This is a genomic window from Shewanella sp. SW1 (genome assembly GCF_025653545.1).
In the GTDB taxonomy this organism is placed as follows: Bacteria; Pseudomonadota; Gammaproteobacteria; order Enterobacterales; family Shewanellaceae; genus Shewanella; species Shewanella oncorhynchi.
The window spans coordinates 1-57,671 of the sequence record NZ_JAKKSG010000012.1; the positions used below are offsets into that span (position 1 = coordinate 1).

The 57,671-nt window shown below is 45.5% G+C and carries 44 protein-coding genes and 14 tRNA genes (1 of these 58 running past the window's edge); 28 read left to right on the forward strand and 30 right to left on the reverse strand.

All coding sequences use genetic code 11. From position 1 onward, the window contains the following. Positions 1–157, reverse strand: a 157-nt coding sequence (locus tag L5M71_RS11945; protein ID WP_263220663.1) for a transposase, incomplete at its 3' end; no start/stop codon positions are given. Positions 158–372: 215 nt separating this feature from the next. Then, positions 373–789 (reverse strand): DUF4279 domain-containing protein, encoded by a 417-nt coding sequence (locus L5M71_RS11950; protein ID WP_263207604.1) that lies wholly within the window; start codon positions 787–789, stop codon positions 373–375. A 669-nt stretch (positions 790–1,458) separates the two neighbouring features. On the opposite strand from L5M71_RS11950, the gene L5M71_RS11955 reads away from it, so the two are divergent. Beyond that, positions 1,459–2,838, forward strand: a complete 1,380-nt coding sequence (locus L5M71_RS11955) for a Gfo/Idh/MocA family oxidoreductase (RefSeq protein ID WP_263207606.1) — start codon at positions 1,459–1,461, stop codon at positions 2,836–2,838. A gap of 173 nt (positions 2,839–3,011) precedes the next feature. Here L5M71_RS11955 and L5M71_RS11960 read toward each other — a convergent pair whose 3' ends face one another. The 7 genes from L5M71_RS11960 to L5M71_RS11990 form a co-directional block, all read right to left on the reverse strand. Then, on the reverse strand, positions 3,012–3,536 hold the full coding sequence (locus L5M71_RS11960) for a CIA30 family protein (RefSeq protein ID WP_263166662.1): 525 nt from the start codon (positions 3,534–3,536) through the stop codon (positions 3,012–3,014). A 75-nt stretch (positions 3,537–3,611) separates the two neighbouring features. Beyond that, the gene (sstT, locus tag L5M71_RS11965) at positions 3,612–4,838 is read right to left on the reverse strand and encodes a serine/threonine transporter SstT (RefSeq protein ID WP_263173791.1); all 1,227 of its coding nucleotides are present in this window, start codon (positions 4,836–4,838) and stop codon (positions 3,612–3,614) included. A gap of 171 nt (positions 4,839–5,009) precedes the next feature. Beyond that, a complete protein-coding gene (locus tag L5M71_RS11970; RefSeq protein ID WP_028761082.1) occupies positions 5,010–5,909 on the reverse strand; it encodes a chemotaxis protein CheV in 900 nt (299 codons plus the stop codon). A gap of 139 nt (positions 5,910–6,048) precedes the next feature. Next, positions 6,049–6,519, reverse strand: a complete 471-nt coding sequence (locus L5M71_RS11975) for a dual specificity protein phosphatase family protein (protein ID WP_028761083.1) — start codon at positions 6,517–6,519, stop codon at positions 6,049–6,051. 72 nt (positions 6,520–6,591) lie between these two features. Next, on the reverse strand, positions 6,592–7,875 hold the full coding sequence (locus L5M71_RS11980; RefSeq protein WP_173243985.1) for a DEAD/DEAH box helicase: 1,284 nt from the start codon (positions 7,873–7,875) through the stop codon (positions 6,592–6,594). A 47-nt stretch (positions 7,876–7,922) separates the two neighbouring features. Next, the gene (locus L5M71_RS11985) at positions 7,923–8,480 is read right to left on the reverse strand and encodes a methylated-DNA--[protein]-cysteine S-methyltransferase (RefSeq protein WP_263207608.1); all 558 of its coding nucleotides are present in this window, start codon (positions 8,478–8,480) and stop codon (positions 7,923–7,925) included. A 103-nt stretch (positions 8,481–8,583) separates the two neighbouring features. Next, entirely contained in the window at positions 8,584–10,275 is a 1,692-nt protein-coding gene (locus L5M71_RS11990; RefSeq protein ID WP_263207610.1) for a DNA-3-methyladenine glycosylase 2 family protein, read from the reverse strand. Between the two features lie 498 nt (positions 10,276–10,773). Here L5M71_RS11990 and L5M71_RS11995 point away from each other — a divergent pair, with 498 nt between their 5' ends. Beyond that, positions 10,774–12,603: an ABC transporter ATP-binding protein gene (locus L5M71_RS11995; RefSeq protein WP_113941006.1), complete on the forward strand. Its 1,830-nt coding sequence runs from the start codon at positions 10,774–10,776 to the stop codon at positions 12,601–12,603. 586 nt (positions 12,604–13,189) lie between these two features. On the opposite strand, the gene L5M71_RS12000 is transcribed toward L5M71_RS11995, so the two are convergent. The 9 genes from L5M71_RS12000 to gltX all read right to left on the reverse strand — a co-directional run bounded on the left by L5M71_RS12000 (position 13,190) and on the right by gltX (position 16,130). Then, a tRNA-Glu gene (locus L5M71_RS12000) sits at positions 13,190–13,265 on the reverse strand. A 131-nt stretch (positions 13,266–13,396) separates the two neighbouring features. Then, positions 13,397–13,472, reverse strand: a tRNA-Glu gene (locus L5M71_RS12005). Positions 13,473–13,603: 131 nt separating this feature from the next. After that, positions 13,604–13,679: transfer RNA gene (locus L5M71_RS12010), tRNA-Glu, on the reverse strand. Positions 13,680–13,810: 131 nt separating this feature from the next. Then, a tRNA-Glu gene (locus L5M71_RS12015) sits at positions 13,811–13,886 on the reverse strand. Positions 13,887–14,004: 118 nt separating this feature from the next. Next, positions 14,005–14,080: transfer RNA gene (locus tag L5M71_RS12020), tRNA-Glu, on the reverse strand. A gap of 130 nt (positions 14,081–14,210) precedes the next feature. Next, a tRNA-Ala gene (locus L5M71_RS12025) sits at positions 14,211–14,286 on the reverse strand. Positions 14,287–14,390: 104 nt separating this feature from the next. Next, a tRNA-Glu gene (locus tag L5M71_RS12030) sits at positions 14,391–14,466 on the reverse strand. A 73-nt stretch (positions 14,467–14,539) separates the two neighbouring features. Next, positions 14,540–14,615: transfer RNA gene (locus tag L5M71_RS12035), tRNA-Ala, on the reverse strand. 105 nt (positions 14,616–14,720) lie between these two features. Next, the gene (gene gltX, locus L5M71_RS12040) at positions 14,721–16,130 is read right to left on the reverse strand and encodes a glutamate--tRNA ligase (RefSeq protein WP_105252064.1); all 1,410 of its coding nucleotides are present in this window, start codon (positions 16,128–16,130) and stop codon (positions 14,721–14,723) included. 609 nt (positions 16,131–16,739) lie between these two features. On the opposite strand from gltX, the gene L5M71_RS12045 reads away from it, so the two are divergent. From L5M71_RS12045 to L5M71_RS12100, 12 genes are all read left to right on the forward strand, one after another. Further along, positions 16,740–16,815, forward strand: a tRNA-Val gene (locus L5M71_RS12045). Positions 16,816–16,859: 44 nt separating this feature from the next. Further along, a tRNA-Val gene (locus L5M71_RS12050) sits at positions 16,860–16,935 on the forward strand. 37 nt (positions 16,936–16,972) lie between these two features. Beyond that, positions 16,973–17,048 (forward strand) — tRNA-Val (locus L5M71_RS12055). Between the two features lie 48 nt (positions 17,049–17,096). Further along, positions 17,097–17,172, forward strand: a tRNA-Val gene (locus L5M71_RS12060). 28 nt (positions 17,173–17,200) lie between these two features. Beyond that, positions 17,201–17,276, forward strand: a tRNA-Val gene (locus tag L5M71_RS12065). A 28-nt stretch (positions 17,277–17,304) separates the two neighbouring features. Beyond that, a tRNA-Val gene (locus tag L5M71_RS12070) sits at positions 17,305–17,380 on the forward strand. A 167-nt stretch (positions 17,381–17,547) separates the two neighbouring features. Continuing rightward, positions 17,548–17,778: a hypothetical protein gene (locus L5M71_RS12075; protein WP_105252063.1), complete on the forward strand. Its 231-nt coding sequence runs from the start codon at positions 17,548–17,550 to the stop codon at positions 17,776–17,778. A 467-nt stretch (positions 17,779–18,245) separates the two neighbouring features. Beyond that, positions 18,246–19,265, forward strand: a complete 1,020-nt coding sequence (locus L5M71_RS12080) for a TRAP transporter substrate-binding protein (protein WP_113941003.1) — start codon at positions 18,246–18,248, stop codon at positions 19,263–19,265. 59 nt (positions 19,266–19,324) lie between these two features. Beyond that, on the forward strand, positions 19,325–19,981 hold the full coding sequence (locus L5M71_RS12085) for a TRAP transporter small permease (RefSeq protein WP_173497702.1): 657 nt from the start codon (positions 19,325–19,327) through the stop codon (positions 19,979–19,981). After that, positions 19,981–21,378, forward strand: a complete 1,398-nt coding sequence (locus L5M71_RS12090; protein WP_028761090.1) for a TRAP transporter large permease — start codon at positions 19,981–19,983, stop codon at positions 21,376–21,378. Before L5M71_RS12085 ends, L5M71_RS12090 begins: the two co-directional genes overlap by 1 nt. Before the next feature lie 129 nt (positions 21,379–21,507). Continuing rightward, a complete protein-coding gene (locus L5M71_RS12095) occupies positions 21,508–23,304 on the forward strand; it encodes an ATP-binding protein (RefSeq protein WP_028761091.1) in 1,797 nt (598 codons plus the stop codon). 4 nt (positions 23,305–23,308) lie between these two features. Next, positions 23,309–24,688 carry a sigma-54-dependent transcriptional regulator gene (locus L5M71_RS12100; RefSeq protein WP_028761092.1) on the forward strand — a complete coding sequence of 460 codons (1,380 nt, stop codon included), beginning with the start codon at positions 23,309–23,311 and terminating at the stop codon, positions 24,686–24,688. 16 nt (positions 24,689–24,704) lie between these two features. Here L5M71_RS12100 and L5M71_RS12105 read toward each other — a convergent pair whose 3' ends face one another. Then, positions 24,705–25,952 carry an MFS transporter gene (locus L5M71_RS12105; RefSeq protein ID WP_263148775.1) on the reverse strand — a complete coding sequence of 416 codons (1,248 nt, stop codon included), beginning with the start codon at positions 25,950–25,952 and terminating at the stop codon, positions 24,705–24,707. Between the two features lie 162 nt (positions 25,953–26,114). Between L5M71_RS12105 and L5M71_RS12110 the strand changes: the two genes are divergently transcribed. Continuing rightward, the gene (locus L5M71_RS12110) at positions 26,115–26,996 is read left to right on the forward strand and encodes a LysR family transcriptional regulator (protein ID WP_028761094.1); all 882 of its coding nucleotides are present in this window, start codon (positions 26,115–26,117) and stop codon (positions 26,994–26,996) included. Positions 26,997–27,081: 85 nt separating this feature from the next. On the opposite strand, the gene L5M71_RS12115 is transcribed toward L5M71_RS12110, so the two are convergent. The 4 genes from L5M71_RS12115 to L5M71_RS12130 all read right to left on the reverse strand — a co-directional run bounded on the left by L5M71_RS12115 (position 27,082) and on the right by L5M71_RS12130 (position 34,165). Further along, positions 27,082–30,978 carry a S8 family serine peptidase gene (locus tag L5M71_RS12115; protein WP_263207613.1) on the reverse strand — a complete coding sequence of 1,299 codons (3,897 nt, stop codon included), beginning with the start codon at positions 30,976–30,978 and terminating at the stop codon, positions 27,082–27,084. Between the two features lie 741 nt (positions 30,979–31,719). Next, positions 31,720–32,121, reverse strand: a complete 402-nt coding sequence (locus tag L5M71_RS12120; protein WP_028761096.1) for a YbaY family lipoprotein — start codon at positions 32,119–32,121, stop codon at positions 31,720–31,722. A gap of 1 nt (position 32,122) precedes the next feature. Beyond that, positions 32,123–32,989, reverse strand: coding sequence for an acyl-CoA thioesterase II (tesB, locus tag L5M71_RS12125; protein WP_028761097.1), 867 nt, complete (start codon positions 32,987–32,989; stop codon positions 32,123–32,125). 237 nt (positions 32,990–33,226) lie between these two features. After that, a complete protein-coding gene (locus L5M71_RS12130) occupies positions 33,227–34,165 on the reverse strand; it encodes an SDR family NAD(P)-dependent oxidoreductase (RefSeq protein WP_173243966.1) in 939 nt (312 codons plus the stop codon). A 342-nt stretch (positions 34,166–34,507) separates the two neighbouring features. Here L5M71_RS12130 and L5M71_RS12135 point away from each other — a divergent pair, with 342 nt between their 5' ends. After that, on the forward strand, positions 34,508–35,383 hold the full coding sequence (locus L5M71_RS12135) for a 1,4-dihydroxy-2-naphthoate polyprenyltransferase (protein ID WP_028761099.1): 876 nt from the start codon (positions 34,508–34,510) through the stop codon (positions 35,381–35,383). 146 nt (positions 35,384–35,529) lie between these two features. Here L5M71_RS12135 and L5M71_RS12140 read toward each other — a convergent pair whose 3' ends face one another. Further along, positions 35,530–36,345: a DODA-type extradiol aromatic ring-opening family dioxygenase gene (locus tag L5M71_RS12140; RefSeq protein WP_263207615.1), complete on the reverse strand. Its 816-nt coding sequence runs from the start codon at positions 36,343–36,345 to the stop codon at positions 35,530–35,532. Positions 36,346–36,442: 97 nt separating this feature from the next. Next, positions 36,443–36,925, reverse strand: a complete 483-nt coding sequence (locus L5M71_RS12145) for a DoxX family protein (protein WP_263181591.1) — start codon at positions 36,923–36,925, stop codon at positions 36,443–36,445. A gap of 162 nt (positions 36,926–37,087) precedes the next feature. Between L5M71_RS12145 and L5M71_RS12150 the strand changes: the two genes are divergently transcribed. Beyond that, the gene (locus L5M71_RS12150; RefSeq protein WP_263207618.1) at positions 37,088–37,987 is read left to right on the forward strand and encodes a LysR family transcriptional regulator; all 900 of its coding nucleotides are present in this window, start codon (positions 37,088–37,090) and stop codon (positions 37,985–37,987) included. A 46-nt stretch (positions 37,988–38,033) separates the two neighbouring features. On the opposite strand, the gene L5M71_RS12155 is transcribed toward L5M71_RS12150, so the two are convergent. The 5 genes from L5M71_RS12155 to L5M71_RS12175 all read right to left on the reverse strand — a co-directional run bounded on the left by L5M71_RS12155 (position 38,034) and on the right by L5M71_RS12175 (position 45,795). After that, the gene (locus L5M71_RS12155) at positions 38,034–38,501 is read right to left on the reverse strand and encodes a hypothetical protein (RefSeq protein WP_168824329.1); all 468 of its coding nucleotides are present in this window, start codon (positions 38,499–38,501) and stop codon (positions 38,034–38,036) included. 10 nt (positions 38,502–38,511) lie between these two features. Then, positions 38,512–40,638: a S8 family serine peptidase gene (locus tag L5M71_RS12160; protein ID WP_168824331.1), complete on the reverse strand. Its 2,127-nt coding sequence runs from the start codon at positions 40,636–40,638 to the stop codon at positions 38,512–38,514. A gap of 825 nt (positions 40,639–41,463) precedes the next feature. After that, complete coding sequence (gene gndA, locus L5M71_RS12165; protein WP_263207620.1) at positions 41,464–42,990, reverse strand: NADP-dependent phosphogluconate dehydrogenase; 1,527 nt, start codon at positions 42,988–42,990, stop codon at positions 41,464–41,466. Positions 42,991–43,197: 207 nt separating this feature from the next. Further along, a complete protein-coding gene (sugE, locus tag L5M71_RS12170; RefSeq protein ID WP_012089635.1) occupies positions 43,198–43,512 on the reverse strand; it encodes a quaternary ammonium compound efflux SMR transporter SugE in 315 nt (104 codons plus the stop codon). A gap of 324 nt (positions 43,513–43,836) precedes the next feature. After that, entirely contained in the window at positions 43,837–45,795 is a 1,959-nt protein-coding gene (locus L5M71_RS12175) for a propionyl-CoA synthetase (protein WP_263166638.1), read from the reverse strand. A gap of 291 nt (positions 45,796–46,086) precedes the next feature. On the opposite strand from L5M71_RS12175, the gene L5M71_RS12180 reads away from it, so the two are divergent. The 11 genes from L5M71_RS12180 to L5M71_RS12230 all read left to right on the forward strand — a co-directional run. Then, positions 46,087–46,494 (forward strand): MerR family transcriptional regulator, encoded by a 408-nt coding sequence (locus tag L5M71_RS12180; protein ID WP_006082318.1) that lies wholly within the window; start codon positions 46,087–46,089, stop codon positions 46,492–46,494. Positions 46,495–46,634: 140 nt separating this feature from the next. Then, on the forward strand, positions 46,635–47,804 hold the full coding sequence (locus tag L5M71_RS12185) for an isovaleryl-CoA dehydrogenase (RefSeq protein WP_113940993.1): 1,170 nt from the start codon (positions 46,635–46,637) through the stop codon (positions 47,802–47,804). 116 nt (positions 47,805–47,920) lie between these two features. Then, positions 47,921–49,528 carry a carboxyl transferase domain-containing protein gene (locus L5M71_RS12190; RefSeq protein WP_105252050.1) on the forward strand — a complete coding sequence of 536 codons (1,608 nt, stop codon included), beginning with the start codon at positions 47,921–47,923 and terminating at the stop codon, positions 49,526–49,528. 48 nt (positions 49,529–49,576) lie between these two features. Then, complete coding sequence (locus tag L5M71_RS12195; RefSeq protein ID WP_263207623.1) at positions 49,577–50,455, forward strand: enoyl-CoA hydratase-related protein; 879 nt, start codon at positions 49,577–49,579, stop codon at positions 50,453–50,455. Then, positions 50,455–52,497, forward strand: a complete 2,043-nt coding sequence (locus L5M71_RS12200; RefSeq protein WP_263207626.1) for an acetyl/propionyl/methylcrotonyl-CoA carboxylase subunit alpha — start codon at positions 50,455–50,457, stop codon at positions 52,495–52,497. The genes L5M71_RS12195 and L5M71_RS12200 overlap by 1 nt, the downstream gene beginning before the upstream one ends. Position 52,498: 1 nt before the next feature. Continuing rightward, positions 52,499–53,422 carry a hydroxymethylglutaryl-CoA lyase gene (locus tag L5M71_RS12205; RefSeq protein WP_263207628.1) on the forward strand — a complete coding sequence of 308 codons (924 nt, stop codon included), beginning with the start codon at positions 52,499–52,501 and terminating at the stop codon, positions 53,420–53,422. 87 nt (positions 53,423–53,509) lie between these two features. Continuing rightward, complete coding sequence (locus tag L5M71_RS12210; protein WP_028761111.1) at positions 53,510–54,214, forward strand: CoA transferase subunit A; 705 nt, start codon at positions 53,510–53,512, stop codon at positions 54,212–54,214. A 126-nt stretch (positions 54,215–54,340) separates the two neighbouring features. Continuing rightward, the gene (locus L5M71_RS12215) at positions 54,341–54,997 is read left to right on the forward strand and encodes a 3-oxoacid CoA-transferase subunit B (protein ID WP_006082325.1); all 657 of its coding nucleotides are present in this window, start codon (positions 54,341–54,343) and stop codon (positions 54,995–54,997) included. Between the two features lie 571 nt (positions 54,998–55,568). Continuing rightward, entirely contained in the window at positions 55,569–56,591 is a 1,023-nt protein-coding gene (locus tag L5M71_RS12220) for a hypothetical protein (RefSeq protein ID WP_263207630.1), read from the forward strand. 136 nt (positions 56,592–56,727) lie between these two features. Then, positions 56,728–57,330 (forward strand): DJ-1/PfpI family protein, encoded by a 603-nt coding sequence (locus tag L5M71_RS12225; RefSeq protein WP_263207632.1) that lies wholly within the window; start codon positions 56,728–56,730, stop codon positions 57,328–57,330. Positions 57,331–57,368: 38 nt separating this feature from the next. Continuing rightward, positions 57,369–57,671 carry the 5' portion of a cytoplasmic protein gene (locus tag L5M71_RS12230; RefSeq protein ID WP_263166626.1) on the forward strand. It continues 15 nt past the right edge of the window, so the window shows 303 of its 318 coding nt (coding positions 1–303); the start codon lies at positions 57,369–57,371; the stop codon falls past the right edge of the window.

A 57,671-nucleotide genomic window follows, 5' to 3' on the forward strand; every position in this document is an offset into this window, starting at 1 on the left:
CTTTAGGTAAATTTCGCCAAGGGATACCTGTTCTAAGGCGGTAAAGAATACCTTCGAATGTTTGTCTATGTTCAGGTTTGTCATAAACACGGCCTGTGCTTTTCATTAAATGAAATAGCTTTTCCCAGCGTGCATCGGTTAGCATAAGTCTTGGCATGGCTTGAGGTTATGGTTACTTTTGGCGAAGCAAATTATAACGTCTTGCCATGCTGTCTAAAAATTACTCTCGAAAGATCAACAGACCCTAATGAAAAACAAGTAAGGTTTTAGTGCCTAGCGCCCAAATTTAGCACGCAAAGTCGTGCTGCGGGTTGATGTCGCAGCCAGCAATTTTGCTGGCTTTAACATTTGTTTTTAGAGGCGACAACCATCTTAATCGTCCGACCCACTATAAACATCTAAACTTAAAACAATTCTACGTTGACCAAGTGCCAACATGATTTCAGGTGACAAGCTCAAACCATCATTCCAGTTGCCCATAAACAAGCCGCAAAACATGTCAACTTTGTAGCTTTGATAAAGCTTTTCCCATATCGCTAAGTCACTTGTTAGCTGGGATAAAATTGCTTCAATCTGCGCGTTTAGGTCTTCTGGCTCTCTCTTTTTAGCCTGAAAATGCCAGCTACCCGTTTTGGCAATCCGCACTTTTCCACTGGTTTTGCTGACATCTTCATCACCTTTCTTTTTACTTTTAGTTGCAGTACCACCAAGTAAATTTGATACGTCTTCAGGTATCAAATCATCCCCGAAGATCCGAAGAGTGGCTTGTGAATATTCAAATGCACCCATAAAAGGCCCTAATGCTGAGCTAAAAAGCGCCAATGCAGCGTAGCGTTGGCGTCCATAGAAAAATAAAAACGCACACACTTAACTATTTGTATTAACTAGAAGTTATCAGCTTTCTACCGCTTTTCATATACAAGAATCCATCAGAAAGACACGCATGCGCGTTTTCCACACCAATTATCCTAAAACGGTAACCTGTAAGTGTTTAATTTTAAATATTTTTAGATTTAGATGTTTGAAATAACACGCACGTGTATTGACAGAAAGCACTCACAAACAAGCAATTTAGATACAATTGTATCTCTTCCAGTTTCTACGACTCTTGTTGAAGAGTTAAGCACAAGGGGGTGTAGCGTTATTTCTACAAATCTAGAACTCAATCCTTTGGTATGAATATGCTCCATATATTGCCCACTTTCGTTTTTTAGTTTGGTTTGATCATATTGATGAACTCACAACAAAAATAACTCAAGAAATTGTTTTTTTTAAAATTTTTACATAACCCCATAACGTGCGCATTTCATATATCAAATGGACTTATAGGAGCTTGTTACATCTTTTATTGCCAATTTTAATAGGGTTTCTGATATAACCCATAAGTGAATTACCGCACAAATAAGACCAAGTGATATTTCAATATCCCTACAAAACAAAAATAAAGCAGGAAGCGCTATGCATAACATTCATCGTCGTCACTTTCTTAAAGCAGCGGGTGCAGCTACCGCCGGACTCGTCACAGCCAATATTGCCCTCAACGCCTACGCCAGTAGTGTCGCCCCTAAACCGCAAACGGGTAAATCCGTTATCGGACTCATAGCCCCCAAGATGGACGTGGTTCGAGTTGGCTTTATAGGTGTTGGCGAGCGTGGCTTTAGCCATGTCGAGCAATTCTGTCATTTAGAAGGCGTTGAACTTAAAGCTATTTGTGATACTCACCTAGCGGTGCTGGACAGAGCCGTGGATCATATCGTTAAACAGAATCGGCCAAAACCGGCAGTCTATACTGGTAATGACCTGAGCTATCGCGATCTCTTGAGCCGCGATGATATTGATATTGTGATCATTTCTACTCCATGGGAATGGCACGCACCTATGGCGATAGAGACGATGGAAAGCGGTAAACATGCCTTTGTCGAAGTACCGTTAGCACTCACAGTAGAAGAATGCTGGCAAATTGTGGATACCGCTGAACGCACTCAGAAAAACTGCATGATGATGGAAAACGTCAACTACGGCCGTGAAGAACTTATGGTTCTCAACATGGTACGCCAAGGTGTGTTTGGTGAGTTGCTCCACGGTGAAGCCGCTTATATCCACGAGCTACGCTGGCAGATGAAGGAAATAGACCATAAGACGGGCTCATGGCGAACTTATTGGCATACCAAGCGCAACGGTAACTTGTACCCGACCCACGGTTTAGGACCAGTTTCCCAGTATATGAACATCAACCGCGGTGATAGATTTGATTATCTAACCTCGATGAGTTCGCCCGCTCTTGGCCGTGCGCTCTATGCTAAACGTGAATTCCCCGCCGATCATGAGCGTAATCAGCTCAAGTACATCAATGGGGATATCAATACCAGTCTGATTAAGACCGTTAAGGGCCGGACCATCATGGTGCAGCATGACACTACGAGCCCAAGACCTTACAGTCGCCACAATTTAATCCAAGGGACAAATGGCGTGTTTGCGGGTTTCCCGAATCGTATCGCCGTCGAAAATGGTGGCTTTGGTCAAAGTTACCACGAGTGGGATATGGACATGCAAAAGTGGTATGACAAATATGATCACCCTCTGTGGCAACGAATAGGCAAAGAAGCTGAGATTAACGGCGGCCACGGCGGCATGGATTTTGTGATGTTATGGCGCATGATTTATTGCCTGCGCAATGGCGAGGCCTTAGATCAGGATGTGTACGATGGCGCGTCTTGGTCGGTGGTGAATATCTTAAGTGAACATTCAGTCAATGACCGCAGTAATTCAGTCACCTTCCCAGATTTTACCCGCGGCGCATGGCAAACGGCCAAACCCTTAGGGATTGTCGGCGCTTAAGCAGCGGCTTTCGCCAAACTCATCATTTTGATGGGTTCACCATAAGGATAAGTGCCTCGGCCTTATCCTTTTTCTTTTCTTAAATGAAGCTTAGAGATGCCCACACCATCAATAGCAATAAGGGACAAGCAATTAGGGGCAACAAACTCATGATAAGAAACCAACTATAAACGCTAATAGTAGCCAATTTCTTTGATTTTCAAAGAAAAATCACCACTCTGCTGGGCACCAATCACTAGCCCTAGACTACAGACTTGGCTTAAATCTATTGCCACTCGGGAAATCGGTTTACCCCGACATTGGGGCAAGAAGTCACTGAAGGGAATTTCTATCCGCTGCCAATTCAAGACTCTAGCGCCACTCACGCCAAACGTTTGATGACTTGGCGCGGGCATAGGCGCTTGATAAACCGTGCTTTGGGGTGTGTCGACATCCTTTAGATTCACTTTATAATCTTTAGGTCGGTCGCCATCGAGTTCGACATAGATCCCAGTAAATCCACTGACATCTATAGGGCTAAACTCACAACGCACTGAAGCAAACCCGCCGCCATTTGCCAGCGACACATGGCCACTAAACTCACCATAGCCTAAAGGTGACACCGTCATCTTACTGCGGGACAAACCGCCCATCACAGTGTCATTTATTCCATACCAGGGCTTTGCGGCATCTAGCACTTTAAAATCAAAAAAGATCATAACGACTCCCATAAAAAAAGCAGCCACCTAAGTGACTGCTTCCATAATACTTTTCAATACGAATAACAGCCCTCGTTAACGCAGTTTAGCTTTATTCTCAGCGGCTTCACAAGCAGCAGCGGTAAAGATAACGTCAGTAGAGCTGTTCAATGCGGTTTCGGCTGCATCTTGAACCACACCAATAATAAAGCCGACAGCGACTACTTGCATGGCGACATCATTAGAAATACCAAACAAGCTACAAGCCAGTGGGATCAACAGTAATGAACCACCCGCCACACCCGAGGCGCCGCAAGCCGAAATAGCGGCGACAACGCTCAATAACAATGCGGTGAGTAAATCGACTTGAATGCCCAAGGTATGCGCCGCAGCTAAGGTCAATACCGTAATAGTGATCGCCGCGCCGCCCATATTGATGGTGGCACCTAAGGGAATTGAGACTGAATAAGTGTCTTCATGCAGATTTAATTTTTCACACAGCGCCATATTCACCGGAATATTCGCCGCACTCGAGCGGGTAAAAAATGCCGTCACGCCACTTTCACGCAAACAACGAAATACCAACGGATAGGGATTACGTTTAATCTTCACGTAAACAATTAAAGGATTAACGATTAACGCAATAATGGCCATCGCACCTAATAACACAGCCAATAACTGCGCATAACCCGCAATTGCGGCAAAACCGGTTTCAGCAAACGTCGCAGCAACTAAACCAAAAATACCAATAGGTGCTAAACGAATAATGAAATGCACCATTTGCGAAATGCCGTGGCTCATGTCGGCAAATACTTGCTTAGTCGAATCGCTAGCATGATGTAAGGCTAGACCTAAACCCACACCCCAAGCAAGAATACCAATATAGTTGCCCGTCATTAACGCATTCACTGGATTATCAACCAGTTTAAATAATAAGGTATGGATCACTTCACCAATACCTTGTGGAGGACTTGTACCTTCCACACCAGCAACCAAAACTAAAGTCGTGGGGAAAATAGAGCTTAAAATCACAGCAGTTAACGCCGCGGCAAAGGTACCCAATAAATACAGGATCACAATTGGGCGCATATTGGTTTGCGTATTTTTCTTTTGATTGGCAATCGATGATGCTACTAAGATAAATACCAGTATTGGAGCAATCGCTTTTAATGCTCCAACGAATAAACTGCCTAAGAAGGCGATATCTTTTGCGCTATCGGGTGAAAAACTCGCTAACACCACACCAGCGATAATCCCTAATAAGATTTGTAATACGAGACTGCCATTAGCCAACTTAGCTAATAATGATGATTCTTGTTTCATGGTTTAACCTGTCGTTATTATATTTCGGTTGAGATCCCCAACGCGCACCTTCGGAAATGAGGCCAATAAGGTTTTTATAGGATGTAACTAGACTTGTCTAGTTTTGCGGGGAAATAAGCTAACTAAATTACCCTTGTCCCGCAAAAAGCATACAAAAAACTAACAAGCGCCTTATTGGCGCTGCTTCATGGCTAAATCGGCACCACGCAACATGGCATCAATCAACTCGTGGGCATCGAACTTAGTCAGCGCTTCATTTGCCCCCACTTGGTGGGCCTGACTCACGCTTATTTCGCTGGATAAAGACGTGTGTAAAATGATGTAGGCCTTGGCAGTCAGTGGATTATCACGCACCTCAAATGCCAGTTCGTAACCATCTAGTCCCGGCATCTCGATATCACTCACCAGAATATCTATGGGATGATGCTCTAGTGCCGCTTGTTCCATCATGACTAAGGCTTCTTTACCGTCGGCGGTCACTCGATAAGGGATGTTGATCATATCAAGGGCGTCGGATAACTGCTTACGTGCCACCTTAGAATCATCCACTAACAGGATATTCATGGGTTTGAGTTTCTCACGCTGCACATCGGTCAAGATTGCCCGATTTGCCTGTGGGTTATTCGGGAAAATTTTCGACAGCAATAACTCAACATCGAGCAATTGTACTAACTGGTCCTCAAAACGAGTCACTCCAGTCAAGTAAGCATTCTTGCCCAAATTGGCAGAAGGCGCCTCAATATCGCGCCAATTACATTCAATAATCTTATCGATACCACGCACTAAAAAGCCAATGATCATCCGCTGACAGTCAGTGATGATGATGTAGCATTTTTCCCGCTCTTCAGGGGCTATCGGCCGATAACCAATCGCAGCCGCCATATCTATGATAGGAATCGTATGGCCACGAATCGTTGAAGCGCCAAGAATCGTCGGATGAGATTGGGGAATTTTGCTTAGCTGTGTGTACGGCACCAGCTCACGCACTTTCAACGTGCCTAAGGCAAACACTTGAGTCTGTGATAACCGAAACAGTAGTAATCCCTGTGACTGACTTGCCTTACTTTTCATAATTAGATAAATAACTCACTAAAAACAACCTTCGGATAGCTTAACCTTAACACAGTAAAATTTTGATGACTAAGGTCAAACGAATGAAACTATTATTACCTATTTATTAATAGGTTCGATGCCAATCGCCGACAAGTGCTTAGTCTTGTAATGCGTACAAGACATCAAAGGCGAATTGATCCCAACCTTCGGCAGTAAAAGCGATATCGCGAATATTACGAACTTGGCTCACCGCATGTAATGGCGCTGCACCATTGACCATCAAGTAATAGGCCATGATAAGACTGGTGCGATCCTTGCCAGAGCGACAATGGATCACGACAGGCAGCTCATCAGCTTCACATTGCTGAATAAAAGCGAGTGCCTTGGGCAACTGAGCGACACAAATCGCCACATCCCCATCTTGGGGCGGCACATTGCGCGAAAAGGGAATACATTCGTAACGTAAATCAAGCTGCTTAAACGCACTCGGCTCGCAGCCCTCGCCCCCATTGACCGACAGAATGGCACCAATACCGGCCTCTTTGAGCGCTTGTAAATCCCAAGGATCTTTATTAGGGCCACTGCGCCCTGCGACTTTACCTTCAACTAACCAGAATAAGTGTTGCATAAACCTTACCTACGACAAGTGAGATGACAAGGAACGCCAGAGATAAGCTAAGAATAGCTTGTTTCCAACGACTTAAGATTTTTTACCCCAAAATTCAGCATTGGCAGGCGGTAACTGTTTACGTTTTTTTTTACCCATACCTTCAGGCTTGGCGACAGGTTTAGCTTGTTCTAACAGTTCGGCTGGCATTTCATCATCGGCTTCAAAACCGACAATTTGCTCACGCACTAACTTAAGCTTGTTCTTTTTCTCTATCACGCCAAAGTGGTGATAATCCTCATGGGAAATCAAGGTCACGGCTAAGCCTGCTTCACCGGCGCGGCCACTACGGCCAATACGATGCATATAATCTGCAGGGCTCCTTGGTAAATCAAAGTTGATCACCACAGGCAGTTTATCGATATCGATACCGCGGGCGGCAATATCGGTCGCAATTAACACACTGATCTCACCATTTTTAAAACCATCGAGCACCCGCGTACGCGCGCCTTGGGCTTTATCGCCATGGAACACTTCGGCAGTGATCCCACGTTTAGACAGCTTTTGCGCTAAGTGATTACAAGTATTTTTGGCACTCACGAAGATCAACGCCTGTGACCACTGATGTTCTTTAATCAGATGCGCCAATAATGCGGTTTTCATCGGACGATTAACCGTGATCACCCGCTGATGAATCGTGCTTTCTTGCTCACTTTGCAATTGATATTCAAGCGGATTATTAAGCAGTTTTGCCGTTAACTCACGGACTTCTTCAGGGAATGTCGCAGAGAATAATAAGGTTTGTTTCTTGACGGGCAAAGCGTCGAGCACTTGAGCTAATTCTTCAGTAAAACCAAGGCTTAACATGCGGTCAGCTTCATCTAGCACTAAGGCGCTGACACGATTGAGTTTGATGGCATTACTGGACAACAGATCTAACAAACGACCCGGCGTTGCTACGAGTACGTCGGCGCCAGAGCGTAGACTCTGCATTTGCGCATTCACCGACACACCGCCAAACGCAGCGACAATTTTTAGCTTGCCATTAAGATGTGAGGCATAGGATAAAAAGCTGTCGGCGACTTGTTGTGCTAATTCACGGGTTGGGACTAAGACCAAACAACGAACATAAGCGCCTGTCTTATCTTCTGTTTTTGCGTCAACAAGTTGTTGCAACAGCGGCACGGCAAAGGCTGCCGTTTTACCCGAGCCCGTATTAGCACCGGCTAACACATCGCGCCCCGCAAGCACAGCGGGGATCGTCGCCGCCTGTACTGGTGTGGGCGAAACATACGCTAATTCGGTTAGTCGATTTAGCAGAGGTGCAATAATGCCGAGTTGGGCAAAGCTTGCCGCAGAGGAAGAAGCCTGAGTCATAGAAAGTTTAACTGCTCACCAATATCTTAATAGGCGGCTATTCTAGCTTAAATATCGAGGCAATGCTTGGCAGTTTCCAGCGTTAATAACTGCTGTTTCATCGCAAGCCCATAGGCGTAACCCGTTAACTTGCCGTTTTTGCCTATCACTCTATGGCAAGGCACGATAATCGCAATCGGATTGGCGCCATTGGCCGCGCCCACGGCGCGCACTGCCTTAGGCCGACCAATTTGCTCGGCAATCTGCCCATAGCTGCAGCTCTGACCATAATCTACATTGAGCAAAGCTTGCCAAACTTCACGCTGAAATTCAGTGCCTTTAGGTGCGAGCTTTAAATTAAATTCAATCAGTTCACCTGCAAAATAACGCGCGAGCTGCACTTGAGTTTCACGAATATGCGCCTTAGCTTGATTGAGGACATCATCACTCACCTTAGCAAGCGCAATCTCAGTGCGATCCGAGCCGACAACCGTTAAATGACTCAGCCCATAGGCATTGGCATTTAACTGCAATATTCCGGCAGGACTCATAAAAGTATCTACGGCACAGGGCTGATACGCAGCAATACTCGGCGCTTGGCTCAATTGACGAATCGCATGTTTCATAATCTGTCTCTTTGTTTGCTCTAAATTTGGTTCTAAATTGGCTCTTAACTTAACGCTAAATCATCTTTTTAAACTAGCAGTCAAATGTGAGGCGGCTTGATGGTTATTGATGCCAAAGCTGAAAAGTTAAATAACTGCCCCAAGGCGCAATTTCTTGACTCAGTTGCTGGCACAGCTGCGGGTAGTTGACAGCACCCGCAGCGGCTTCATCCAGCCTATGGGCCTTGCCATACAAGGCCAGCAAATGCTTTTTAACAATCAAATCTGTATGCAAAAATACATTGGGATCGCCCAAACCGCGGAGCTTAGCATACGCGATTGTCCAAGGACCTATGCCCTTAACGCTGAGCCAATCATCGACACTCGCCTCAGGATGAACGCAGATAAACGCCGCGAGCGCATTGAGGGCTAATTTACGAACGCCGGGCATTTTTAGCTCTGTTAGACTCGCCTCACGAATGGCCTCGGGTGTAGGAAATAAACGATACTCGCACCCATTGAGATTAAAGCGCTCGCCATAGGCTTCAACCAATATATTCAGTAATTTAGTCGCCTGCACTACCGTCACTTGCTGGCCTAAAATCGCACGGCAGGCCGCCTCAAATAAGGAGCCTGCACCGGGAATGCGTAATCCCGAAAACGGTGTTAATCCTAAACTTGGTAGCGCACTTAAGCCTTGTTCAATCTGCAGCATATCCGCATCGAGATCTAAAATGCGTCGCACTTCAGTGACCAGCAATTGCAGCTCATCGACAGGAGAGTCTTCGGTCAACATTATCGCGAGTTTGAAGCGATTTAGCTTAGGCTCATGGATAATGTGCACTGTGCCGCGCATCTTACCTAGGGCAAAACAGCGACCATATTCGAGCCCATTATCGCCAACTTTGGCCTCATCTACCACGGACGCCTCATCGCCAACGACATCGCTCGCTTGTGGATGACTCATCTGCGGTGTGAACCATTCCATCCCTGTTACCGCACGTAAGCGATAAAACGCCAGCTGTGATGCCCAATCCAATGGCGGCCGATAATACTGATACAAGGTTAATCCATAGTGCGGCACAAATTCACCCATAGTATCAATCTCATCTAATCCTGTTGATGGCTCAATCATGGACTCCTTTGCGGCTTTGGTTAATGCGCTCTTTCTTAACTGGGTCGGCGTCAATTGCAAGGTTTGCTTAAACGCCTCATTGAAACGGCGAATACTGTTGAAACCCGCCGCCATCGAGACTTGAGTGATAGATAATTGGGTTTGGTGCAATAATTGTTTAGCAAATAGTAACTGCCGATATAAGGCATATTGTTTTGGCGAAGTGCCAAAACCTTCGGTAAAGAGCTTATTGAGATAACGACTGCTGATCCCTAATCGGTCAGCCAATTGTGTTACTGTCGAGGCTGGCTCTCCCGATGATTTTCCCGCTAAGGCGCCCGCTTCGATTAAGCTAATGGCCCTCGCTAACGTTGTGCCAGTCCCCTTCCAAGGATTCGATCCCGGCGCACTGTCGGGCCGACAACGTAAACATGGGCGTAATCCCGCCTGCGCGGCTTTCACGGCCGAATCAAAATAACGCACATTTTGCTCTTTTGGCGCGACGGCGGGACACACAGTTCGGCAATAAATACCCGTCGTTAAGACGCCCACAAAAAACTTACCATCAAACCGCGGATCGCGGCTCATCCTCGCCTCACGGCAAATGGACGCAGAAAGTTGCCCCGCACTGGACTCCAGTGAATGCACCGAATCTATTTCATCACGCTTATTTGCACTCTCAGAAGCACTATCTGTACTCATTTTTCATCACGCCCGACAATATTCGCTCACAATTAATTTCTTGTTCATTACTTTACGTAAAACTAGCATGTAGCACTAGCGGAAAACGGAACTCAATCATTTCAATGCTTTTAGGGCATGAAATCTTATATACCCAAGCTACCTGAAGATACGAGTTTCAGAGCGTTTAGGGTGCTTCAATTCAAGGCGCATCAATGACAGAATGTCGGCCACCTTTTGAATTGGTGCAACACGGAAGTGGAGTGCCCTAGACGCTCCGTCCCGGCGGCTGATGTTAACCACGGGGTAACGCACTTTATGCCGTGTTGGTTATTTTTAACTTAGTCCGCTAGGTCTGCAAATAACCGCAATCGCCATGGATGGCGTGAATGTCATTTATGCAGGAGCAATAAATGGCCTTGCCTAAAGTGCGTTAAATTCCCGCTGAATCCTGCATCTTCAGGTTGTTTGGGTATATGCTAGAGCCGACTATTTTTTATCTCACCATAGAGTTAATTCATGTTTAAACGATTTGAATCCTGGGTTGAAGCCCTACCCGATGATGAACCCACTAAACCACCCACAGGGGTTTATGCTTTTTGTCGCCACTATACTAAGGGCTACGAACTGCCGCTGATCTTAATGTCAGTGCTGACCGCCATGCTAGCCATGCTTGAAGTGTCACTGTTCGGATTCATGGGTCAATTAGTTGATTGGCTGGTGAAAAAAAATCCCGAAACGTTATTCCAAGACGAAGGCACGACCTTAATGCTGATGGGAGGTATGGTGATAATTGTGATGCCAATATTGGTATTACTGCATGCGCTTATCATGCATCAAACCTTGCTCGGCAATTATCCTATGTCGATCCGCTGGCTTGCACACCGTTATTTGCTAAAACAAAGTGTATCGTTTTATCAAGATGATTTTGCTGGCAGAATCGCCACGAAAGTGATGCAAACATCCTTAGCCGTGCGCGAAACTGTGATGAAATTGCTCGATGTGTTGGTATACATTTTAGTGTATTTCACCTCTATGCTAGTGATGATCGCCAGCGCTGATCTGCGCTTAGTCATACCTATGCTCGTCTGGCTTGCACTGTATGTTGGTCTGCAATGGTACTTTGTGCCTAGACTAAAAAGTGTCTCTACCGAGCAAGCCGATGCGCGCTCAACCATGACAGGCCGTATCGTCGACAGCTATACCAACATCACCACAGTGAAGCTATTTGCCCACACACAGAAAGAAGCCGAATACGCCAAATCCAGTATGCGGATATTTTTAGACACGGTTTATCGCCAAATGCGCTTAGTGACGGGCATCAGCGTCAGCGTGCAAATCATCAACTATCTGTTGGCCTTTAGTATTGCAGCAGTATCGATAGCCCTATGGACCGATAGCGCAATCACGGTCGGCGCCATCGCCATTGCGGTCAGTTTAGCACTGCGCTTAAACGGCATGTCACAGTGGATAATGTGGGAAATCAGTTCGTTATTCGAAAATATCGGCACGGTTACCGATGGAATGAACACCTTATCGAAAACAACGATCATCCAAGATGAGCCAAACGCCAAGGCGCTGGTCGTCAATCATGGCAAGATTGATTTCAACCAAGTGTGTTTCCATTACGGTGAGCAGACTGGCGTGATTGAAGATCTAAATTTGAATATTAAAGCAGGTGAAAAAGTTGGTTTAGTGGGGCGTTCTGGCGCAGGTAAATCGACCCTAGTGAATCTACTAATGCGATTCTACGATGTTGAAAAAGGTCAGATTAATATCGATGATCAAGACATCAAGATGGTTATGCAAGATTCACTGCGTTCGCAAATTGGCATGGTAACTCAAGATACCTCCCTCTTGCACCGCACCATTCGCGAGAATATTCTTTACGGCAATCCCAGTGCCAGTGAAGAGCAACTTGATCGCGCGATTAAACAAGCTCAAGCCTATGACTTTATTCAGGAACTCAGTGATCCTAACGGTAATCATGGCTTAGATGCCCAAGTGGGTGAACGCGGCGTAAAACTCTCTGGTGGCCAAAGACAGCGTATCGCCATCGCGCGGGTTTTATTAAAAAATGCGCCTATTTTACTGCTTGATGAAGCCACATCTGCACTAGATTCCGAAGTCGAAGCTGCAATTCAAGAAAGTTTGTATGAATTAATGCAAGGCAAGACAGTGATCGCGATTGCCCATCGACTTTCGACTATTGCCGCGATGGATAGGTTAATTGTATTAGATCAAGGCCGAGTCGTTGAGCAAGGCACACACCATGAACTCATCGCCGCAGGCGGTATTTATGCTCAATTATGGGCGCACCAAACCGGTGGATTCTTAGGTGTAGACTAAGCCAAAGGTGAGATGACGAAAGGCGACACTCAGCAGTGAGTGTCGCCTTTTTTATCTCAAATAAGTTTCCACCTAATTCTGCCCACCTCCCACAAGCTTCACTCTTACACTCGCCCGCATATTCACCGCAACGATACGCTATTCAGCTATTACAATAGCTACCGTAAGAACGGTTCACTTCAAACTTCACTCGTTGAACGATTGGAAACAAGAGATAAACCGCGCTTAACGGCTCAACTTATCAGCATTGAGAGTAGCTGCATTCAAAGTGCCAACACACTGAACAATCCGAAAGGTGAGTTTTAGCTATGGATTAGCGCAAAGTTAAGCAAGAAAACGCTTCAATAATCTTTATCACACGATTGAACAGAATGACTTCACCACACTAAGTAAGCCTCTCGAAGCATTATTTATCTTAATGTGGATGGTTTGAATTGTTGGGTAAATTCGGCAAATAACTCGGGGCGTATGACTCGTAAATGAATCGGGGAGATCTCGATTTAATATTCAAAATTCAGACACAAAAAAACCACCTTAAGGTGGTTTATTGTCTTTAACCAAAGTTTCGATAAACCTTGATTAAAATTGGTATCCCCTAGGGGATTCGAACCCCTGTTACCGCCGTGAAAGGGCGGTGTCCTAGGCCTCTAGACGAAGGGGACCCGGACTTATGTTTTAACTCGTAACCGAGCTTTGTAACACATTCACTTCAGTAGGCTAGGAAGTAAATGCCTTGTTCTTACCAAACAACACGTTAGTTATTTGCTAGGAACTACTCTCTATAAAATATAGATGGTATCCCCTAGGGGATTCGAACCCCTGTTACCGCCGTGAAAGGGCGGTGTCCTAGGCCTCTAGACGAAGGGGACCCGGACTTATGATTTAACTCGTAACCGAGCTTTGTAACACATTCACTTCAGTAGGCTAGGAAGCAAATGCCTTGTTCTTACCAAACAACTCGTTAGTTATTTGCTAGGAACAACTCTCTATAAAATATAGATGGTATCCCCTAGGGGATTCGAACCCCTGTTACCGCCGTGAAAGGGCGGTGTCCTAGGCCTCTAGACGAAGGGGACCCGGACTTATGATTTAACTCGTAACCGAGCTTTGTAACACATTCACTTCAGTAGGCTAGGAAGCAAATGCCTTGTTCTTACCAAAAAACTCGTTAGTTATTTGCTAGGAACCACTCTCTATAAAATATAGATGGTATCCCCTAGGGGATTCGAACCCCTGTTACCGCCGTGAAAGGGCGGTGTCCTAGGCCTCTAGACGAAGGGGACCCGGACTTATGTTTTAACTCGTAACCGAGCTTTGTAACACATTCGCTTCAGTAGGCTAGGAAGCAAATGCCTTGTTCTTACCAAACAACACGTTAGTTATTTGGTAGGAACCAAAATGTGGTATCCCCTAGGGGATTCGAACCCCTGTTACCGCCGTGAAAGGGCGGTGTCCTAGGCCTCTAGACGAAGGGGACCCGGACATATTAATTTGAACTTAACGTTCCCGTTTAACATCTACGGTCTCATAGGCACTCTTCTAAGTAGCGAAGTGTGCCTTGGGTGTATTAATTTAAACTTTCGTTTCTGCTTAATAAGGCAGTAAATTGGTGGAGCTACACGGGATCGAACCGTGGACCTCTTGCATGCCATGCAAGCGCTCTCCCAGCTGAGCTATAGCCCCAAATTTTTGTCAACACAGCTAACTTTAGCAGTATATGTATCAGCAGAAATTTAGATTTTGTTCTTACCAAACAACACGTTAGTTATTTGCTAGGAACCAATATTTGGTATCCCCTAGGGGATTCGAACCCCTGTTACCGCCGTGAAAGGGCGGTGTCCTAGGCCTCTAGACGAAGGGGACCCCGGACATATTAATTTGAACTTTTCCTTATTATATAAAAAGAAAGGTTCCCGTTTAACATCTACGGTAAGTTTGGTGGAGCTACACGGGATCGAACCGTGGACCTCTTGCATGCCATGCAAGCGCTCTCCCAGCTGAGCTATAACCCCAAACCTATCGAACTACATTTAAGTGCACCGCAAGCATTTGCTCGACTGTGTCTCAACTGCGTGGCGCATTCTATGCAGCGCACCTAAAAGTGTCAACTCGTTTTTTTAGGAATTTATTCTATCTGCTACAAATTCAATCGCTTTGGATATTCTTTGCTCAGAACGGCTTCTTCCAATTAAAAATAGTGTGATATCTAAGCCTGGAGACTGCCCTGCCCCTGTTACTGCAACACGTAAAGGCATACCGACCTTACCCATACCCACATCTAATTCAGTCGCTGTATCTTCAATTGCCTGATGAATAGCTTCAGCTGTCCACTCAGTTAATGCCGATAATTTCTGTTGCACCAGTTGCAATGGCTCTAACGCAACACCGCGTAAATGCTTTTTCGCCTGTGCTTCATCAAACTCAGCAAAATCTTCATAGAAATAGCGGCTAGATGCGGCTAACTCTTTTAGAGTCTTAGCGCGCTCAGCTAATGCAGTGACCACTTCAGCTAATGCTGGGCCATTTGACAGATCAATTTTTTGATCGTCCATGTGCCATTGTAAGTGTGTTGCCACATATTCTGGATCTAGGCTCTTTATATAATGTTGGTTCAACCACACCAGTTTATCGGTATTAAAAGCAGAAGCGGCTTTGTTGATGTCACTCAACTTAAAGAATTGCTTCATTTCTTCTAATGAGAAAATCTCTTGATCGCCATGTGACCAACCTAAACGTACTAAATAGTTCAGCAGTGCTTCTGGTAAATAGCCATCGTCACGGTACTGCATTACGCTAACAGCGCCATGGCGCTTAGACAACTTAGCACCGTCATCACCTAGAATCATAGATACGTGTGCATATTCTGGGATCGGCGCCCCTAATGCTTTAAGAATGTTGATTTGACGCGGGGTATTGTTGATATGATCTTCACCACGCACCACACAAGTGATCCCCATATCCCAATCGTCAACCACCACACAGAAGTTATAGGTTGGCACGCCGTCGGTACGGGCGATGATCAAGTCATCTAATGCATCGTTAGAAAATTCAATCCGACCACGAACATGGTCATCAAATACCACTGAACCACCGATTGGATTTTTAAAACGCACCACAAATGGTTCATCAGTCTCGCGAGCGGGTAAGTCGCGACAGCAACCATCATACTTTTGTGCTTCACCGTTAGCGGCCTGTGATTCTCTTAAGGCATCGATTCGCTCACGTGAACAGTAACATTTATACGCTGTGCCCTTTTCTAACATTTGAGCAATGATTTCGTTATAACGGTCAAAACGCTTAGTTTGGTAATATGGGCCCTCGTCCCATGTCAAACCTAGCCAGTTCATGCCTTCTAAAATCGCATCGCAAGCAGCTTGAGTCGAACGCTCAATATCAGTATCTTCAATACGTAATACAAACTCACCGTTATTGGCACGGGCTTGTAACCAAGAATAAAGTGCAGTACGGGCACCACCAACATGCAAGAAACCGGTAGGACTAGGGGCAAAACGCGTCTTAGTTGTCATAATGGGACACTAACCTATATAAAGTCGTCTAGATAAAGACAATCACGATAAAAAAGTGGGCTTATTCTAACAGTCAAAGCAGGCGCTGCAAATGGGACAAGCTTCACAGTATCACTTATCTGGTTAAATCGTGTCGCTAATCCCCCTCCTTTATATAGGGAAGCCAATATAAAGCGATATATAAAGGTGGCACTATTGCGATCACCGCCATTGATTAATGCTAACACTTGAGATGATTTTTCAGGCTTTATATTCCAACCCCTAAATCTCTACACCTATATTCCTTCGACTATAAATATCTGCGCCATCGAACACGCGCATCTATACACTATCAATGCACTCATGCTGTTAGTGCGCTAATTTTTATAAATCACTCACTTCCTCAGCACTTTTACCACAAAAAAGTCAGGTGAATGGGATGAGTTCAACTCGTATTTAATCGCGAGCGTCCAAATTGCATACCATTGACTGGCGAATTAAATAACACTTTGATCGGCGGCGTGATTAGCATTAAGCCAATGTGGACAAAAATAGCGCGACCAATGCTTTTTTCACTAAAAAGCGTTGACACTAGATCGAACCTCCCTATAATACGGCTCCACACAGCGAGGTCGATTAGCTCAGCTGGGAGAGCACCTCCCTTACAAGGAGGGGGTCACTGGTTCGAGCCCAGTATCGACCACCATATTTTCTACAAAGAAATTATGGCATACAAAATGTTATATCCCAGGTCGCTTAGCTCAGCTGGGAGAGCACCTCCCTTACAAGGAGGGGGTCACTGGTTCGAGCCCAGTAGCGACCACCATATAACTTAATGTATTAACGTGTAAAAGTCATTCCCAGGTCGCTTAGCTCAGCTGGGAGAGCACCTCCCTTACAAGGAGGGGGTCACTGGTTCGAGCCCAGTAGCGACCACCATTCTTTAGTGATGAATGACTTAAAAATTGTGTAGTTTAAGAATGCCCAGGTCGCTTAGCTCAGCTGGGAGAGCACCTCCCTTACAAGGAGGGGGTCACTGGTTCGAGCCCAGTAGCGACCACCATATTCTGCAATACACACGTTATATCCCAGGTCGCTTAGCTCAGCTGGGAGAGCACCTCCCTTACAAGGAGGGGGTCACTGGTTCGAGCCCAGTAGCGACCACCACATTCTGCAACACACATGTTATATCCCAGGTCGCTTAGCTCAGCTGGGAGAGCACCTCCCTTACAAGGAGGGGGTCACTGGTTCGAGCCCAGTAGCGACCACCATATTTCTCCCCCAATAAACTTTACCCACGTGCTCACTCAACTATGCTTGATCTCAATCAGCGAGTGTTAAATTTTACTATTTCGCCTTTTATAATCCGTAAAATACCAAGCTCTATCGACACTCGGCCTGATTTCATTCTGCTTTAGCATTTTTGGAGATCAACATTATGGCCAGCGTCAGTCAATCCGCTTCTCTTGCCAATATCGCCACTTATTTAAAGCATACCCACGCCTGCGATGAGCAAACGGCTCTAAAAGAAGCGCGGGAAGTCATGCATAATCTCGTCAGCATGCGCCAAAAAGGCTTTATTACCGGTTGGTACTTTGATGAACAAGGCCATTTAGCCTTGTTACCTAGCGATGCTATCCTTAAACGTATTCTTTTAGAGGATGACTAACAGCATCAAATGAATTGTGTCTTGATTGACTACGATAGCTATCGACTTAACCTCCATAGACTTCACATCTCACCTAGACTGCTTCTCCTAAAGCAACCCACCACAATATTTGTCGTTATATCGCATACTTTTACGGCTTTTTTTGATCTCAAAATAACTAAGTTTGTTTAATTTATCTGCAACGACAAGAGCCGTCAATTTGGGGCCGATCTTCACTATGGGTGGGTTTCCACCCAAACACAAAATCACTGTGAGCGAGATCTCACCCACCAAACTAAAAGTGTGACAAACATCAAATGAACTACACTTTAGTAACCAAACACTTACAGAAGCCAGTGTAAGTTGGCGTGGTATTTGCCTTTAGTAAGACAGACCTCAGGGAAATCAAGGCTGTATTCCTACTCAAACTTGGTAACAAACTAACCAAGACTGAGGACAAATCCTAACAACAGAAAAAGGAACTCAAGATGATATTGAATCAACAAACTGGATTGACCCGTCCACTCAAAACCTTAGTCAAAATGCTCGCTGTTGCCTCCGTATTTGCGACCAGTTTTAACGTATTTGCAGAACCGATTGAAATTAAGTTTTCACACGTAGTGGCAGAAAACACACCTAAAGGCCAAATGGCACTTAAATTTAAAGAACTCGTTGAACAACGTTTACCAGGGGAATACAAAGTCAGTGTATTTCCTAGCTCACAGTTATTTGGGGATAACAACGAACTAGCGGCACTGCTGTTAAACGACGTACAATTTGTCGCGCCTTCACTCTCAAAGTTCGAGCGTTACACTAAACGTCTACAAATATTCGATTTACCTTTCCTATTCAATGATATGGATGCCGTGAACCGTTTCCAACAAGGTGAAGCTGGTCAAACATTACTGAACTCCATGAGCCGTAAAGGGATTGTCGGTCTGGGTTATTTACACAATGGTATGAAACAGTTCTCATCTAACACACCACTTAAAAATCCTGCTGATGCAAAAGGTTTAAAATTCCGCGTTATGGCATCTGATGTTCTAGCAGCCCAGTTTGATGCTGTTGGTGCTATCCCTGTGAAAAAACCTTTCTCTGAAGTATTTACCCTACTTCAAACCCGCGCTATCGATGGTCAAGAAAACACTTGGTCAAATACTTATTCACAAAAGTTCTATGAAGTGCAAAGCCAAATCACTGAAAGTAATCACGGTGTTCTCGACTATATGGTCGTGACCTCTGACACTTTCTGGAAAGGTCTACCTGCTGACAAACGTAAGATCATCAAAGAAGCTTTAGACGAATCTATCGCATTAGGTAACAAGATTGCCGCTGAAAAAGACAATGAAGACAAACAGTTAATCCTTGATTCTAAACGTTCACAGTTAGTAACTCTGTCTCCTGCTGAACGTCAAAAATGGGTTGAGGTAATGAAACCTGTTTGGGCTAAGTTTGAAGATCAAATCGGAAAAGATGTGATTGATGCTGCTGTAGCTGCAAATAAATAATAATGATAATAGCCGCTTAAGCTCAACCGAGCTTAGGCGGCCATTTCAGCGAGGGGATTATGGCTGTGATATCGCGAATATTTGGTTATATTGAAGAAGGTGTGCTCAATTTATTGATCACTCTGATGACGCTGCTAGTGTTTTCAGAAGTCGTCGCTCGCTTCTTCTTCAACACGGGTTTTCTTTGGATCCAAGAACTTACATTAACCTTTTGCGGTTGGTTTGTGTTATTTGGTATGTCCTATGGGGTTAAAGTCGGTGCCCATATTGGTGTCGATGCGTTTGTTAAAAATTTAGCGCCAAAGGCTAAAAAGATAGTATCTCTTATTACTGCCTTTGTTTGTATCGTCTATTGCGGACTCTTTTTAAAAGGCAGTTGGGATTACTTAAGCCAGATGTATCAAATCGGTTTGCCTATGGAAGACATTCATTTCCCACAATTTATATTAAAAAGCCTTGATCCAGATTTTGCTTGGAACACTTTAAAAATCGATATTGAAGACGGCGCAATACCGATTTGGTTATCTCAAAGTATTTTAATCATTGGCTTTTTTATGTTGACTTGGCGTTTCGTCGAACTCTTTATCGCCATTCTGCGTGACCAAGTCTCAGGCTTCCAATTTGCCGATGAAGCGAAAGAAAGTATGCATTTAATCGATGAGAGCGCTAAAAACGCTAAAGTAGATCCAGTCTCTGACCAAAAGGAGGCTAAATAATGGCTATTGCAACCCTATTTACCGCCCTATTCGTATGTATGTTTCTCGGTATGCCTATCGCTATCGCATTAGGTTTTTCCAGCATGCTGACGATTTTATTGTTCTCGAATGACTCCTTAGCTTCAGTTGCACTCAAGCTGTATGAGTCTTCATCTGAGCATTACACTTTACTCGCTATCCCCTTCTTTATTCTGTCATCCGCCTTCCTATCAACGGGTGGTGTTGCTAGACGGATTATCGATTTTGCCATGGACAGTATTGGACATGTCCGTGGTGGATTAGCAATGGCATCCGTTATGGCATGTATGCTGTTTGCTGCAGTTTCTGGATCATCTCCTGCGACTGTTGCGGCAATTGGTTCTATCGTCATAGTCGGCATGGTAAAAGCAGGTTATCCCGAAAAATTTGCTGCAGGCGTGATCACGACCTCTGGCACTCTCGGGATTTTGATCCCACCTTCAATCGTCATGTTAGTGTATGCCGCAGCAACTGAAGTGTCGGCTGCAAAAATGTTTATGGCAGGCTTAATCCCAGGTTTAATGATGGGATTTATATTGATGATCGTCATTTATATCGTTGCCCGCTTTAAAAACTTGCCCTCACGTCCTTTTCCTGGCGTTAAACAACTGGGGATTTCAAGTGCCAAGGCAATGGGTGGATTAGCACTCATCTTTATCGTATTAGGCTCTATCTATGGTGGCGTCGCTAGCCCAACCGAAGCATCAGCTGTGGCTTGTGTATATGCTTACCTTATTGCGGTATTTGGCTACCGTGATATCGGGCCATTAAAAGACGTGGCATGGCGTAATCAAGGTGAAAACTTAGCCAAAGCAACTGCGCGTAACTTAGGTCATATGTTCTTAGGACTGATTAAAACGCCTATCGACAAAGACATACGTCATGTTGTGCGCGATGGTGCTAAGGTCAGTATCATGCTGCTGTTTATCATAGCTAACGCTATGCTATTTGCGCATGTATTAACCACAGAACGTATCCCTCACATTATTGCTGAGTATATTGTTAGCATGGGTTTACCCGCCTGGGGATTCCTGATCATCGTTAACTTACTGTTGCTTGCTGCCGGTAACTTTATGGAGCCATCGGCGATTGTACTCATTATGGCGCCAATTCTGTTCCCTATTGCAACGCAATTAGGCATAGATCCTATCCACTTAGGTATCATAATGGTCGTAAACATGGAGATCGGTATGCTAACGCCGCCGGTGGGACTCAATCTCTTTGTCACCGCGGGGATCACGGGGCGCAGTATTGGTTGGGTGATTCAGTCGGTTCTGCCTTGGTTACTCGTGATGCTAGCCTTCTTAGCCCTGATTACTTACGTACCACAGATTTCACTCTTCTTACCTGAATGGTTGGATTCGATGCGTGGATATTAGTCTGCAATTCAAGGTTGTGAGATTACCCCTTGATTACAGATAGATTTTAAGCGAGCCTAGTCAGGCTCGCTTTGTTTTATTATGCGCAGTATCAGTTATTGATCCCGTTGCTTTATCAGGATAACCACCATGTTGCCCATGACGCCTAAGGCCAAGAAACGCCTCTTTCTGACCGTTGTGTTACTTGCAGGCCTATTTGCAACCCTCAAACTGACCTACTGGGTGCATTTGCATCAAGGTAAAATTGAGATCCAAAAGCAATCGGAGAAACAACTAAAGGAATTAGTCAGTTTTCTCGATGGTGCACTATCGCGCTACGAAAGTATTCCCCACGTGCTCTCGACTAACCCAATGCTCGCCAATGTCCTGAACGACCAGCAGAATCCTGATAAAGTCCAAGAGCTTAATTTATATCTCGAAGAAATTCAGCATGTCACCGAAGCATCCGATATCTATCTGATCGATGCCTTAGGTATCGCCATCGCCGCCAGTAACTGGCAACAAAGTTTTTCCTTTATTGGCAAGGACTACTCCTTTAGACCCTATTACACAGATGCTATCTCGGGCAATCTAGGCCGTTATTATGCAGTGGGTACCAGCTCAGATAAGCGCGGATTTTATTTCTCTTACCCTATTTATCAACAAGGTGGTAAAGGCATACTTGGGGCCATCATAGTCAAAGTTAATATTGCCGACATAGAGCAACAAAGTACCAGTATCGCAATTGCGGGTCAGTATCAGTTCCTTATCAGTGATCCTGAAGATATCGTCTTTATTTCCAGTATCGATGAATGGCGGTTAAAATCACTAACCCCGCTTACCCAAGCCAAGCAATATGCCCTTAATGCCTCTAAACGCTATGCAGAACGTCCCATAGGAGAGTTGTTGATGAAGCCGCCCTATGAAAGTGGTAGTCAAGCTATGCTCTACCAGCTGCAAACGGGTACAGACCATGAACAATACATGGACATCCACCAATCAATGGCGAAGGCAGGCTGGCGAGTACACATCTTAGCGCCAATCAAACCTTTACTGACCTCTTTGCCCGCGCTGATGTTACTGTCAGCTAGTATTTATCTTTTGCTGGCACTCAGCATCCTATTTAACGCCGAGCGCCGTCGCAATCTACACCGAATGCAACTAGCGCAAAGCCTGTTAGAACAGCGAGTTGAAGAACGGACTCAGGACTTACAGCAGGCCAACAATCAGCTCAAAGATACTCAAGATGAGCTGATCCAAGCGGCAAAACTGACAGTGATCGGCAGTTTATCCGCCAGTATTAACCATGAACTCAATCAACCACTCGCGGCACTTCGCAGCTATGCCCAAAATACCCAAACTTTTCTCGCCCGTGATATGCAAGATAAGGCACTGGATAATATCAAGATTATTATTGAACTTACCGACAGATTAGCCGATATTGTTGGGCAATTTAAAAGTTTTACCCGCAAGAGCCAAGGCGCTGATAGCGCAACCGATATTGGCCGCTGTATCAAGCAAGCCCTGACCATAGTTCAACCTGCTATTGATAAACAGGGTGTTGAACTCGATGTGCAATTACCCAACGGCAACTATCAGGTTTGGGGCGATAAGGTTAGATTACAACAAGTGTTTGTCAACATTATGAGCAACGCTATTGTTGCTATGCAACAATCGGTTAAACGCCAATTGGTTATCCGCGTGACCAGTGAAGATAAGTTTTGCATCAGTATCCAAGATTCAGGCCCCGGTGTACGTGAAAGCCAAATGGAGAAAATCTTCGAACCCTACTTTACCACCAACGAACGGCACGGACTGGGGCTAGGCTTATCGATTTCACAACGTATTATCGAATCCATGCAAGGCCAAATTAACGTTGCCAATGCCGAAGAGGGTGGCGCTATTTTCCAGATTATTTTACCTATTTACTTGCTCGAGGAACGTTAGTTTTATGAGTGTGCCCAATTCAATTCAAGATTATTCTGTTCTCATCATCGACGATGAGCCGCACATAGGCACAGTTCTCGTTCAACTATTTGAACTGGAGGGCATTAAGGCGCTCGCCACCACAGAACCCAAAGGTATCGCTAAGTTGCTGCATAAAGATTGGGCGGGAATGGTGATATCGGATGTCAACATGCCACAATTAGACGGCATCAGCTTAATGCAACAAATCCGTCTGCAAGATCCCGATCTCCCCGTCGTCCTACTCACTGGTTTTGGTGATATTGCCATGGCAGTCAATGCCTTAAAACAAGGCGCCTACGACTTTCTTGAAAAACCCTTTAATAACGAACATATACTCGATGTGGTTAAACGCGCCTTAGAAAAACGCAGTCTAACCTTAGAGAACCGCAAGCTTAAAAAGGATCTCGAAAGCCAAAGCGTACCGGGCCCTCGTATTTTAGGCAACAGTGTCGGCATCAACCGTATGCGCCACATCATAACGCAAGTGATAGATACGCCTGCGGATGTGTTAATTGAAGGCGAAACCGGTACAGGTAAAGAACTTGTCGCCCGCTATTTACACGACCACAGCAGCCGCAGCCAAGCCAACTTTGTCGCCATCAACTGTGGTGCAATCCCCGAAAACCTGATTGAAAGTGAACTCTTTGGCGCCGAAGCGGGGGCCTTTACTGGCGTCGATAAGATGCGCATTGGTAAATTTGAATATGCCAATGGTGGCACGTTATTTTTAGATGAAATTGAAAGTACGCCACTGTCGCTGCAAGTAAAACTGCTACGAGTGCTTGAAGATCGTAAGGTTGAACGTTTAGGTTCTAACAAGAGCATCAACTTAGATATTCGCGTGATAGCGGCTACAAAAGTCGATTTAAAAGGTCTGTGTGACACCGGGGAATTTCGCCAAGACTTGTTGTATCGCTTAAATCTGGTGACTGTGCCCATCCCTCCCCTGCGGGATCGCCGTGAAGATATTCCGTTACTCTTTTTACACTTTGCCCGCGTCGCATCGGCACGCTATCACAAAGCGCTTATCGCCTTAAATGCGGAGCAAAACGCGATACTTACTTCCCACGACTGGCCAGGCAATGTGCGTGAGTTACGTAATCTAGCCGAACGCTTTGTGCTGCTGGGCGGAGAAGCTGCCTTTGCCGGCACGTTAGGCAATACTCCAAGCCTGCACTCGAGTATGTCCCTGCTACAAAGGGTAGAGTTTTTTGAACGGGTACTGATTGAAGAAGCACTTAGCCACAACAAGGGCAGTATTAAGCAGACCATGGAGCAGCTAGAACTGCCCCGCAAAACCCTCTACGACAAAATGCGTAAATACGATTTAGACCGCAAACAATACATTAATTCCGATGACTAAAGGGCATATTTAAGCTTTAGACTAACGCCCGTTTGACATGAGTTTGATGGTAATGCAAACGGGTGATTGCTAAGGCGATCAAAGCTAATAAGGTTAACGATCCCATCACCACACCGCGCCACTGCGCCTCATGCCAAAACATCATCAAATAAGGGCCGCCAATCGCAGCACCTAAGTAATAACAACATAAATAGAGTGACGTCGCCTTAGCTCGATCACGACTGGCCCGCATTGCAACAAAGGAATTACAGCAACTGTGGGTAAGGAAGAACCCACAGGCGGTCATTAAAAAACCTAAGCTAATGGTTAAGGTCGTATCAAACAGGGTCAGTAAACTGCCGAGTAACATCACGCACCAAGACCATTGATACAACTTATGTTGACCAAATTTGGCGAGCCACTTTGCAGTAAAATACGAAGCGACAGTCCCGCTGGAATAACACAGAAAAATCAAGGTGGCTTGGAAACGACTCCATTCATAGGGTGGAGCCATCAAATGCAGTTGAATAAAGCTAAATTGATTCACCATCATCATAAAGGTCAAGCCACCAATCGCGTAGACCAAACGCATTTGCGCATCGGTGAGATGATGACTAAAGCCATGAAGATCTTGCGCTAAACGGACGCGTTTTGATAAGGAAGGCTCAGTGTTACTGGGAGACATCGACTGCGCATCGGCAAGTGAAGGCAGCAAATAGTTCACTAAAGCCACCCCTGCTAACGTCACTAGAAACAGCAACCACATAGATTCTTGCCAAGATAAAAACTGCGACATTAAACCACCTAGCAGACGTCCAACAATCCCGCCAATACTGTTCGCCATAATATAAATGCCTGCGGCTTTCAGCATAGTGCTTGGTGATAATTGCTCCTTAAAGTATGCCATGGCAATCGCAGGTACGGCAGCGAGTAATGCACCTTGTAGCAATCGCACTAGCACTAACCCATTAAAATCCGGTGCCCAGATTAATAGTAAGTTAGACAATGCCAATAACCACAAGCTGACAATAATTGGAGTGTGTCGACCGATACGATCTGACAGTACCGCATACAAGAGCAATGAAAAGGCTAAGGAAAAACTGGTCACCGACAGGATCAAGGTTGCTTTAGAGCCTGATACCGCAAAATGTTCCGCAATCAGCGGCAACATTCCTTGCATTAAATACAAGTTGATATAGACCACCACTGAAGCGACGCAGAGCGCCCACATCAATCGGGTGTCACGCTGTTTATTGTCAATCATAGTATCTAATACGGCTTGCACGGGAGCCTCAACCAAGTATCACTCATAGGATAGACAAAGATTATCACTGGGCATAACATAACAATAATAGATAATATCTATCGTAATCATTGATTTTTGTTATAGAAATAGCGCACCAAAAGTACACTTCTTGCCACTGATAAAATAGTACGAGCCCGATTAATGGATATTCGCCAACTCAAACATTTAGATGCCCTTGCCAATACCGGCAGCTTTACCGCCGCAGCCAAGAAACTGAATATGGCTCAGCCCGCGTTAAGTCAAAGTATCAAGCGCTTAGAGGTCGCACTCGGCGTCACCTTAGTCAATCGTACGAGCAACAAGAATGATAAACTACTCACACTCACGGCCGAAGGTATAGTCCTGCATCAACACGCCACTTTGATCCTAAAACAAGTTAAGCAGGCCGAAGCGCAAATCCGCGCCATGGCCAATCTCACCTCGGGAGAGGTCCGCATTGCCGTGCCGGGCATGCTGGGTTCTTTCTATCTCCCCTCGCGCTTAATGGCTTTTCGGCATAAATACCCCGAGTTGAAACTATCACTGTTTGAAGGCGGTACCCGGGATGCACTGCGCATGTTGCAACAAGAAGAAGTGGATATTGCGATCATTACCGCCCAAGACCTACAGCCCGAATTTGATAGTCAGCTGTTGATCCGTGAGCAAATGGTGATCGCCATGGGTGCCGAACACCCTTTAGCGGAACATAGCGCTGTGAGTCTACATGACTTTTTCGACCATGAATTAGTGATGTTCAAAACAGGTTATTTCCACCGTGAGTGGATACTCTCTCAAGCCAAAGAATTAGGCAAAAAGCCCAATATTGCCTTCGAGACCAATTTGATTAATCTGATTAAACAGATTGTTTCCCAAGGATTTGGGATCACCAGTGTACTTGAGATGGCGATAAGCTCAAAAGATGACATTTTAGCCAAACCCTTCGATCCACCGGTATTTTTAAACCTCCATATTGCATGGAAAAAGCAGCGCCCTGTCAGCCAAGCAGACCGCGCCTTTGTCGATTTTTTAATGTCAAATCGCTAACACAAACCAGCAAATACAAAAAGGGCTGATATCAATATCAGCCCTTCTCTCTTACCATTAAACCTTCCGATTTTACTCTGAGGGTTTAGCCTTGTTTACGACGACCAAAAGCAAAAGGTAGCAACAACAAGCTTAACCAACCTAAGGCACCACCATCATCTTTCTTGGCTGGTGTTTCAGTCACAGATACAGACACAACACTTGAATCTTTATTGCCGTGGTTATCAGATACTGTCAGTTGGAATGAAACCGTCTGAGCAGAGCCACTCACGTTTGGTGCGACGAGATTAAGCTTGGCCGCATTAGCGTCAAAGTTAAAGCTGGTGCCCCCTAACTGAGTCCATTTGTAGGTCAAAGGATCATTGTTGGCATCCGACGACTTACTCGCATCGATGAACAAAGGTTTACCTTCTTGGACAGTGGCAGGAGCTTCAATCACAGCTACTGGCGCCACTTCTGGAACATCAAATTGATACTCCTGCTTCAAGATTTCAGCCGAGTCGTTATTCACTTTGTTGGTCAATGCCACTATGTTGCCTTGACTCGCCTTACGTGGCACTAAGTCAAACGTGACATCTAATGCCGCAGCAGCAGAGGCCATTTCGATAGTCCAAGTGATCTTATTGCCCACTTGCGCACCTTGATGGCTAATATTAGCCACTTCGTGACCTTCTGGTAATAACGCCTCTAGGGTGTAAACACGAGTTTCTTGCGTTTTGTTCGCTTCGATACGCGTCTTCATCACTTTAGCGGTGCCAGGTGTTAATTCACCAGAAACAGTACTGCCTAGAGGAGGTAATACGTCATCACTGACGCGCTCAAATACGACCGGAATTTTAACAGGTGCGACTTTGTCATCAGTGGTGGTCAGCGTCAGCATAGCTATGCCAGCATCTCCCACTAGCATCGCTTGTTTCCATGCTAAGTTGACATTGAAATCTTTATGATCACCCGTAAGATTTGCTGTTAAGTTATCACCCGCTTCATCGTATAACGTCACTTGTTTCAAACTAAAGGCATCATCCGCATCGGCTGCAGATGCCTGATAGTTTTGTACAACGACAATATACTCACCCTTCACTGGGTTCTTAATGGATACACTTTCCTTTGAACCGCCAAACGCAGAAGATGCCGCGATAGAAAGCTTGCTACCGTCTTTCTTATCGAGTATCACAAACATGTCTAAGTCAGGAGAGGTTGTATTACCGATTGATGCATTGAAATATAAAGCTTTATCTTCAACATTAAAGCTAAATACTTTTACGCCATCGGCCAAATCATCAAATGCACTATCGGTATTTGAATCCTGTTTCACACTTGATTCATAAGTAGCGCTTAATTTAAGTGCAGTCACTGTCGCCGCAACACCCGGTAGGTCAATCGCTTTCAAGTGCGCCAAATTACGTTCATCTGCATCACGTGAGGCTGAAACATTAACCAAAGCAGGTAAATCGCGTTTAGCTATCTTAGCAACGATCGGCATATTAGCCGCTGGGAAAGTATCGGACGTTAATACTAAGTTACCAAAGCCCCAACTTGCACCGACGTCAGTCACATCCGCAGTCACTGTAATCGTTTGGCTTTCACCTTTTTTGAGATTAAAGCTCTCTGGCGTCACAGTTAACGCGAATTTATCCGTTGCGGAAACGCCTTTTGCAGTCCAGCTACCATCAGCCGTTGCAGTGACAGTACGTGTCCAAGTACAAGTATCGATACAACGTGAATCAGCCATGCTTGGAATGTTTAGCTTACGTGGATCGCCACCTGTCGAAGGATTAGCAATCTCGTAGTTTAAGGCACTTTCATCCATCACTAAGCCCGTTTTTGCCGCTAAATCAACACGAATACGACCGGCTCCTACGTCGAACGGATCAGCAACGGTTTTACCATCGGCTTTTTTCATGGCTTGGGCTGTCGTTGCCGTCATCATTAGCGCAGAACGAATGTTATCTGGCGTCCAATCCTTATGTAGCGATTTAAGTAACGCACCAGCACCGGCAACGTGAGGACTCGCCATTGAAGTACCTGACATCAAAGTGAAATCAGCAGGATCTGTACCTGTTTCATCATGGCCAAACTGTTGGTCGGAATAAGCTGCGTAGATGTCACTGCCCGGTGCAGCGACATAGGGTACGAGTACATCGTTAGTCAGATTAGGTCCAATCAATGAACTGGCAGATAAAACATCCGCTTCTTTACTGGCAACTTTAGGGGTTGGAGACAGCGTGATTTCAAGAGCAGGATTTGCCGCCATAGCAGCAATCAATTCTAAGCCATCAATATCACCAATAAATACCGCTGGAATATTCAATTTATCCAGCCCCGACATAGTCAGACGCGCATTATTTTCACCATCTCTATTGAAAACAATCACACCCTTAGCGCCAGCTTCCATTGCTGCGGCCACTTTGATATCGAATGAGCAAACACCGCGTCTTAAAACGGCGATCTTGTCTTTAAAGGCATCTGCTGGGAACGGTTTACAGGCTTCAAAATTGGTCGCATCAATTGCGCCAGCATAAAGGGGAACACCTTTGAGCACTTCAGTTTGAACCGGACCAGAACCAGCAGTGTAATGATAGTTTTTACCATTAAATTCCACGGCGCGTACTATGTCACGGTTATGAGTCGAGTTAGCTACCGAAGTATACCAAGGTGCATTTTTAGGCGTAGAGTAAGGTGTTTGATTAATCGCAGGGCTCGTGTTTGTCGCGGCACGTGTGTTACCCGCAGCCACTGCAGCAAAAATCCCCGCATTACGCGCGGCTAAAAAGCCTTGTTCCGTCGCACTATTCCACGGGTTTCCACCGCCACTGATAGAAAAGTTAAGCACATCGACGCCATCTTTAATCGCATCATCTAAGGCTTTTAAAATCGGTGCACTTGGACACCCTGAATAAGTGTCGCCCGCATTACCTGGATTACAAATTTGATAGGCTATGATGTTCGCGTGGGGGGCCACACCTGAGATTTGTTTAAATTCAAGGCCTGTCGCAATGCCATCGCTTTCTAACTTACCTGTTTCACCTTGCACATAAGGCACATTCACTAGGATGTTACCTGCTGCGGTACTCGCAACGTGAGTACCATGCCCACCGTAATCCTCACCATTTTTAGCTGGAGGGGTGTCACCAAACACTTTTGCATCGTCGTAGTTATTTGTTATCTCAGAGTAACTGCGAACTCCAATCAACTTGTCATTACACATGCTCGCGAAATCAGTTTTACAATCACCAATATAGATACCTTGACCTAATGGGTTTGTGTGGTCATAGCCATCTTGGCCAACATCAGCGAAAGAAGCATGATCTGAGTTAATACCTGAGTCGATAATACCGACGATCACGCCTTCCCCCATGGCTTTCGTGCCCGTCGCGCTGCCATCCCATACATTAGGAGAACCGATAAGCGCTTGACTGACATCGGTTTCCATTTGCTCCATACGCTCGCGCTCAACAAACGCAACCTCAGGTAACTCAGCCATTTTCTTCGCTTGAGCTTGAGTCATGCGAACCGCCATACCGTTTAACGCATACTGATATGTCGTTAATGGTTGCAGATTGGTGCCAATAGCCGCACTCGCGTTAGCTAAAAATCGGTTCTGTTTTACTTTCAAATAACTAACATAACTTTTGACTTCAGCTTTAGAAGCATCAAGTTTACCGTTCACAGCAACCTTTGAAGTACCGTTTACCTGCACTCTTTGTGAACTAGTCGCTTTCAATCCTGGAATAGTTCCTTGGTAATTAGCAACCGAACTATCGCGTAAACGAACGATATAAGTATATTCACCCTCACCTAAATCTGCTTCAGGTACAAACTTAACCTCAGCTCCGGCAGCGTTACCGCGTAATGAAGTGACTTGTAATTCACTTGGAATATCTAACTGCAAGGTTTCCCCCGTAGGTGATAATACGGTTTGTGCATTTGCCGCCGACGATAACAGTGCCATAGACACTGCTAATGCTATTTTAGTTTTCATTGTGACTTCCCTAATTCTTATAAGTTGTATGATTTATAAAACTCAGGTTTGGGTGGCATGAAAACGCTGCGGCAACCAAAAACATCACCCGTAACTGACATTTTTTATGAATAACCATTCAATTTACTGTGATGATGATCACTGAGTTTTATCGCGATAATTTGTAACACGTGGTGATACAAATTAAAACAGTAAGTTAACAGAACGTAATTCAGTAAATGATGAACAACCTCATACCTTGTTAAAATAAATCCATATAACCTTTATCAGACTATTTTACGTCCCAACGATAAGTCGTAGTATAAAAATCGATAAAAAACAAATAATAAACATTAAATCATATAGTTAAACTTAACCTTTAAGTGTCATCTCAAAAATACTCTTAGGTTAAACAGAATGAATACCCGTAAATAAATATTGTTTTTTATACATATCATTAGTTACAAAATAAATGCAAAAGACCCTAAATAAAACAATAAAGAATCAAAAGCTAAACATTAAATTAACAAATTGTATGCATTTTGTATTTGTATAATATTTTACAAAATGATACCCCTTATAAAAATTAACTAACTTATGCATTAATATTCTTAATCCTGTATGGAGCAAATTAATACTTAATCTCACATTTACAGCATAGCAAGCGGATTATTGACCACAAAAAAGCCCTTTCAATATCGAATTGAAAGGGCTAAATCTTCATCAATATAAAAACAATATTATTGCAGTTATGGCCAGTGGTTAATTCGCCATCACCGCCTTCATTAACACTTCTGTCGTGAACTTATCATTATTGATAACAGGGAACCTGTCATAGGTTTGGAAGATCACTTGGTCTTGAAACTTGATCATCGCCACTACGCCATATTGGATACTTTTATCGATCGATTTAGCGGGCAATGTAAATTTAAATGGCACAGGTGCTCTGGCGATATTGAAGGTTTTTTGTGCGACGATGACACCTGGAGTATTCAAATCAATAATGGCAATAATGATTTGGCAGCCTTGAGGTAATGGGATCTTCTCTAGATAGCCAGCTGCGCCATTGATGATAATCGGTTGATCAGGTGTTACAGTCACGCAGCCATTGAGCAAGACAGCCATGAGAGAGAACAATATAAACGATTTTATTTTCAGATACATACTAACGTCCTTTTACCATGCGTATCAGGCCTTCTTGGGTAGAAGAAGCCACTAACTCGCCTTGTTGATTGAAAAACTGCCCTCTGACGTAACCTCTGCCACCGCTAGCATTAGGGCTATCGATACTGTAAAGCAACCACTCTCCCATATTAATCGGACGGTGGAACCACATCGCATGGTCGATCGTCGCCATTCGTACCCCAGGACTTAAGAAGGATACACCGTGGGGCTGAGCTGCCGTGACTAAAAAGTTAAAGTCTGAGGCATAGGCGAGTAAATATTCATGGATATGGGCATCATTTGGCATAGGACCATTAGCCCTCATCCAAACATAACGGTACGGCTCGGTTTCTTTAGGCGCAAAAGGGTGCAGTGGATTGACCAATCGCATCTCAATTGGCGCATCGGCCATAAACTTTTCAAGTATGCTCGGCGGTACTTTATCCCGCATCGTCAGCGCCAATTCCTGCTGATTCAACAAACCTTCAGGTCCGGGCACTTGCGGCATAGCGGCTTGATGACTAAAGCCTTCCTCAGGTTCTTGGAAGGAGCAGGTCATATGAAAAATGGGGCGACCTTTTTGAATAGCACTAACCCGACGAGCGCTAAAACTACCGCCATCACGCATATTTTCCACTTCATAAACAATCGGCAACTTCTCGTCACCTGCACGTAAAAAGTAGGAGTGTAATGAATGGATCTTACGCTCAGCAGCTACTGTCTGTTTTGCGGCGCTCAGTGCTTGGCCCATCACTTGACCACCAAACACATGCCCAAAACCCAGATCTTGGCTTTGACCACGAAAGAGGCCAATTTCAATTTGCTCAAGGGAAAGTAATGATAAAAGATCGTCTAATACCTGACTCATGGGATCCTACTGCGTAATTAGCAATTAATCTTAAAGGGTAACTCAGTTAGCCTTAAGCTGACCAGTCTTCTATCGATTATTCACAATCAAATCATCACTCCAACGGTGAGGAATTAAACGAGGCACGCTGGATTATCTATGTTATTTATTGTGGTTAGCATTTACGGCTTTATTGAGCCACTTACTGCATTTAAATCGCTATAGATGCAGGCTTAGTTCAAATACAAGCATGATGAATCAATCGATTTTAATGTGATGTTCTAGCGCACTTAACTTAGACCAAGACAACACTTTATCCTCTCCACAGGAGTGCAAAGTCACGGGGAAGGATTGGTGTAACTGTGGCCACTGCTGCGCGAGGTTATCTGGCGTAAAAAGACCTTCATTAAAATACATAGGCTGAAACTCGACAAACATGCCGTGGCTAACACTGCCCGCTCCGGCGAGTAGATGTTGACCATTTGGCGCCTGTTCACTCACCAAGAAAGCCGTAGTAGCCGTTAATGATTCAAAGGAAAATAGCGGCTGAATCGCACTCGCTAAATGTTTGGCCGTCATCGCGGTTACGGCCTGAGGGCATAAACTATTGACTCGGATATTATGAATTTCACCTTCTAATGATAAGCTATTCACCATGCCGACCAGCGCCATCTTGCTCGCACTAAAACCAACTTGATGCAAGTCACCGAACAAGGCCGAGGCTCCCGTTGTCATCATTATCCGGCCAAAATGCTGTTGTTGCATATAAGGCCAAACAGCTTGAGTGAGATAAAAGCTGCCATTGAGATCGACATCCAATTGCCGTTGCCACTGCTCAAGTTTAATGTGCTCAAAGGGACAAGCACCATAAACGCCCGCGTTATTAATCAAGATATCAATGCGATGCCAGCGTAGGATCACCTCTTCAATCATGCTATTCACTTCATTTCGCTGACTCACATCAAGCACAAAATAAATGCAATCTCCACCGAGTTTAATAATGCTGCAATAGGTCTGCATTAATTCTAAGTTAGCTTGGCTCGTCTGAGCGCCGTCGGTGGAAATTGACTCATAAGACGATAACGGCTGGTCGACGAGTATCACTTTTGCCCCCCGTTCAGCCAACATGATGGCATACGCTCGACCTAACCCAGCCGCAGCCCCAGTGACTAATGCCACCTTATTGTCAAAACGCATCCAAATATGTCCTTATCGGCATTGTTGTAGCGGCAAAAAATAACGAGCATAGGGTAACAACCGCCTATGCTATCTACTAAACAGAGTATTTAGCGTTACGCCTATGTCATGGACAGCACAAAGCCTCCATCAACATTAACTATGGAAACACAGACTTTTTTGATTTTCTTTGAACTTAACGACAAATCTCATCCTGCATCAGTGAACATATGTGCGCCAATTCAAACTCTGTTAAATGCGTTTATTAGATAGTGCTCACTTTCGTGTTAAATCTTGTTATGCTATGCGCTAATTGAGCCCTTGCTCGGTACCATTTCCATTTACCAATAACGACTGGACGCCATGAATCCTTGGATTTTAGCAATAAGACCCCGTACGCTACCCGCGGCCATAGGTCCCCTACTGATAGGCAACATTCTCGCCCTGCATCTTGAGAGTTACAGCTGGTTAATCGCTGCCACTTCAATGTTGTGTGCTGTCTTATTACAAATCGCCGTCAACCTCGCTAACGACTATTTTGATTTTAAAAACGGCATAGATACAGACGAGCGCTTAGGGCCCGTTCGCGTGACTCAAAGTGGTTTAATTTCACCAACAAGCGTTCGCAATGCCATGATATTTTGTCTCTTAATGGCGCTTGCCGTGGGATCATATCTGATTTGGCACGGAGGCTGGCCCATCGCCATTCTCGCCGCAGCCGCTATTTTAGGTGCTCTTGGCTACAGTGGTGGCCCCTATCCCCTCGCCTCCCATGGGCTCGGTGAAGTAGCGGCATTTGTCTTTTTTGGCTTAGTTGCAGTGGTGGGCAGTTATTATCTGCAGGCAGGCGATACGACTATTAATGCTTGGTTATTAGGTTGTGCGATTGGCTTATTTAACGCTGCGATTATGTTGGTGAATAACACTCGCGACATCCGTACCGACACCCAAGCGGGCAAGCATACTCTAGCGGTACGTATTGGCGAAGCTCAGGCAAAAGTGCTTTATCAAGCCTTAATCTATTTGCCCTTTGGCTTAGTCATCGCTGGCTTTTTATTCGGTATTTTACCCGGTTTACCAGTACTACTTGCGGGATTATCTCTGCTTATTGCCCGCAAACTCAGTAGCGATTTTTATGCAGTTTCTGGTGAAGCCTTAAATCCGTTACTCGGCCGCACAGCTAAGTTAACCATGATTTTCAGTACCTTGTTTAGCGTGGGTTTAGTGTTTACCGCATAAGAGTAAATCCGCTAAGCTAATACTACACCACAGCTCAATGCTGAATATAAAAAGGTTCATATCTTCGATAGATACGAACCTTTTTTATTGGCCGCAGCACGACTTTAATTTGGCTTATTATCGACGAGGGAAATCCTACCCCCCATTTATTGCCAGATATAACCAGAGATCAGCGTGTTTAACAAAATACCATTAAAGTTGCGTTCGGCATGGGATGAACCATTATGGCCTGCACCAAAACACACATGTAGCGGTAATAAATGTTCTTCCCGCGGATGACTAAAACGCGCTTCAGGGGCTGATTGCCAATGAGTTAATGCTGCTTTTACCTCGGCAGAACTAACACTTGCCGTTAAAGTTTGCGTCAACCAATGATCAAATTCTGCACTGCGGCTTTGCACTGTGAGATCGCTTGAGAAAAATGCCCGCATATTGTGAAACGACATGCCAGACCCCACGATCAACACCCCTTGGTCCCGCAGCGGCGCTAAAGCCTCCCCAATCGTTATATGGATTTTAGGATCGAGGCTGTGGACTAACGACATCTGCACCACGGGAATATTCGCCTCAGGATACATCAACTTAAGTGGTACAAAGGTACCGTGATCAAATGCGCGTTCGCTATCTAAGCGGGTGGTGATGCCCTTATCCGCTAGCATATTCGCAATCTGTGCGGCTAATTCTGGCTCACCAGGTGCAGGATATGTCAGTTGATAAGCCTCAGGTGGAAATCCATAGTAATCATACAAAATACTTGGCTTTGGGCTACTCGACAAAGTCACCACAGATTCTTCCCAATGGGCAGTGATCAACACAATCGCCTTCGGAGTTGGCATTGGCGCTGTTACTGAAGTTAAAAATGCACGCAACTCCCTATGATTAACATCATTGAGCAAAGGCATTGGGCCACCACCGTGGGGCACAAATAGCACAGGCATACGACTCGCGTTAACTTGCATCATAATCCTCTCGTGTTGATTAACTTATATCTGTACTACTGGCTTTAAACTCAGTATTTCTCACTTAACTCACTGTTCTACATAACACTTCAATGCACGCTTAAAAAGCGGAGCGATTCAGCACCAACTGCCGCTGAAATCGCACTAAACGCTCAACAATTTCATCCAGTTTAATAATCAGAAAGAGTCCTGCCGATAAGCTCAATGCCAGCAATGCATTAATCGGCGCTTCATAGTTAAAGTGGAAATAAATCGCCCCCATCATAATCGCCAGTAAACCGCTCGCCGATAGCACTCGGTAGTCACGTAGACACAACCCAAGGGCGCCAATCACTTCCATCAAACCAATAAAATAACCAAAACCAGTGGGAAGATTCATTAATGTGAACGGAACATGGAACATAGACACGCCAAATAACTTGGCAAATCCCGAGATGAAAAACACTATGCTCATCGCCAATGTGACGGTTGCAGCGGCGCGATTGAGTGTATTGGCACAAAGGAATAACTTCTGTGTATCAACCTCTGCAACTAAGCCATTGATACTTGAACCCTTAGTATCACATAAGTTTGAAAATCGCATCGCACACACCCCATTGATCTTAATATTGCCGTCAATCTTAGGCATAAATGCGCAGACGACGAGCGAGAATGGAGTAAATTATGAGCCGATAAAAGATAAATAAATATGGAATAAAATCTAAGATCTCTTAAACTAATAATTTATAACTTGCGAGCAATCCTTGTGACCTTAGACCAACTGCTGATGTTTAAAACCGTAGCTGAGGCGGGCTCACTCAAAGCTGCCAGTGACAAGCTACATAAAACCCAACCCGCCATTAGCCAAAGTATCAAACAGTTAGAATACCAACTCGATCTTATCCTGTTTAATCGCGAAGGTTATCGACTCGCCATCACTGAGCAAGGTCGAAAACTGCTGCAACATACCCTGCGGGTACTGAATGAAGCGCAAGAAATGAAGCAAGTAGCGAAGCATTTAGCCAAAGGCAACGAAGCGAGTATTACCTTAGCTTTTGAAGCCTCCTTTAATCTTGCTCGGATTTTGCCGATTTTAGAACTGACTCAAAATGAGTTCCCATATACTCAAATTATTCTGAAACAAGAGTTTTTAACTGGAGCACTCGAAGCGCTAAATCAAGATAAAGCCGAAATCATCATCTCCGCAGGCGGAATTGAGCCCATACGCTCGAGTCATTTAGAATTAGCCTATTTATTTTCCGGTAGTCTGCTCGATGTCGCCGCACCGCGCATGCTTGAGCGTCATCCAACACTGACCTACGCACGAGAGCTCGTTAATGAATACCAAATCGTGATCCAAGATACGGGCTCAGGCACTGCGAATATTGAGTTTGGGGTACAGGCGGGGCAACGACGTTGGTATGTTAATGATTTTTATACCAAGAAAATGCTTATTCAAAGTGGTATGGGCTGGGGCAAGCTGCCGCACTATATGATTGAAGACTCACTCAAACAAGGTGCATTGATTGCACTGGATCTGCGTGAAAGGCAAAACAATATTCAACTCGATTACTATGTGATGCGAAAACCCCACTCACCTTTAGGCCCTGTCGCCCAAGCACTCTGGCAAAAGCTGATCGCCTTTGCTACTGATGAACTTGCATAATTAAAAAGTAAAAAGGGCCAACAGGCCCTTTTAAATCAAACAAAAACTACTGTATTTCTTGTTTGGCAATGGCACGATCTAACTTAGCTCGTTCAACTTCGGGTGACGCCTTAATCGCGTTCACTAAGCTGATGAGATCTGTGCCTTCTTCAGCGGCTAACAAGAGTAAATTACTCTTGTTCTGCCAATCCACTTTCAGGCCATGAGCTTTTGCAAAATCCGCAGCAGAAACACCAGGTTTGAGCTTAACAACCAATTTTCCTGTCATTTCTGCAAATGGCTTACCAGACTGAGTCACCACTTTTTGCCCTTTCGTCAACTGTTTTGCTTCTTTCACCACGCCAGCGTCAGTTTTGACAAAATATTGGCTGTCTAAGTTCAAGAATTGCGCTCGGCTCATAGTAACCTCTTTTACTTCTTCCTGAGGTTTATCCAAATCGATTTTGTCATGTGCCATAGCTTGTGCAGATAACATAAGAGCAACTGCAACTAATGATAGATTCAATGCTTTCATTTAATACTCCTTAAGATGCAGACTTGGCAGCGTGGCCATGGAAACGAATTGACCAACCTTTCAATTTACCATCAGCTTCGTTAGCAATAGAAATAGGAGTACGGCCTTTATCAAATTGAATAAACGAGTAGTCCCCGCTATTTACATCGATAAGCTTGATAGTCCATTCACCCTTTGATGATTCACCATAGAAAGCATTAGACAGCATAGGCGTCGCATCGAAACCTGTTACTAAATCTTCTGGGTTGGTTTTATCCATGACACCTTGATATACCAAACCATTATAAGGCGTCATTAACACACTTTTAGTTCCTGCTGGAGATATTAGCTCAACAGCCAGATCCGGTAGGCGTAAGTGATCTGCCGTTAACTCGATTTGTACAGCTTCAATCACTAAATCATCCGCCACCACTTGAGTATCACTGACACCATTGACGTCCGCATCAGGAATCGTTTTTGCCAATTCTTGACTTGCTTGCCATTCAGTTACCACGTATTCACCTAAATCCTCAGCATAGGATTTAGCCAGTTTTACCGCTTCGCTGACGTTAACACGGCCAAAACCATAAAAATTATGGAATGAATAACCCGCAGCATTTTGTTGCCATCCCGGAATAGCAGCATATTCTGGAGCACCTTCACCCTGACCAATAGTAACGGTTTTAGCCGCAATATCAGCTTTCACTTTGGTTGAAGTTTTGGCTAGAACATGACGTATATCGCGCCAAGTTAAATCTGGATTTGCACTCATGATCACAGCGACTGCACCTGAAGTATTTGGTGCCGCGGATGAGGTACCGTTCATCGTTGAAGTGTAATCACAATTTGAGTTTAAAGGATGTAACCCACCGTGGAACGGCGTGCTTGGACGATCTTCTGCAATCGCTGAACCACTCTTACACCCCATAAAATCCGTTGTTACAATCGCAGGATCATCACCCCCATCTTCACCACCGGGGGCTGTTACAAAAATATTCGAGCCCACAGATGAATAGCTAGAGAGTTCACCATTAGCATTAATCGCGCTAACGACTAAGTTATAAATGTTAGCATTGTCAGAGGACATGTTGGAATTATGGAAAGGTAAACCATGGTTAGCGGGATTTTCCGCCGTTGCCGTGAAGTAATCTCCCGGTATCCAAAAAGTATTCCAACGGTAGTATTTATAACCATTACCTGCCGATTTAACGAAGATACTGCCTTTACCATCGAAGCTTTGAGTTGCAATATCTTGATAAACTTCGGTTTCATCTTCATTAAATTTATCGGGAAATGGCACACTGTAACCATAGCTTTGGTTAAAGACACGCGCACTGTCGCTGTAGGCACTGGCACCATGTGATTTTGTAAAGTTTTCAAATGTTTGAACATTTTTAACTTTGCCTGTTGGGTCAGAATCTAAGAAGTTGAAACCAATCAATTTTGCCTTAGGCGCCACACCGCGACCACCGATACCATTCCAACCTTCGGCTGCAATAATCCCACCTACTGCAGTACCATGAGCAGCATCAGCAGAACCGGAGAAAGGTGTAGGGTCAACAGTACCAGTAATTAAATTGTATGAGCCACCATTCACACTGTTGTTCATCAGATCTGGATGAGCAATTTCTAAGCCGCTATCCACCACTGCGACGATCACGCCTTGTCCCATAAATTGGTCTGAAATAGCACCACTCACATTCATATCTTCACCAGCGACACCACGGTTTAGCGCAAAAGCATTCTGTCCTGTATTTTTTAAATGCCACTGGTAAGCATATAATGGATCGCCATTTCTGATATGGATCGTTAAGCTGGCCTCTGCTTGATACTGACCGTCAGATACTTTAAATCTGACAACTTCAGTACCTTCACTCGCATCGGAAGAATAAGTGAATTCACCAGTATTCTTATTAACTAGAGTAAAAGTACCTAATTTTAAATCAGTAGGATCAACTAAAGAGTAAGTCAAACCACCTTCGACATCTGTCGCATCTAATTTGCCGGTGAATAATAGAGACTGCGACACATCAATGGTCATATCGACAGTTGTTGGTGCTGTGTTGACCTTAGCAACTGGCTCAGGAGCCTTTTTGTCACTTCCACAAGCCGTCAATAAGGCGGCCGTGATGCTTAATGCAACAATGGACATACGCATGGATAGACATTCCTTCTTGTCATTACATTTTATTATTTAATATTGGATAACTAGGATTTATTCGTTATTTATCCGCATTAAATACTGTTATTTTAATTATTATTGAACACCAAAAACCAACATTAGCATTTATTGGTGATACATCTTTTAACATATGAATAATGAGAATGAAAACGACAATAAACAGAACGGTAGATTGAATATATATCTCCTAGCTATAAACCCAATAAAAATAGACATACTAAATTTAGTTTAACCTTTAAATCACAAGAAAATTAACCAATAAAATCATTAGACTAAATGTAATTTCAAGGAGTTACAATTAATAACACATCTGTTTGATTATATTTTAAAATATATTGTTACACTTTCATAAAAAATAAACATAACAACATGACGTACCAATTTAACCTCAAACAAATGGTTACACTTTAACAAGAGATAGAAATAACAACATGACGTACCGATTTAAATCTAATAAAATTATGAATATCTTATAAATACATAACGAACTTAAATATTGAGTAGCAATTCAAACCATAAAAAACATTAAAGCGTATTGAAATTAAATATTAGAAATGAACCGCTGAAAAACCATATATGCAGAAAATTAAAACCACAGACATGATCTTACTAACTATTAAATCTAATTAAGAATTTAACTCTAGGGATAAGGTCCGTCGCGAAAAAATAATAAAAAAGTCATAACTATTATCTTTGGAGATAATGAGTTAATTTTCAGTTCAAATCGATGTAGATCGGGCATAAAAAAACCCTCAATTATGAGGGCTTTTTTATAATATTACGTACGAATTTTCACATTCACTAAACCTTAGCCAAGGTGCGCTCTTTGGCGCTCCAATCTAAGTGATATTTCTCGCCGGCTGGGGTATCGATACGCTCAAATGTATGGGAACCGAAAAAATCACGCTGACCTTGGAGCAAGTTTGCCGGTAATGTTTCGCAGCGGTAACTGTCGTAATACGCCAGAGCTGAGCTAATACAAGGTGCTGGGATGCCTTGCATCACCGCAGTCGCGACTGCGGTACGCCATAGGCCTTGCTTTTCAGACAAGGCAGACGCAAAACTGTCCGCCATCAACAGATTGCTAAGATCGGCATTGTCTTCATAGGCTTGAGTGATTGATTGCAAGAACGTCGCGCGAATAATACAACCCGCACGCCAAATTTTTGCAATTTCAGCAAAGTTTAACTGCCATTTTTGCTCATGGGCCGTCATTGCCATCAACTGGAAGCCTTGCGCGTAACAACACACTTTCGCGCAATATAACGCACTTTCAAGGGCTTCAATCAACTGCGCTTTTTGCGCATCATCGATAGCAGGTGCATTTGGCCCAGCCAATTTCTGGCTAAGTTGTAAACGTAAGGATTTTTGGGTACTTACGGCGCGAGCATATACAGCTTCAGCAATCGTCGGTGCCGGACAACCAATTTGTAAACTGCTCACGGCCGTCCACAAACCCGTGCCTTTTTGGCCCGCTTTATCTAAGATCATTTCCACCAACGGTTTACCCGTTAATGGATCGGCCTGTTTTAAGACTTCGGCACTGATCCCCATCAAATAGCTGTTTAAGCTGCCTTTGTTCCAGCGTTCAAACACATCGCCCACTTCTGCAGCGCTCATGCCTAAACCGTCATGCAGCATTTGATACGCTTCGCAAATCAACTGCATGTCAGCGTATTCAATACCGTTGTGCACCATCTTCACATAATGGCCAGAACCCGCAGGACCAATATAAGTCGTGCATGGCTCGCCTTCTGTCACTGGATTACCCGGCTCAAAGCACTCTATGGGTAAACCTGTACTTGCATCAACCTTAGCGGCAATGGCTTTCCAAATAGGTGCAACGTGATGCCATGCATCGATATCGCCGCTTGGCATAAGTGATGGACCGAAACGCGCACCGACTTCACCGCCCGAAACCGCAGAGCTGAAAAATACAAACTGACCTTTGTAGCGCGCTTCACGCTCAACAGTGTCAGTCCATAGGCTGTTACCAGTATCGATAACGATATCATCGGACTCAATTCCGGCAGAAATCAAAGCACTACAGACACCATCGACGGGTGCACCCGCGGGAACAGAAAGCACAAGAATGCGGGGTTTTGTGAGACTGGCTAACATTTCGGTAAGATTAGCACAGCCAAGAATGCGAGGTTCGAGTCCAGCGCGTTCCTGTTTTTCTTGCTGTATAACACCATTAACTTTAACAGGATCGAGGTCAAATGCGCTGACGTGATATTGGTTATCCGCGATGTTTAGCGCGAGGTTTTTACCCATAACGCCAAGGCCAATTACGCCGATATCATTAAGATTGCTGTGGTTTTGCATTATATAATTCCCACGGGTCACAGAGGTTAGAGCTAACCAATTTTGAGGGGTAATTATACCGATCTTTGTAACTTAATTACCAGAGAGAAAAGGCGATGCATACGATTGGCAATCTCGATTACAGTGAGATTGCCAATCCCGTATTGCGAAACGGGTTAGTTAGAACTTAGCCCAAGTGATACTTGTATTGGCACGTTTATCGACAACTTAGTTTGCGAGTTTAAGCCCTAAAACCCCCAGTAATATCAGTATCAAACTGGCGATTTTCAGTAAGCTAACTCCTTCTCCTAACAGGATAATCCCTGCAATTGCGGTGCCCATAGCGCCAATACCGACCCACACGCCGTAAGCCGTACCGATAGGTAGCTGCTTAACCGCGAGTCCGAGTAACACTACACTCACGGCCATCGACGCCACTGTAAAGATACTTGGCCACAAACGTGTAAAACCTTCGGTATATTTAAGCCCTATGGCCCAACCAATTTCGAATAAACCCGCAAGAACTAATAAGAACCAACTCATAGTGAACTCCCATAAAGGGGTCGTCCCCATGTTAGATTAGGCGTATTTAGGGTCGTCCCTAAGCCATTTGATTACAGTAAAACTGTAGGTGATATAGCTGTACGTGATAACAGTACGTGACAGCTGTGCTGTGATAACTGTACGTGATGAGAATGCAAGACTAGCAAATTTGAGGTGAAAATTTCAATCTTTGATTTTGCCGAAATAAGAAATACCATGCGCAAAAAGGCGATAGCAAGCTTGGTCAGTTTACTATCGCCTTAATATTTCAACTCTCTATAAGACCTTTACACTCTTCCTATAAAAGCCTTTACGCTCTATTTCTTACACTAAAGCATCGGCATAACCCATGCGAGTGAGCGCGGTACGCACTAACTCTAAGGTCTGTGGATCTTCTATGGTCGCTGGCGCGGTATATTGCTGATTATCGGCAATTTTTCGCATAGTACCGCGTAAAATTTTACCCGAGCGCGTTTTAGGTAATTTTTGAATCGCACTCACTAACCTAAAGGAGGCGACGGGACCAATTTCTTGGCGTACCAGGGTTATTAACTGTTTATGCAGCTCTTCATCACTAATCGTCACGCCTTTCTTGAGTACCACTAATCCGAGGGGAACTTGGCCCTTAAGCGCATCATCTACCCCAATTACCGCGGCTTCGGCCACATCAGGGTGTTGACATAACACTTCTTCGAAGCGCCCCGTCGATAGCCTGTGTCCCGCTACATTTATGATGTCATCGATACGACTCATAATGTAGAGATAGCCGTCTTCATCGGTATAACCCGCATCGCCAGTTAAGTAATAACCTGGATACATAGACAAGTAACTATCTTGATAGCGTTGATCATTTTGCCACAGTGTCGTTAAGGTTCCCGGCGGTAGAGGCAATTTAATCACCACATTCCCTGAGGTATTGGGTGCAACTTGCTCACCCAATTCGTCCAGCACTTCAACCGCATAACCCGGCACAGGTAAAGCTGGCGAACCTGGTTTAATGGTAACCGGCGCTGTACCCATCAAGTTTGCTGCGACAGGCCAGCCCGTTTCGGTTTGCCACCAGTGATCAATAACAGGTTTAGCGAGCTTAGTGTGTGCCCAAACTAAGGTATCGGGATCGCAACGTTCCCCAGCCAAAAACACATTTTTAAGACATTTTAAATCAACACCTTGTAGATATTCACCATCAGGATCTTCACGCTTGATTGCGCGAATAGCCGTCGGCGCGGTGAAGAAGCTTTTAACCTTATATTTGGCAATCGTGCGCCAAAATGCGCCGGGATCTGGCGTACCAACAGGTTTGCCTTCATACATTAAGGTTGTAGCGCCCACCAGCAGCGGTCCGTACACAATGTAAGAATGACCCACAACCCAACCCACATCGGACGCAGCCCAAAACACATCACCCGCTTGAATATCGTAAATATGCTGCATCGACCAAGCCAGAGCCACGGCATGGCCACCATTATCGCGTACCACACCTTTAGGCTGACCCGTGGTGCCTGAGGTATAAAGCACATACAAGGGATCGGTAGCCTTAAGCGCGACACAGTCGGCCTTAGGTGCAGTTGCTAATGCGGCTTGCCAATCTAAGTCACGGCCCTCAAGTAAATCGGCCTGATACTGGCTACGATTCAAAATTAGGCAGTGATCAACCTGATGCACAGACTGAGCCAAGGCTTTGTCTAGTAAAGGCTTATAAGGAATGACGCCCGAGGGCTCAATGCCGCAAGATGCAGACAAGACCAATTTGGGTTTAGCATCATTGATCCGAGTCGCGAGTTCATTGGCGGCAAAGCCACCAAAAACCACCGAATGAATCGCACCGATGCGAGCACAGGCCAGCATAGCGAAGGCGGTTTCAGGCACCATAGGCATATAAATCACCACACGGTCGCCCTTCACTATACCAATAGATTGCATAAAGCCCGCGAGTCGGCTCACTTGAGCCTGTAACTCCCCGTAGCTAATGCCGTATTCAGTATCAGTAACAGGACTCACATACTGGATAGCCACTTGGTCACCGCGTCCAGCCAACACATGGCGGTCAACGGCGTTATAACAAGTGTTCATCTCACCATCGGCGAACCAGTGATAAAACGGCGCCTGCGATTCATCGAGCACCGTTTGCGCCGGCTTAATCCAATCGAGCGTCTTCGCCGCTTCTCCCCAGAAATCGGCTTTATTAAGCAAGGATGCTTGGTGCAACGCTTGATGTTTTTGTTGGTTCTGTTTTTGATTTGTGGCTTGCGCTACAGATGCATTTTGCTGTTCGGTCAACATATGTCCTCCAATCAGGACTGCGACTCACATCGTCAGCCGCAATAACTACCCCTTCCTGCTTCTATTATTAGCAAGGAGGTTTAAAGCCCACTATTAGACGTTAGCCTATAACCAGAAGATATTTGTGGTTTTATGTGAGAACACTAATTTAAAGCATACGTTTTAATCTCGCTGCACAGGCTTATGGCAATTGGGATTGACACTTTTTTGCCAACAGAATAAAAGCCAAAATCTTTACCTTTACGTAAACTTCATATATCTTGCTTAAAACTGATTATTTAGGGTGCATGAATGAGCGCAACGAACACACCACAAACGACTTACTCGATCAGTGATCTCTCAAAAGAGTTTGATATCACTACTCGTAGTATTCGTTTTTACGAAGACCAAGGTTTGCTTAAACCTAAACGCCGCGGCCAAACCCGTATTTATAGCCTCAAAGACAGGGTGCGTCTCAAGCTCATTCTTCGCGGTAAACGCTTGGGCTTTTCTTTGGCAGAAACCCGTCGTTTGTTCGAATTATACGATGCCGACAAGAGCAGCACCTCACAGCTCAATACCATGCTGGCGCTAGTGGAAGAAAAGAAGTCCGCACTACAACAGCAAATGGACGACATCAAAGTCGTATTAATGGAACTCAATTCCGCCGAGCAGCAGTGCCGTTTAGCCTTAGAAGATAACAAAACGGCAAAAGCCTAAATCCCCGTTGACACAAAATCAAATCAATTTGATGGCGATAACGACTACGGATTTAAGTACAAGATTTAAAAGACTCAAGCACCTAAAAATCATAAAAACTATAACAATCTGAAATTAGAACATCTGAAAGGACACAAGCAATGAACTCTCTCTACACAAGTCTAAATTTTGGCCTAGGCGAAGACGTCGATATGCTGCGCGATGCAGTGCAGGATTTTGCCGCGAATGAAATCGCCCCAATTGCAGCGAAAGTGGATCACGACAATGCCTTTCCCAATGAACTTTGGCCTGTGCTTGGAGGAATGGGACTGCTCGGAGTAACGGTACCCGAAGAGTTCGGCGGCGCGAACATGGGCTACCTAGCCCACGTCGTCGCAATGGAAGAAATCTCCCGCGCATCAGCTTCTATCGGCCTAAGTTACGGCGCCCACTCAAACCTGTGTGTCAATCAAATCAACCGTAACGGTAATGCAGCGCAAAAAGCCAAGTACCTGCCAAAACTGGTGAGCGGTGAGCATATTGGCGCGCTAGCCATGAGTGAGCCAAACGCGGGTTCTGACGTGGTTTCGATGAAGCTGCATGCCCGTAAAGAAGGCGACCGATTCATCTTAAACGGCAACAAAATGTGGATCACTAACGGTCCAGATGCACACACCTATGTCATTTACGCGAAAACCGACTTAACCAAAGGCGCACACGGTATTACCGCCTTTATCGTTGAACGTGATTCGAAAGGTTTTAGCCAAGCGCAAAAGCTCGACAAACTCGGCATGCGCGGCTCTAACACCTGCGAACTGGTGTTTGAAGATGTAGAAGTACCAGAAGAAAACATTTTAGGCGGCCTCAATAACGGCGTAAAAGTGCTGATGAGCGGCCTAGATTACGAGCGTGTCGTACTGTCTGGCGGTCCGCTGGGGATCATGAATGCCTGTATGGACATCGTTGTGCCTTACATCCACGAGCGTGAGCAATTTGGCAAATCCATCGGTGAATTCCAACTAGTGCAAGGCAAGTTAGCCGACATGTACACCGGCATGAATGCCGCCAAATCCTATGTCTATAACGTGGCAAAATCCTGCGATCGCGGTGAAACCACCCGTAAAGATGCCGCAGGCGCCATTCTTTATAGCGCAGAACTTGCCACCAAAATGGCACTGGATGCAATTCAACTGCTAGGCGGCAATGGCTATGTCAACGAATACGCCACTGGCCGCTTACTGCGTGATGCCAAGCTGTATGAAATCGGCGCCGGCACATCAGAAATTCGCCGCATGCTGATTGGCCGCGAACTGTTCAATGAGTCGAAATAACGCGAGTTTAAATAATCTCTCACAAGTGAATGGGTAGCACCTCACTGTAACTTACAGTTTGCGCCACCCATTCGAGCAAGGTGATACCGAGTTTCCGCTTTATAAGGACAATCAAAGTGACGCAATTAAGCAGTCGTATCAACGCCCGTAGCGATGAATTTAAAGCAAAATCAGACGATATGGCCGCCCTAGTGGCCGATCTCAAAACTAAACTCAATAAAATCGAACTCGGCGGTGGCCCTGTGGCGCTGGAGCGTCATTTATCCCGCGGTAAATTACTGCCACGTCAGCGGGTTGAAAAACTGCTCGATGCGGGTTCGCCCTTTTTAGAGCTATCGCAATTTGCGGCGTTTGAAGTTTATGACGAAGAAGTGCCCGCAGCGGGCATTATCGCTGGTATCGGCCGTGTGAGCGGTGTCGAGTGCATGATCATCGCCAACGACGCAACAGTTAAAGGCGGCACTTACTACCCGATTACCGTTAAAAAACACCTACGCGCCCAAGATATTGCCAGCCGTTGTCACTTGCCTTGCATCTATTTAGTCGACTCGGGCGGCGCTAACCTGCCCCGCCAAGATGAAGTCTTCCCCGACCGCGACCATTTCGGCCGCATCTTTTACAATCAAGCGCAAATGTCCGCTAAGGGCATACCGCAAATTGCTGTGGTGATGGGCTTATGTACCGCAGGCGGCGCTTATGTGCCGGCCATGGCGGATGAATCGATTATCGTAAAAGATCAAGGCACTATCTTCTTAGCTGGCCCGCCATTAGTCAAAGCGGCCACAGGTGAAGAAGTCAGCGCCGAAGAACTCGGCGGCGCCGAAGTGCACACTAAAATTTCCGGCGTAGCGGATCATTTAGCCCAAAACGATGAGCACGCGTTAGAGCTTGCCCGCCGCGCGGTATCACGCCTGAATCATCAAAAAGAAATCAAAAGTCTGCTGAGCCCAGTCAAACCACCTAAATTCGATATCAGCGAACTGTATGGCATTGTCGGCACTGATTTGAAAAAGCCCTTTGATGTAAAGGAAGTGATAGCCCGTATCGTCGATGATTCTGATTTTGATGAGTTTAAAGCCAACTATGGCGCGACCTTAGTGTGCGGTTTTGCCCGTATTCACGGCTACCCAGTCGGCATTGTCGCCAACAACGGCATTCTGTTCTCGGAGTCGGCGCAAAAAGGCGCGCACTTTATCGAACTGTGCTGCCAGCGCAAAATTCCACTGCTGTTCCTACAAAATATCACCGGCTTTATGGTGGGTAAAAAGTACGAACACGAAGGTATAGCCAAACACGGCGCTAAGATGGTGACCGCGGTTTCTTGCGCCAATGTGCCTAAATTCACTGTGATTATTGGTGGCAGCTACGGCGCGGGTAACTACGGCATGTGTGGCCGCGCGTTCGAACCGACCATGATGTGGATGTGGCCTAACGCCCGTATTTCTGTGATGGGCGGCGAGCAAGCGGCTGGCGTACTCGCCACAGTGCGCCGCGACGGTTTGGCCCGTAAAGGTGAAGAATGGTCACTTGAGGATGAAAAAGCCTTTAAAGCGCCGATTGTCGCCCAGTACGACAAAGAAGGTCATCCGTATCATGCCAGCGCCCGTTTATGGGATGACGGCATTATTGATCCAGCGCAAACCCGCGATGTGGTCGGCCTTGCCCTATCGGCGGCGTTAAACGCCCCTATCGAAGACACCCGCTTTGGTGTGTTCCGTATGTAAAGGCACATGTGAAAAACATATGTCACACAAGAAGATAGGAAAATAATAATGACAGATACATTAAACAGCACTAGCGGCACAAAGGATTTAAGCAACTTGCAGCACGTCACTTACGCGCTCAATAACGGCGTTGCCGAGCTTATTCTTGACCGAGCAGAAGTACACAACGCCTTCGATGAAGTGATGATTAGCGAGATGATTAGCGTCCTTAGCTATTTTGCTGAGCACAAGCAATGCCAAGTGCTGGTACTCAAAGCGAACGGCAAAAACTTCAGCGCCGGCGCCGATCTCAATTGGATGCGCAAACAAGCCAAAATGGACTTTGAGCAAAATCTAAATGATGCCAAAGCCTTAGCAAAACTGATGCAGGATCTTGATACATTTCCTAAGCCCACCATTGCACTAGTGCAAGGTGCAGCCTTTGGCGGCGCACTTGGGCTGATTTGCGCCTGCGATATCGCTATCGCCACGACGCGCGCCAGCTTTTGCTTGAGCGAAGTGAAACTCGGATTAATTCCTGCGGTAATTAGCCCTTACGTTGCCCGCGCTATGGGTAACCGCGCATCGCGCCGCTACATGCTGACCGCCGAGCATTTTAGTGCCGACACCGCATTAAAACTTAACGTCATTCATGAGATCAGCGATGACTTGGACGCCGCCGCAAAGCCTATGATTAACGCGTTGCTAGCCAATAGCCCGCAAGGCATGGCATGGGTAAAAACGCTGCTGTCGCATCTTGAAGATGGCGTGATAAACCAAAACACCATTGATTACACTAGCGAGCGTATCGCCCGCATTCGGGTATCAACCGAGGGCCAAGAGGGCTTAAACGCCTTTTTTGAGAAACGTCAGCCTAACTGGCAACAAGCACACTCAACGCCCTCCAAGCCCATGCAAAAGCCAAGTGATACCCAAGGAGCCCTTTGATGTTGACCAAGCACATGTTTACCAAACTATTGATTGCTAACCGCGGTGAAATCGCCTGTCGCATCATCAAAACGGCCCATGCCATGGGCGTTCGCACCGTTGCCCTATATTCCGATGCCGATAAAGAAGCGCGCCATGTCGCCATGGCCGACGAATCCTTCTATTTAGGCGGCAGTGCGCCAGCAGACTCCTATTTAAAGGGCGATTTGATTATCGACATCGCCAAAAAAGCGGGCGCCCAAGCCATTCATCCAGGTTATGGTTTCTTATCTGAAAACGCCGACTTTGCCCGTAAATGTGAAGCCGCAGGCATCGCCTTTGTTGGCCCAGGCAGTGATGCTATCGATGCCATGGGCAGCAAAAGCGCCGCCAAATCCATTATGACAGCGGCAAATGTGCCCTTAGTGCCGGGTTATCACGGCGATGACCAAACCGATGCGACCTTAAAAGCGGAGGCACTGAAAATCGGCTTCCCTATGCTGATTAAAGCGGCTTATGGCGGCGGCGGTAAAGGCATGCGTATCGTCGAGAATGAAGGCGAAATCATGGAAGCCGTTAACTCGGCGCGCCGTGAAGCGGCCTCTTCTTTTGGTAACGATAAGTTATTGATGGAGCGTTATTTACGCCAGCCGCGCCACGTCGAAGTGCAAGTGTTTGCCGACACCTTTGGCAACGCGATTTATTTATCGGATCGCGATTGTTCGATTCAACGTCGCCACCAAAAAGTGGTCGAAGAAGCGCCAGCGCCAGGGTTAAGCGATGCACTGCGCGCCCAAATGGGTGAAGCAGCCGTCGCGGCAGCCAAAGCCATCGATTATGTTGGCGCGGGCACTGTGGAGTTTCTGCTCGACACAGACAATAGCTTCTATTTTATGGAGATGAACACCCGTCTGCAGGTTGAGCATCCAGTGACTGAAATGGTCACTGGCCAAGACTTAGTGAAATGGCAATTGATGGTCGCCAGCGGTCAGCCACTGCCCCTTAAGCAAGATGAAGTGCGGATCCACGGCCATTCCTTTGAAGTGCGTATTTATGCCGAAGATCCACAAAATGAGTTTTTACCCGCCAGTGGTAAGCTCAACTTTTTGCGCGAACCCGAGCAAAGCAAATACGTGCGTATCGATTCGGGCATTCGCGAAAATGATGTGATCAGTAACTTCTACGATCCTATGATTGCCAAGCTTATTGTTTGGGATGAATCGCGCCCGCGCGCCCTGCAGCGTTTAGTGCATGCCTTAGAGTCGTATCAAATTAGCGGTCTTAAGCACAACATTGAGTTTTTGGCGAACATTGCCGAACACCCAGCGTTTGCAAATGCCGACTTTAGCACTGACTTTATTGGCCGTTATGGCGACACCTTAATTGGTACAGCGTCAAGCGAAGCCGACACTGCCCTTGCCTTTGCCGCGCTGTATCAAGTGCTTGCCCGTAAAGAAGCCGCCAAAGCGCAAGCGATCAACAGCGCCGATCCTTACTCGCCTTGGGGTCAAGTCAGCGGCTTTAGACTCAACAGCTGCAGCCAGCACAATATTGCCCTACTCGATGATGCCCATGAATTGCAGCAGTTAGTGATGCTCGATTTAGGTGGCATGTATCAGCTACCGCTGCACGGACAAGATTGGTTGCTAAATGGCGAGCTGAAACAAGATTTACTGCTCGCAGAAATCAACGGCCATAAGAGTAAAGTGCCCGTTAGTGCCCAAGGTGATGACTTTACGCTGTTTTTATCCTCTGGCAGTTACCACTTTAAAGCAGTGCAAACACTCGTGGTCGAAGAGCAATCCAGCAATGCTGACAAGTTAAAAGCGCCCATGAACGGTACGGTAGTGACCCATTTAGTCGATGTCGGCACACAAGTGAAATCGGGCCAAGGTTTGCTAGTGATGGAAGCCATGAAGATGGAATACACCATCGAAGCCCCCTTTGATGGCATAGTCACTGAGTTCTACTTTAAAGCGGGCGAGCTGGTCACCGATGGCGCAACCTTGCTTAACGTTGAGCCGTTAGAGACAGACGAGCCAACCGCGATCAAGGAAGCCTAAGATGTCGTTAGCCAATCTAAGCCAAGCAGCGAACGCCAAAGACACGGTCAGCATCTTCGAGATGGGCGCGCGCGACGGACTTCAAAACGAAGTCGCAGTGCCGACTGCAGCAAAAATCGCCTTGATTGAATCGCTGGCAGATGCAGGGCTTAAGCGCATCGAATCCGGCAGTTTTGTGTCACCCAAATGGGTGCCACAAATGGCCGATTCTGCCGATGTGCTCAAGCAAATACAGCGTCAAAGCGGCGTGGTGTATAGCGCGCTCACGCCCAACGTCAAAGGCTTTGAACTGGCACTGGATGCAAAAGCTTCCGAAGTAGCGATATTTGGCGCCGCCTCACAAAGCTTTAGTCAACGCAATATCAACTGCTCGATTGAAGAGTCGATTGAACGCTTTATCCCTTTGATGGAATTAGCAAAAGCGCACAATATTCCAGTGCGCGGCTATGTGTCCTGCGTGCTAGGTTGCCCCTACGAAGGTGAGATAGCGGTCAGTGAAGTGGCCCGCGTGTCTGAAATCCTTTACAAAATGGGCTGTTACGAAATATCGCTCGGTGACACTATCGGTATCGGCACGCCGCAAAAAGCCCGTAGAATGCTGCAAACTGTGGCTGAACGTGTGCCTATGGATAAACTGGCGCTACACTTTCACGACACCTATGGCCAAGCACTCGCTAACATTTTGGCCTGCTTAGACTTAGGTGTGCGGGTGTTTGACTCCTCGGTTGCAGGTATTGGCGGCTGCCCCTATGCCAAAGGCGCGTCGGGCAATCTTGCCACCGAAGACTTAGTGTATATGCTGCACGGCATGGGATTCGAAACGGGTATCAATTTACAAAAACTCGCGTTAGCAGGACAAGCTATCAGCACGCAGTTGAATCGTAAAAACGGTTCGAAAGTGGCCACAGCCCTGTTAGCAAAATAGAACAAAAACCATTAACGACACCAACAACCGTTATTAAAAACGCGCGTTATTTCCCGCGCGTTTTCTAAAGCATAAAAGGACATCACAATGGCAGGACTCAATAAAGTCGTCAGCAGCTATGAAGAAGCATTAGCAGGCTTATCGGACGACATGACCATTATGGTCGGCGGCTTTGGCCTATGCGGCATTCCAGAAGGCTTAATCAATCAAATGGTTAAGATGGGCGTTAACGGCTTAACGGCGATATCAAACAACGCTGGCGTTGACGATTTCGGCCTTGGCTTACTGTTAAAACATCGCCAAATCGCCACTATGATCGCCTCTTACGTGGGTGAAAATGCCACTTTCGAGCAACAAATGCTCTCTGGCGAACTCAATGTGATTTTAACGCCCCAAGGCACGCTGGCGGAAAAAATCCGCGCTGGTGGCGCAGGTATTCCGGCATTTTTCACCGCTACAGGCTACGGCACGCCAGTCGCTGATGGTAAAGAAACCCGCGAAATCAAAGGTCGCCATTACGTGTTAGAAGAGTCGCTGACCGCAGATTTTGCCTTAGTGCGTGCATGGAAAGCCGATACCATGGGTAATTTGGTATTCCGTAAAACCGCCGCCAACTTTAACCCTATGATGGCGACCGCGGGCAAAATCACTGTGGTTGAAGCCGAGTTTATTGTTGAGCCGGGCGAGCTAGACCCAGATCATATCCACACGCCGGGCATCTATGTTGACCGCGTTATTCAAGGCAAGTTCGAGAAACGTATCGAGCAGCGCACGGTAAAAGCCGCGAAATAAAAGGCGCTGGCAAAACCTTGAAACACAGTTAACGCAATTGGCACTTAGCTCCCTAAAGTAAAAACTAATGGTAAAACCTAAGAGTAAAGACCAAAGCGTCAAAGCCAAATAGAAAGGATAGATATCATGGCATTATCAAGAGAACAACTGGCTCAGCGCGTCGCCAAAGAATTAAAAGATGGCTACTACGTCAACCTCGGCATCGGCATTCCAACACTGGTCGCTAACTATATTCCTAGCGGCATGGAAGTGATGCTGCAATCGGAAAACGGCCTACTCGGCATGGGTGAATTCCCCACCGAAGACACCATAGATCCGGATTTAATCAACGCGGGCAAACAAACCGTTACTGCCGTGAAAGGTGCGTCATTTTTCTCCTCGGCGGAAAGCTTTGCCATGATCCGTGGCGGCCATGTGGATTTAACCGTGCTCGGCGCCTTTGAAGTCGATGTGAACGGCTCTATCGCCTCATGGATGATCCCCGGCAAACTCATCAAAGGCATGGGCGGCGCGATGGATTTAGTCGCCGGCGCTGAAAACATTATCGTGACTATGATGCACGCCGATAAATACGGTAATTCTAAGCTGCTACCCGTGTGCGAATTGCCACTAACCGGTTACGGCTGCATTAAACGCGTCGTCACAGATTTAGCCTTTATCGAAATCAAAGATGGCGCATTTCATTTGTTAGAGCGCGCGCCAGGCGTCAGCGTCGAAGAAATCGTCAGCAAAACCGCCGGCAAATTAATCGTGCCAGAGCATGTACCAGAAATGGTGTTTTAAGCATTCTTTAAAGTGCGCAAGTAACGTATAGCGGCTAAGGTTGAAACTCAAGTTAGTTTGAAGCTTTAGCCTAAAGAGTTTTGAGCGTTAACAGACGTTTTACGATACCAACAAGGCCCAGAAAATGATTCTGGGCCTTGTTGCTTTTGTCATCCCCGCGAAAGCGGGGAACCATGAGTAAAATTCACCACCAGCTTGTTCACTACAAACTTTGTTTTCTGTGAGCTTTTGCAGTCTAGGTACTTTTTGAGAGCTTATCGCCATAAACAGCACTAATGCTCTGGCGACACGCCGTAAACCCATCCTTGGGGGCTCAACGAAAAAGTCCCTTTTTCCGATGGTCGCCAACGCATTAGTGCGGTTTACTCCCCATCCCAGCATATTCAATAATGAACAATGTCGCGCATTAAACTGATAACACCATATGTTAGCAAGGTTCTTTGCTGGCGAATGTGTGTTCACCATCGCTACAACGGAGTCGCTTAATGCTTGCTTCAAAAGTGCTACAGATAGTGATATTTAGCGCCGTTGCGGTAAACTTGCCGCAGCCTAAATAATAAGGATGCTCAAGATGTTAGCCAAGTTTCTCAATAAGCGCAGTCGCAGTCGTAAACATATGCGCGATTATGCCAAAAACGTCTTTGAATATGACCAGTATTTACTGACCGATTATATCGACAGTGGGATGACAGATGGTTTCGAGAGAGTGAAACAATATCGTGAGTTTGATGAGGATTTTCGCCAGTGGGAATTATTTGGAGCTGAGTTTGGTGTACCCGAGTGTCATTGGGGCTATGTAGCCCAACTTACCTATATTGAATCGGGCTTGCTTGAGCCTAAGCCGCTTATGTGCTCGCTTGCTTACGGTTATTTTGCAACCGCCATTGATTACTATAAATATTGCTCATCGCTAGAAAAAACTGGCGGGATAGCAAACGCTATGTGGTCTACAATCAGCGTGTTTCGGCTTGTGCTGATGCTGTTAGCTGGGCTTAAACGCGAGGCGGACGAGCTGTACCACGCTGATGCAACCGCGCGGCGTTCGGGCTGGATTGTTCGCTCCCATGGCTTTATTGGCGATTTTTTGGTGCTGCTGTATGGCCGTTATCTGGGGCATATCGAGCCGCCTTTTACCACTGAAGTGCAAGTGACACTGCGAAAAACAGCTCCTTTCTCCTATGCGTCATTTTTAGATAACTGGGATACACAGGATATCGAATTCATCAGCACTATGCTGCAAACCCTCTGCGATGATCAGGTAGAACAAGCGATCATCGGGGATAAAAAGTGTTTTTTTGAGTTCCACAATGGACATCTATCATACATACCGTTGACGGCGTTAATGCTGCTAAAGCTTCGTGACCTCAGGGGCTTGCCTAATCCGCAGTTCAGTCATCCGGCCTTTGGCGATATCACAGCTTTGTTTGAACAAGTCTGCACAGCGTTTAGCGACTATGTCGCAGCAGAGAATATCCTGCGGATTGAAGATGCAGCCGATGAAGTGTTAACCAACACATTAACCAGAATGCAAAGCCAAGATTTTGATGCCCATGCTATTTTCGCCAAGCGACTGCCATCGTTTAGTGCTGGTTAATATTTTGATTAACCAAATTTTCATAAAAAATGGATAACCAATAAAATCATGATTCTATTCATATTGAGGACCCAAGGCTTAAGGTTGAGCGTATTCAAGCCTTAAGTCATCCACAATACAAGCCAGAGGAAAGCTTATGTACCAGATTGCGATTGTTATATTTGATGAATTTACCGATATCGATTTCTTCTTAATGCGCGATATTCTCGGCCGTACAAAAACCGATTGGACAGTAAAAGTACTCGGGACAAAGCCTAGCCACAGATCGAGTTTAGGGATGACGGTTGCAACCGATGGTCATGTGGCCGAAGTCGCTGATGCCGACGTAGTATTATTCAGCAGTGGTTACAAAGGCGTACCTGCGGCACTTGCTGATACTGAGTTTATGTCCGCCCTTAAATTAGATCCCACACGACAGTTGCTTGGCAGTATCTGCGCGGGGTCATTCTTCTTTGCCAAATTAGGGCTACTCGACAATCTCTCGGCAACGACTCACCCCGATGCAAAACCTGCCCTAGTTGCCATGGGCGTCGATGTAGAAGACTGCGCCCTCGTGATTAATGGCAATATTGCCACTGCGGGTGGCTGCTTGTCCTCACTCTATTTAACCGGCTGGATTGCGGAGCGCTTATTCGACAGTGCGAAACGCCGCGAAATTCACAGGCAGCTTATTCCTGCTGGGCAAACAGATATTTTTGAAGCATTAATCCAATCCTCCATCTCCGCGGCCATTCGTTAAAAGTGATGTAGATACTCTCGATGAATGAAAAGGATCCCATGATAAAACTTAAAAATCTTCTCGAGGCTATAAAAGCCGAGCATCAAATAACCACCCAGAATGAGCTTGTGGCTTTGCTATCGCAAAATGAATTACTCATTCAGCAAATCCAAGCTGCTGATGCGCAGTATTGGGTCAATTTTGCTAAGAATACCTTCGATGGTTGGTATTGCATTCGAACACCTATGCTCAGTACCTTTCATGTTTATTACCAAGAACGTGGACAAAACTGCTGGGGAGAAGATGTTTTTACCGAGCAAAGTGCAGCCATAGCAGCGGTTATTTTTATGTCTGGCATTTGG

Excerpts from the sequence above, each read along its gene's own strand:
- L5M71_RS12145 (WP_263181591.1), bottom strand. The coding sequence starts at position 36,925 with ATGCGATTTTCAAACTTATGTGATACTAAGGGTTCAAGTATCAATGGC.
- L5M71_RS12220 (WP_263207630.1), top strand. The coding sequence starts at position 55,569 with ATGTTAGCCAAGTTTCTCAATAAGCGCAGTCGCAGTCGTAAACATATG.
- L5M71_RS12195 (WP_263207623.1), top strand. The coding sequence starts at position 49,577 with ATGACAGATACATTAAACAGCACTAGCGGCACAAAGGATTTAAGCAAC.
- tesB (WP_028761097.1), bottom strand. The coding sequence starts at position 32,989 with ATGAGTCAGGTATTAGACGATCTTTTATCATTACTTTCCCTTGAGCAA.
- L5M71_RS12140 (WP_263207615.1), bottom strand. The coding sequence starts at position 36,345 with ATGATGCAAGTTAACGCGAGTCGTATGCCTGTGCTATTTGTGCCCCAC.
- L5M71_RS11995 (WP_113941006.1), top strand. The coding sequence starts at position 10,774 with ATGTTTAAACGATTTGAATCCTGGGTTGAAGCCCTACCCGATGATGAA.
- L5M71_RS11990 (WP_263207610.1), bottom strand. The coding sequence starts at position 10,275 with ATGAGTACAGATAGTGCTTCTGAGAGTGCAAATAAGCGTGATGAAATA.
- L5M71_RS11975 (WP_028761083.1), bottom strand. The coding sequence starts at position 6,519 with ATGCAACACTTATTCTGGTTAGTTGAAGGTAAAGTCGCAGGGCGCAGT.
- L5M71_RS12100 (WP_028761092.1), top strand. The coding sequence starts at position 23,309 with ATGAGTGTGCCCAATTCAATTCAAGATTATTCTGTTCTCATCATCGAC.
- L5M71_RS12135 (WP_028761099.1), top strand. The coding sequence starts at position 34,508 with ATGAATCCTTGGATTTTAGCAATAAGACCCCGTACGCTACCCGCGGCC.
- gltX (WP_105252064.1), bottom strand. The coding sequence starts at position 16,130 with ATGACAACTAAGACGCGTTTTGCCCCTAGTCCTACCGGTTTCTTGCAT.
- L5M71_RS12110 (WP_028761094.1), top strand. The coding sequence starts at position 26,115 with ATGGATATTCGCCAACTCAAACATTTAGATGCCCTTGCCAATACCGGC.
- L5M71_RS12185 (WP_113940993.1), top strand. The coding sequence starts at position 46,635 with ATGAACTCTCTCTACACAAGTCTAAATTTTGGCCTAGGCGAAGACGTC.
- L5M71_RS12225 (WP_263207632.1), top strand. The coding sequence starts at position 56,728 with ATGTACCAGATTGCGATTGTTATATTTGATGAATTTACCGATATCGAT.
- L5M71_RS12115 (WP_263207613.1), bottom strand. The coding sequence starts at position 30,978 with ATGAAAACTAAAATAGCATTAGCAGTGTCTATGGCACTGTTATCGTCG.
- L5M71_RS12095 (WP_028761091.1), top strand. The coding sequence starts at position 21,508 with ATGTTGCCCATGACGCCTAAGGCCAAGAAACGCCTCTTTCTGACCGTT.
- L5M71_RS12080 (WP_113941003.1), top strand. The coding sequence starts at position 18,246 with ATGATATTGAATCAACAAACTGGATTGACCCGTCCACTCAAAACCTTA.
- L5M71_RS11960 (WP_263166662.1), bottom strand. The coding sequence starts at position 3,536 with ATGATCTTTTTTGATTTTAAAGTGCTAGATGCCGCAAAGCCCTGGTAT.
- L5M71_RS12120 (WP_028761096.1), bottom strand. The coding sequence starts at position 32,121 with ATGTATCTGAAAATAAAATCGTTTATATTGTTCTCTCTCATGGCTGTC.
- L5M71_RS12155 (WP_168824329.1), bottom strand. The coding sequence starts at position 38,501 with ATGAAAGCATTGAATCTATCATTAGTTGCAGTTGCTCTTATGTTATCT.
- L5M71_RS11985 (WP_263207608.1), bottom strand. The coding sequence starts at position 8,480 with ATGAAACATGCGATTCGTCAATTGAGCCAAGCGCCGAGTATTGCTGCG.
- L5M71_RS12210 (WP_028761111.1), top strand. The coding sequence starts at position 53,510 with ATGGCAGGACTCAATAAAGTCGTCAGCAGCTATGAAGAAGCATTAGCA.
- L5M71_RS12160 (WP_168824331.1), bottom strand. The coding sequence starts at position 40,638 with ATGCGTATGTCCATTGTTGCATTAAGCATCACGGCCGCCTTATTGACG.
- L5M71_RS11970 (WP_028761082.1), bottom strand. The coding sequence starts at position 5,909 with ATGAAAAGTAAGGCAAGTCAGTCACAGGGATTACTACTGTTTCGGTTA.
- L5M71_RS12205 (WP_263207628.1), top strand. The coding sequence starts at position 52,499 with ATGTCGTTAGCCAATCTAAGCCAAGCAGCGAACGCCAAAGACACGGTC.
- L5M71_RS11980 (WP_173243985.1), bottom strand. The coding sequence starts at position 7,875 with ATGACTCAGGCTTCTTCCTCTGCGGCAAGCTTTGCCCAACTCGGCATT.
- gndA (WP_263207620.1), bottom strand. The coding sequence starts at position 42,990 with ATGCAAAACCACAGCAATCTTAATGATATCGGCGTAATTGGCCTTGGC.
- sstT (WP_263173791.1), bottom strand. The coding sequence starts at position 4,838 with ATGAAACAAGAATCATCATTATTAGCTAAGTTGGCTAATGGCAGTCTC.
- L5M71_RS12215 (WP_006082325.1), top strand. The coding sequence starts at position 54,341 with ATGGCATTATCAAGAGAACAACTGGCTCAGCGCGTCGCCAAAGAATTA.
- L5M71_RS12075 (WP_105252063.1), top strand. The coding sequence starts at position 17,548 with ATGGCCAGCGTCAGTCAATCCGCTTCTCTTGCCAATATCGCCACTTAT.
- L5M71_RS11950 (WP_263207604.1), bottom strand. The coding sequence starts at position 789 with ATGGGTGCATTTGAATATTCACAAGCCACTCTTCGGATCTTCGGGGAT.
- L5M71_RS12175 (WP_263166638.1), bottom strand. The coding sequence starts at position 45,795 with ATGTTGACCGAACAGCAAAATGCATCTGTAGCGCAAGCCACAAATCAA.
- L5M71_RS12180 (WP_006082318.1), top strand. The coding sequence starts at position 46,087 with ATGAGCGCAACGAACACACCACAAACGACTTACTCGATCAGTGATCTC.
- L5M71_RS11955 (WP_263207606.1), top strand. The coding sequence starts at position 1,459 with ATGCATAACATTCATCGTCGTCACTTTCTTAAAGCAGCGGGTGCAGCT.
- L5M71_RS12090 (WP_028761090.1), top strand. The coding sequence starts at position 19,981 with ATGGCTATTGCAACCCTATTTACCGCCCTATTCGTATGTATGTTTCTC.
- L5M71_RS12200 (WP_263207626.1), top strand. The coding sequence starts at position 50,455 with ATGTTGACCAAGCACATGTTTACCAAACTATTGATTGCTAACCGCGGT.
- sugE (WP_012089635.1), bottom strand. The coding sequence starts at position 43,512 with ATGAGTTGGTTCTTATTAGTTCTTGCGGGTTTATTCGAAATTGGTTGG.
- L5M71_RS12085 (WP_173497702.1), top strand. The coding sequence starts at position 19,325 with ATGGCTGTGATATCGCGAATATTTGGTTATATTGAAGAAGGTGTGCTC.
- L5M71_RS12130 (WP_173243966.1), bottom strand. The coding sequence starts at position 34,165 with ATGCGTTTTGACAATAAGGTGGCATTAGTCACTGGGGCTGCGGCTGGG.